Below are 54359 nucleotides of genomic sequence, written 5' to 3' on the forward strand. Positions count from 1 at the left end.
CAACGGACGCCCCGGCCGCCGCCGAGGCTTCGACCGCGGCAGGCGCCCCCGCGCCGACCCCGCCCGACGCCCCGCCCGACGCCCCGCGCGGGGGCTGGCGCGTGCTGGTGGCCGAGGACCACCCCGTCAACCGCAAATTCATCGGCCTGTTGCTGGACAAGCTGGGCCACCAGGTCGCCTTCGCCGAAGACGGCCGGCAGGCGGTCGCCCTGGCCGCCGAAGGCGACTACGACATCGTGCTGATGGACGTGCACATGCCCGAGATGGACGGGCTGGAGGCCACCCAACGCATCCGGGCGCTGCCGGGACCGCGCGGGCGCGTGCCGATCGTGGCGCTGACCGCCGACATCATGGACGACGCCGAGCAGCGCGCGCAGGCCGCCGGCATGAATGCCTTTCTGGCCAAACCGGTGCAACGCGCCCAGCTCGAAGCGGTGATGGCCCGCTGCATCGCCGCGCGCGCCGAACTCACCAGCCCAGCCCCAGGTGCAGCGGCAGGTAAACCGCCATCCCCGTGACGATGGTGCCCAGCACCCCGCCGCGCCAGAAGAACCACGCGGCCCCCGCCACGGCGGCATAGAGGCGCGCATCCTGCCAGGTGTGGATGAGCTGCCCCTGCTGCATCACCACCTCGGGCACCACGACGGCCGCCAGCGCGGCAATCGGCGCGTACTGCAGGCCGCGCTCGGCCCAGTGCGGCAACTGCCATGGCCGATCGGACAAAAAGAAAAAACCGCGCGTGATGACCGTCACCGCGGCCAGCGCGACGAAGGTCAGCAGCGTCCAGGGGTTCAGATCAGCCATGCGGACGGTGGGGGGGAATGGGCGCGCCGCGCAGCCAGCGCGGACCGTGCGCCTCGGCGATCAGGCACACGACGACCGCGACGGCGATCGCCACCACGATGTTGAGCTTGAGTGGCAGCGCCCAGGCCGCCACCGCCGCCGACCCGGCCACGGCGGCCGACAGCACGCGCAACCGCGACGTGGCCAGCGAGCAGCCCACCCCCAGCAGCGCCAGAATGCCCGCAAAGCCCAGCCCCCACTCGGTCGGGATGGCATTGGCCAGCACGATGCCGATCACGCTCGCCGTCATCCAGAACAGGTAATTGACGCCGCAGCTCCCGGCCAGGTAGGCCTCTTGATCCAGCCGCTCCTCGTCGGTGCGCCCCGGGTGCGGAAAGCGCCGGGCAAAGAAGACGTAGCTCAAATCCCCCGTCAGGTAACCGGTCAGCAGCCGCTGTCCGCGCGGCAGGTGGGCCACATACGCGCGCAGGTGGATGGAAAACACGACGAAGCGCAAATTCACGCAGAAGGCCGCCGCCAGGATCACCCACAGCGGCGCCCCGGCCGTGATCAGCGGCACCGCCGTGAGCTGGGCGCTGCCCGCGTAGACGAGCAGCGTCATCCACAGCGCCTCCAGCGGCGTCAGGCCGGACTTGACCATCGCCACCCCGGTCATCAGCCCCCAGGCCCCGATGCCGGTGGCCACGCTGACCAGCTCGCGCGCGCCCGCGGCGAAGGTGGGCCGGCGCCACAGCACCGGGTTGAGAAACGACGCGCGCCAGAATGCGGTGGACGCCGCGGCGCTCATCCGGCCGCCCCCAGGCACACCCCCGGCGGCAGCGCCGTGCCGCGCAAAAAGTCCCCGGCGGCCAGCCGCTTGCCACCGGCGCGCTGCACCTCGGTCAGCACCAGCACGCCTTGGCCGGTTTGCACACGAATGCCCGCCGCGTCCGCCGCCAGCACCATGCCCGGCGCGGCCGATGGCGCCACCCCGGGTTCGGCCCGGGCGCCCCAGACTTTGAGCATGGCGCCGTCCAGCGTGGTGGCCGCCCCCGGCACGGGGTCGAATGCGCGCACGCGCCGCTCGAGCAGCGCAGCGGGCGCCGACCAGTCCAGCATCGCCTCGGCCTTGTCGATCTTGTGGGCGTAGGTCACGCCCTCGTCCGGCTGCGGGCGCCGGGGCAGCGGCGCGGCCTCGGCCGCCCGCAGGGCCTGCACCACCAGGCGCGCGCCCAGGTCGGCCAGACGGTCGTGCAGCGATCCGGCCGTCTCCGCCGGGCCGATGGGCACGGCCTCCATCGCCACGATGTCGCCCGTGTCCAGCCCCTCGTCCATCTGCATGATGGTGATGCCCGTCTGCGGGTCGCCAGCCTCGATGGCGCGTTGGATGGGCGCGGCACCGCGCCAGCGCGGCAACAGCGAGGCGTGGATGTTGAGGCAGCCCAGCCGCGGCAGCTCCAACACCCAGCGCGGCAGAATCAGCCCATAGGCCGCCACGACCAGCACGTCGGGCCGGGCGGCCTGCAGCGCGGCGCGGGCGGCCGCCGCGTCCTCGGCCCAGCGGCCGTCCAGCCGCAAGCCGCGCGGCTGCGCGACCGTCCAGCCGTGCGTCTGGGCCAACGCCTTGACCGGCGAGGGCTGCACCCTCATACCGCGGCCGGCCGGCCGGTCGGGCTGGGTCAGCACCAACACGACGGGAAACCCCGCCTGCGCAATCGCCTGCAGGGCCGTGGCGGCAAACGCCGGCGTGCCGGCAAAGGCCACCCGCAGCGCGGGGGTGGCCCCGGCAGCCGCGGTCAAAGCCGCGCCTCCGTCGGCTCGGCGTGCAAGCGGTTGCGCGGCCGGGCCTCGGCCGCAGCGCGCGCGGCCTCCCGCTCGGCCTTGACGAGCTTCATCTTGATGCGCTCGCGCTTGAGCGGCGAGAGGTACTCGACGAACACCTTGCCCATCAGGTGGTCCATCTCGTGCTGGATGCACACCGCCAGCAGCCCCTCGGCCTCGATCACGCGGCTTGCACCGTGCTCGTCCAGCGCGCGCACGCGCACCGCCACCGAGCGCTCGACGCCGTCGTAGATGCCGGGCACCGACAGGCACCCCTCCTCGCCCTTGCGCTTCTCGTCGCTGGCCCACTCGATCTCGGGGTTGATGAGCACCAGCGACTGGTCCCGGTTTTCGCTCACGTCGATGACGATGATGCGCTCGTGGATGTCGACCTGCGTGGCCGCCAGGCCGATGCCATTGGCGGCGTACATGGTGGCAAACATGCGCGGGATGATCGCGCGCACGCGATCGTCCACGGCCGCGACCGGTTTGGCCACCTTGTGCAGGCGCGGATCGGGGTAGCGCAGGATGGGCAGGAGTTCGGTGGAGGCGTTCATAGGCGAATGTCGGTATTTTCGCCACTTTTGGCGGGGCCTGCCAGCACGGCGCAGGGGATGGCATTGCCAGAAGTGGGGGCAGACCGCACAATGGCAAGGGAGGAATCGCCACCCATGACCATCCCGCGCCAACGCCCCGCACCGCTTTCGTCCGCTCCGGTGCCCGCCGCCCGTGGCGGCATCGGCACTGCCCTGTCGCGCTGGGTCGTGGGCACGTTGGTGGGAGCACAGTTGGGCGGCATGGCCTGCGTCGCCTCGGCCGCACCGCCCTACCCCGTGACCCCGCAGCAGCGCGGCACCGCCGAGCAGGTGGCCCAGGCGGGCGTGCCCCTGTCGGAGCTGGCCCCCAATGCACCCGAGCGCTACACCGTGCGGCGCGGCGATACCTTGTGGGGCATTTCGGCGCTGTATCTGCAGCGCCCATGGCGCTGGCCAGAGCTGTGGGGCATGAACCTGCAGCAGATTCGCAACCCCCACCTGATCTACCCCGGGCAGGTGCTGGTGCTCACGCGCATCGGCGACCGCGCCGTGCTGCAGCTCGCCGCGGACACGCCCCCCACGGTCAAGCTCTCGCCGCGCGTGCGCGCCGAGCGGCTGCGCGACGAGGGCATTCCGCCGCTGCCCCCGGGGGCGATCGAACCCTTCCTGGCCGACGTCGATATCGTCGATGCCGACACCCACGAGCGCGCGCCGCGCATCGTCGCCGGCCCGGAAGCGCGGGTGCTGCTGGCCCGCGGCGACCGCGCCTACGCCCGCGGCCAGTATGGCCCGAGTGATGCCCTCACGGGCGACGCGCTGGAGGCGCAGGCGGACCGGCCGCGCGTGCTGTCGATCTACCGCAATGCCGTCGCGCTGCGCGACCCGGAAACCGGCGAGGTGCTGGGCTACGAAGCCCACGCCGTGGGCCGTGCGGAGCTGGTGCGCAGCGAACGCGCGGGCGAGGGGCCCGACGGGCAGCCGGCCCTGGTGCCGGCGACCGTCCAGATCGTGCAGGCGCGCGAGGAAATCCGCATCGGCGACCGGCTGCTGCCCCAGTCCGGGCGCGAGATGCGCTTGTACATCCCCCACGCCCCCGCGGCCCCGATCCGCGGGCAGATCGTCAAGGTGCACGGCGATGCCGTGCGCTACGCGGGACAAAACCAGATCATCGTGCTCAACCGCGGGCGCGCCGACGGGCTGGAGGCGGGCCATGTGCTCGCCGTGCTGAAGGACCGCACCCGGCTGACCGACAAGACCGACGAGGCGCGACCGGACCTCCTGCTGCCCGGGGAGCGCAACGGGCTGATGATGGTGTTTCGCACCTTCGAACGCGTCTCGTACGCCCTGATCCTGCAGATCACCGACGGCGTCAAGAGCGGGGATCGCTTCGTCAACCCCTGACGCGCGGCAGGCAGGGGGACCGAGACGGATGGCACCCGACAACTGGGTCGAGTGGTTGCGGCTGATCGCCACGCCGGGTGTGGGCTCGGCGACGGCGCGTCGGCTGCTGGCGGCATTTGGCCCGCCGGCAGCCGTGTTGGCCCAACGCCACGGGGCCTTGGCCGAGGCGGTGGGGCCCACGGTGGCCAGCCGCCTGCAGGCCGAGCCCCCGGAATGGCCGGCGCTGCTCGCCCGCACCCAAGCCTGGCTGACGCAGCCGGACCACCATCTGATCGCCCTGGGCGATGCGGCCTACCCCGCAAGCCTGCTGACCACCCCGGACCCGCCCCCGCTGCTGCATGTGGTCGGTGACCCTGCGGCCCTGAGCGCGCCACGGGCCCTGGCCGTGGTCGGCAGCCGCAACCCCACCCCGCAAGGCGCCGACAACGCGCGCGCCTTTGCCCGTGCGCTGGCGGCGGAGGGCGTGTGCATCGTGTCGGGGCTGGCCGCCGGCATCGACGCCGCCGCGCACGAGGGCGCCCTGGCCGCTGGCGGCCGGACCGTGGCGGTGGTCGGCACGGGGGTGGACCGCGTCTATCCGGCGCGCCACCGGGCGCTGGCGCACCAGATCGCGGCGGCGGGCTGCCTCGTCAGCGAACACCCCCTGGGCACGCCGCCGCTGGCGCCGCATTTTCCGCGCCGCAACCGCATCATCGCCGGCCTGACGCAGGGCACGCTGGTGGTGGAAGCCTCGCTCGGATCGGGGTCGCTCATCACGGCGGAGCTGGCCACCCAGATGGGGCGGGAGGTCTTCGCCATCCCCGGCTCCATCCACGCGCCGCAGTCGCGGGGCTGCCACGCCCTGATCCGGCAGGGAGCCAAGCTGGTGGAGACCGCCGAGCACATCCACGAAGAGCTGCGCGCGGTCTGGGGCCTGGCTGCCGGCACCCCGGCCCCTGCCAGTGGCGCGACACCGTCGCCCGCCGACGACCCGGTACTGGCCGCCCTGGGCCACGACCCCACGCCGTTCGACCTGCTGCAAGCGCGCTGCGGCTGGGACACGGCCCGCCTGCAGGCCCACCTGCTGACGCTGGAGCTGGACGGACACGTGCAGCGCCTGCCCGGCGGCCTGCTGCAGCGCGTGGTGCGGACCTAGGGGCAGCGGGCCTCAGACCACGGCGCCGGCGTTCGGGTCGTCGCCTTCGCCCGCTTTCTTGGGCGCCTTGACCAGATCCTCGCGCCGGATGCCCAGCCACATGGCGATGCCCGCCGCCACGAACACCGACGAGTAGATCCCGAACAGGATGCCGATGGTCAGCGCCAGCGCAAAGTAATGCAGCGTCGGGCCGCCAAACAGCAGCATCGACAGCACCATCGCCTCGGTCGAACCGTGGGTGATGATGGTGCGGCTCATGGTCGAGGTGATCGCATGGTCGATGACCTCGCGCACCGTCATCTTGCGCTGGCGGCGGAAGGTCTCGCGGATGCGGTCGAAGATGACCACCGACTCGTTGACCGAGTAGCCCAGCACCGCCAGCACCGCCGCCAGCACCGCCAGCGAGAACTCCCACTGGAAGAAGGCAAAAAAGCCCAGGATGATGACGACGTCGTGCAGGTTGGCGATGATGGCGGCGACCGCGTACTTCCACTCGAAGCGCACGGCCAGATAGATCATGATGCCGCCGATGACGAAGGCCAGCGCGAGCAGCCCGTTGCTGACCAGCTCGCGGCCGACCTGGGGCCCGACGAACTCGGTGCGGCGCAGCTCCACCGCCGGGTCCTGGGCGCGCAGGGCCGCCAACAGTTGCTCGGTCTGCTGGCCGGAGTTGAGGCCCTCGCGCAGCGGCAGACGCATCATCACATCGCGCGAGCTGCCAAAGTTCTGCACCGGCACATCGGCATAGCCCAGGCCCGCCACGACCGCCCGCACCTGCCCCAGGTCGACCGGCTGTGCGTAGGACACCTCGACCACGGTGCCGCCGGTGAACTCGACCGACAGGTGCAGGCCGCGCGTGACCAGAAAGAACACCGCCGCCAAAAAGGTGGCGAAGGACACCAGGTTCAGCACCAGCATGTGGCGCGTGAACGGGATGTCCTTGCGGATCCGAAACAGTTCCATCGTCGCTCTCCTGGCGGATCAGTCGGCCTTGCCCGCGCCGGACGGGGCGATGCGGATGCCGATCGAGACGGCACGCAGCTTCTTCTGGCGCCCGTACCACAGGTTGACCAAGCCACGCGAGAAGAACACGGCCGAGAACATGCTGGTCAGGATGCCGATGCAGTGCACCACCGCGAAGCCGCGCACCGGGCCCGAGCCGAACGTCAACAGCGCCAGCCCCGCCATCAGCGACGTGATGTTGGAATCCAGAATGGTGTCCCAGGCGTGCTCGTAGCCTTTGTGGATGGCCGTCTGCGGTGCGGAGCCGTTGCGCAGCTCCTCGCGCACCCGCTCGTTGATGAGCACGTTGGCATCGATCGCCATGCCCAGCGTGAGGGCGATCGCGGCAATGCCCGGCAGCGTCAGCGTCGCCTGCAGCATGGACAGCACCGCCACCAGCAGCATCAGGTTGACCGCCAGCGCAACGCTGGAAAACACCCCGAACAGCCGGTAGTAGATGCACATGAAGGCGACCACCACCGCAAAGCCCCAGACCACGCTGTTGAAGCCCATGCGGATGTTGTCGGCGCCCAGGCTCGGGCCGATGGTGCGCTCTTCGATGATCTCCATCGGCGCGGCCAGCGAGCCGGCGCGCAGCAGCAGCGCGGTGTCGTTGGCCTCCTGCGTCGTCATGCGGCCGGAGATCTGCACGCGGCCGCCGCCGATCTCGGTGCGGATGACCGGCGCCGTGACCACCTCGCCCTTGCCTTTTTCGAACAGCAGAATCGCCATGCGCTTGCCGACGTTCTCGCGCGTGACGTCGCGGAACACCCGCGCCCCCTTGCCGTCCAGCGTCAGGTTGACCACCGGCTCCTGCGTCTGGCTGTCGAAGCCCGCTTGCGCATCGGTCAGGTTCTCGCCGGTCAGGATCACCTCGCGCTTGACGATGACGGGCGCCCCGTTGCGGTCCAGATAGCGCTCGGCGCCAAAGGGCACCGGCCCCGCGTTGCGCTCGGCGGCCAGCCCCTCGGGGCTTTCGTCCACCATGCGGATTTCCAGCGTCGCGGTGCGGCCCAGGATGTCTTTGGCCTTGGCGGTGTCCTGCACGCCGGGCAACTGCACGACGATGCGGTCCAGCCCCTGCTGCTGGATCACCGGCTCGGCCACGCCCAGCTCGTTGATGCGGTTGTGCAGCGTCAGGATGTTTTGCTTGAGCGCCTGCTCCTGGATGCGGCGCGCCGCCTCGGGCCGCAGGGTGAGCGCGAGCACCGTCTCGCCGCCCTCGTCGCGCTCGGCCAGCTGCACATCCGGAAAGTCGCGCGCGATCAGGTCGCCCGCGGCCCGCGCCGTCGCCGCATCGCGCAGGCGCACCAGCACCGCCTGCCCTTCGCGGCGCACGCCACCGTGGCGGATGCCCTTGTCGCGCAGCGCGGTGCGCACATCGGCGGCAATGCCCTCGACGCGCTTGTCCACCGCGCCGGCCATGTCCACTTGCAGCAGGAAGTGCACCCCGCCACGCAAGTCCAGCCCCAGATACATGGGCTGCGCGCCCAGGCTCTGCAGCCACGCCGGGGTGCGCGGCAGCAGGTTGAGGGCCACCACATGCGTCGGGTTGGCCGGATCGGGGTTGAGGGCCCGCTCGATCGCGTCGCGGGCCTTGAGCTGCGCGTCCGTCGAGGCAAAGCGCGCCTTGACGGTCTGCCCGTCGAACTGGATCGCCTCCGCCCCCAGGTTGGCCGCCGCGAGCGCCTGCTCGACGCGGCTGACGATGCCTTCGTCCAGCCGGTGCGCGGCGCGCGCCGACGACACCTGCACCGCCGGCGCCTCGCCAAAGAAGTTGGGCAGGGTGTACAGGGTGGCGATGATGAGCACGACCACCAGGGTCGCGTACTTCCACCAGGGATATCGGTTCATGGACGAACGCCTTGCGGCGCACGCGGCGCCGCGAATGGGCCCGGGGCCGGTCGCGCCGGCCGCGGCTTATTTGAGGGTGCCCTTGGGCAGCACCTGCACGACGGCGGTGCGCTGCAGTTGCACTTCGACCCCGTCGGCCAGCTCGATGCCGATGGTGGACTCGCCCAGCTTGGAGACCTTGCCCAGCAGACCGCCGGCGGTGACGACTTCGTCCCCCTTGGCCAAGGCATCGATCATGGCCTTGTGCTCCTTCTGGCGCTTCATCTGCGGCCGGATCATGACGAAGTACAGCACCACGAACATGAGCACCAGCGGCAGCAGGCTCATGAGCGTGGAGGTGGTGTCGCCGCCCGCAGCGGCCTGGGCGTAGGCATTGGAGATGAACACGTCGGATTCCTCTGGCGTGCAAAGGGTTGGGGGCATCGCGGCCGGCGCGCACCGGCAGGCGCTTACCGGCCATCCACGATGGCAAACGTCCATTGTAGCCCGCGGCCTGCGTGCCGCGGGCATGCGGGGTCGGGGGCGGGCGTCAGTCCGGGTGCGCCTGCGCGATCACCGGCTCCGGGCGCACACGCACCCCCCACAACACCCCGGCCACCAACGCGCCGATGCCCAGCAGCGACAGGGGCGCCGGCCACTCCCCCCGCCACAGGTAGGCGTACAACAGGGCGGCCAGCGTCTCGAACACGATGAGCTGCCCCGCCAGCGCCGTCGGCAACCGCTGGCTGGCCGCATTCCAGCACAGCGTGCCCAGCCACGACGCCAGCAGACCAACCGACACCATCAGGCCGACGAACACCGCCGGCCGCGGCCCGAACGGCATGGCGAACGGATCGCCCCGCACCGCGTCCAGCCCCCAGACCAGTGCGTAGCCGATGGCCGCCAGCGGCAGGGTGGCCAGCCCCTGCGCGGTGGACCAGGCGCGCGGGCTGCGGTCCGGGTGCGCGCGCAGCCAATCGGCGTTGTGCAGGGGGTACCACGTCCAGCAGGCCACCGCCCCCACGGCCAGCAGCGCGCCCAGCGCGTAGGCACCCACGTCGCGCGCGGGGTCGGCCAGCACGGCCTGCAGCTCGGTGCGGTTGACCAGCGCAATGCCCAGCGCGATCAGGGCCAGGGCGGGCCACAGACGCCGCCACGGCAGCCGCCCGTCGCGCACCGCGTTGCGGCGGTTGGCCACGATGGCAATGACCACCGGCAGGGTGCCGATGATGACCGTGGACAAGGGCCCGCCGGTGCGCTGGATGGAGCTGGCCAGCAGCAGGTAGTACAGCAGATTGCCCACGAAGGCCAGCTTGAGCGCGTGCCGCCAGTCGGCGCGGCTCAGGCTGCGCAACTCGCGGCGGTCGAACCACGCCAGGGGCAGGCAAATCAGCCCGAACGCCAGGTAACGCGCCACCGACTGCAGCGCCGCCGGATACTCGGGCAACATCAGTGGCGCGACGAACACCAGCCCCCACAGGGCCCCGGCAGCCAGCGCCCACGCGACGCCGCCGCCGATCCCGCCCGCCGTTGCTGCCCCACCGTCTGCACTGCCCGCTGCGGCCATCGCCACTCCCTTGCCTGCACGAAAAACCGCGCAGTGTACGCCGGCCAGCCCACCGGCGGCAGCGCGCTGCGTCGGGGCGGTGACAGCGCGGCCCGCGCACCGGGCAGGCGCGCGGTCGGGTGGCGCGCCTGCCCAGCCGGTCAGGCGACGCGCGCGGCCGACGTCGGCGCGGCGGCGGCGTCGCCCGCGCGCCAGCGCCGCAGCAGGTCGTCCCACAGCGGGCGGGCTGTCCGCAGGTTGCGTTCCTTGACGTGGCCAAAGCCCTTGACCCGCGCCGGCCAGCGGGCGATCTCCAGCGCCAGCGGCAACCGGTCTGCCCGCAGGTCGCGCAACACCTCCTCGACCGCGGCCTCGTACTCGCGGATCAAGGCCCGCTCGGTGCGCCGCTCCTCCGTGTGGCCGAAGGGGTCGAAGGCGGTGCCGCGCAGCCCCTTGAGCCGGGCCAACACACGGAACGCCCCCATCACCCAGGGGCCGTATTCGCGCTTGACGAGTTCGCCCTTGTCGTTGCGCCGGGCCAGCAGCGGCGGCGCCAGATGAAAGCGCAGCGTGAAGTCGCCGTCGAACTGCTCGCGCAGACGCTGCAGGAAAGCGCCGTCGGTGTACAGGCGCGCCACCTCGTACTCGTCCTTGTAGGCCATCAGCTGCGCCAGATGCCGGGCCACCGCCTCGGTCAGCGCGGTCGAGCCCGTGCCCAGCGCCGCCTCGGCCGCCTGCACACGGCGCACCAGGGACTCGTAGCGCTGCGCGTAGGCCGCGTTCTGGTAGGCCGTCAAGTGCTCCACCCGCACGCGGATCACGTGCTCCAGCGTGGGCCGCGGCCGCAGCTCGACCACCTGCGCCGGCTGCAGCCAGCGCTTGACGGCCCCCTCGTCGTGCGCGGCGCGCCGTCCCCATTCGAAGGCCGCCTTGTTGGCCCCCACCGCCACACCGTTGAGCTCGATGGCCCGCTCCAGCGACTCGCGCCGCAGCGGTATCCACCCCTTCTGCCACGCATAGCCCAGCACCATCGGGTTGACGTAGAGCGTGTCGCCCAGCACCTTGAGCGCCAGCGCCTCGGCATCGAACACCCCCACGCCCACGCCGCCCGCCGCCTCGGTGATGGCGGCGACACAGCGCGCCGACGGGTTCTGCCAAGCCCCGTCCTTGACGAAGGCCGCGGTCGGGGTGGCTTGCGCGTTCAGGGCGACGTGGGTGCGGCCTTCGCGCATGCGCGCCAGCGTCTCGGGGCTGGCGGCGACGATCGGGTCGCAGGCCAGGATCAGATCGGCGGCGGCGGTGCCCACGCGCGTGGTCAGGATGTCGTCTTGGCGCGCACCGATGAGCACATGGCTCCAGGTCGCGCCGCCCTTTTGCGCCAGCCCGGCGGCGTCCTGGGTGACGATGCCCTTGCCCTCAATGTGCGCGGCCACGCCGAGCAACTGACCGATGGTGATGACACCCGTGCCCCCCACTCCCGCCACGACGATGCCCCAGGCCCCGGCGCCGGCCCGCAGCTCGGGCAGGGACGGCTCGGGCAGCGGTGGCAGATCCTTGAGGTCGGGTGCTCCCGCGTCACGGCCGGGCTTGCGCGGCTTGGCGCCTTCCACCGTCACGAAGCTGGGGCAGAACCCCTTGGTGCAGGAGAAATCCTTGTTGCACGTGCTCTGGTTGATGGTGCGCTTGCGGCCAAACTCGGTCTCCAGCGGCTCCACGCTCAGGCAGTTGCTCTGCACACCGCAGTCGCCGCAGCCCTCGCACACGCGCTCGTTGATCACGGCGCGCTTGTCTGGATCGGCCATGAGGCCGCGCTTGCGGCGGCGGCGCTTCTCGGTGGCGCAGGTCTGGTCGTAGATGATCGCCGTCACGCCCTCGGTCTCGCGGCATTCGCGCTGCACGCGGTCCAACTCGTCGCGGTGCAACACCGGCACGTCGGCCGGCAGCGTCAGCGTCACGCCGCCCAGGGTGGTGTGCTGGGCATGGGCGTATTTGGTCGGCTCATCGGTGACGATGAACAGCTTGCGCACCCCCTCGCTGCGCAGGCTGTGCACGATTTGCAGCACCGAGTGCCCTTCCGGCCGCTCGCCCACCGGCTGGCCGCCGGTCATCGCCACCGCGTCGTTGTAGAGGATCTTGTAGGTGATGTTGACCCCCGCCGCGATGGACTGGCGGATGGCCAGCAGCCCGCTGTGGAAATAGGTGCCGTCGCCCAGGTTGGCGAAGAGGTGCTTTTCGTTCGTGAACGGCTGCTGACCGACCCACGGCACGCCCTCGCCGCCCATCTGGGTGAAGGCGAGGGTGTTGCGGTCCATCCAGATCGACATGTAGTGGCAGCCGATGCCGGCCATGGCGCGCGAGCCCTCCGGCACCCGGGTGGAGGTGTTGTGCGGACAGCCGGAGCAAAACCATGGCACGCGCTGGGCGTCGGCGGTCTGCACCTGGATGGCCTGCAGCGACCGTTCGCGCGCCTCGATCACGGCCAACTGCGCCTGCACCCGTGCCGCAATGTCACTGCCCTCGGGCAACAGACCGCGCTTGGTCAGCCGCCGCGCCAGCGCTCGCGCGATGACGGCGGGCGTCAGGTCCGCATTGGCGCGCAGCAGCGTGTGCGCACTCGGATTCGGCACGGACCACTCGCCGCCGGAATGGTCGCCCTCGATCTCGTCGAACTTGCCAAGCACGTCCGGCCGCACGTCGGCGCGCCAGTTGTACAGCTCTTCCTTGAGCTGGTATTCGATGACTTGGCGCTTTTCCTCGACCACCAGGATCTCGCGCAGCCCTTCGGCAAAGGCGCGCGTCGTCTGCGCCTCCAGCGGCCAGACCACCGCCACCTTGTGCACGCGGATGCCCAGTTGCCGGCAGGTCTCGTCGTCCAGCCCCAGGTCGTGCAGCGCCTGGCGCAGGTCGTTGTAGGCCTTGCCGCTGGCGATGATGCCGTAGCGGTCGTGCGGCCCCTCGATGACGTTGTGGTTGAGCCGGTTGGCGCGCACGTAGGCGAGCGCGGCATACCACTTGTAGTCCATCAGCCGCGCCTCCTGCTCCAGCGGCGCGTCGGGCCAGCGGATGTGCACGCCACCCGGGGGCATCTCGAAGTCGTCCGGCAGCGCGATGCGCACGCGCTCGGGGTCGATCTCCACCGTGGCGCTGGACTCGACGATCTCCTGAATGGTCTTCATGCCGGTCCACACGCCGGCGTAGCGGCTCATCGCCCAGGCGTGCAGGCCGAGGTCCAGGATCTCCTGCACGCTGGCCGGGAAGAACACCGGCAACCCGCAGGCCTTGAAGATATGGTCGCTCTGGTGCGCGGCGGTGGAGCTCTTGGCCACGTGGTCGTCGCCGGCCACCGCGATCACGCCGCCCCACGGCGTGGTGCCGGCCATGTTGGCGTGCTTGAAGACATCGCTGCAGCGGTCCACCCCCGGCCCCTTGCCGTACCACAGACCAAAGACGCCGTCGTAACGGGCGCTGCCGGGCGGCGCGAAGCCCAGCTGCTGCGTGCCCCAGACGGCGGTGGCGGCCAGTTCCTCGTTGACGCCGGGCTGGAACACGACGTGGTGGGCCTTCAAGTGCTCGCGCGCCTTCCACAGCGCCTGGTCGTAGCCGCCCAGAGGCGAGCCGCGGTAGCCGCTGATGAAGCCGGCGGTGTGCTTGCCGGCCAGCGCGTCGCGTTGCTGCTGCAGCATCGGCAGGCGCACCAACGCATGCACCCCGCTCATGAACGCGCGGCCGCGATCCAGGGCATATTTGTCGTCGAGCGAGACGGATTCCAGCGCGCGCCGGACGTGCTCGGGCAAGGGAGCGGTCATGGCAGAAAACTCCTTCGAGGCAAAACGGGCCGGTAAGCCCCCATGCGGACGTCGGGCCTGCCAACTGCGCCCGAGGTGGCCATGCACCGGGATCACCGGCTGCCGCACCTGCCCATCGCGCCCGTCCGCGCATGGGCCGCAGTGTAGGGCCGGCGCGCGCGGATGGCGCGCTTTCCCGCGCTGGCGCAGGGCCATTTGCGGGTAAACCCTGATCGCCAACCGCCCGCGACCGCCCATCCTGCCCGGCGGCCGACAGGGCCGGCAACCGCGCCGGTCGGAAGGCCCGGTGCGCGGTGCTACAGTGCGGCCACACTCAAACCATCATGGACGTCGTTGCCCCTGCTGCCAGCACCGCCCCCACGCGCCACGGGCTGCGCGGGGTCGGCTGCGCCCTCATCACCGCGCTGGCGTATCTGATCGGCGGCTGGCTGGCCTTGCAACTGCGCGTTCCGCCGGACTACGCCATCGTGGTGTTCTTTCCGGCCGGCGTGGCGGCGGGGGCCGCGCTGGTCTGGGGCCGGTGGGCATGGCCCGGCATCCTGGCCGGTGCGCTGGCGGTGCAGATCCTGACACACCACAGTCTGGGCGCCGACTGGCGCCACTGGGCGATCGTGGTGCCGGCGCTGGGCGCGACAGCCATGGCCGCCGTATCGGCCTGGGCCATCCGGCGCTGGGTCGGCTACCCGTCCACCCTCGACGAGCCGCGCCTGGTGCTGCGGCTGCTGTTCGTGGTGCTGCCCCTGGGCGCGCTGCTCAACGCCAGCGTGGCCGTGCCGACGCTGGTGGCCCGCGGCGTCATCGCCGCCGCCGACGCCTGGGGGCAATGGGCCAGTTGGTGGCTGGGCGATTCCTTGGGCGCGGTGCTGGTCGTGCCGCTGATGTGGGTGGCCTTTGGCGAACCGCGCTCGGCATGGCAAGCGCGGCGCCGGGGCGTGGGCATACCGCTCGCGCTGGCGCTGCTGTTGGCCGGCGGCGTGGTGCGGCTGCTGGCCGATGCCCAGGCCCAACAGTTGCGGCTGCGCGCCGAGCAGGCGGGCGAGCAGGCGGCGCAAACGCTGCAGCGCCGGCTGGACGCGCAAATCGATGCGCTGGAGGCCATGGGCCAGCTGATGGCACGCGCCCCCACCATGGGGCAAGACGAGTTCGAGCGCGCGGCCGAGCTGTGGCTGCGCCGCTACCCCGGCACGCAAAACTTCACGTTCAACTGGCGGGTCTCGCGCGCCGACCGTCCGCACTACGAATGCTGCGACCCCGGCTGGCCGATCATGGCGCGCGACGCCACGGGCCGCCGCTTTCCGGCACCGGACGCCGACGAGCACATGGTGATCACGCGGCTGGCGCCGCTGGCCACCAACCAGGCCGCGCGCGGGCTGGACATTTTGACCTTCGAGCCGCTGCGACGGGCCACCCAGCGCGCCATCGACAGCGGCCGCCCCCAGGCCACCGAACCCTTCCGACTGGTGCAGGAGCAAGGCTCCCAGCGCGGCATCGTCGTCTACCACGCGGTCCGCGCGGCGCACGGCAGCGGCGAGGTGCTGGGCATCGTCTCGACCGCGTTTCGCATGGGGGACGTCACCCAGGCGGGGCTGGAGGCCGTGCCGCTGGAGGGCTTGGCGCTGTGCCTGATGGACCGCGACGCCAGCCCGGACAACCGGCGTCTGGCGGGGCCGGAGGGCTGCGAGCGCGCCACGTCGCCCGACCATCTGGGCGCCCGCACCGAGTGGCCGCTGCGGTTTGCCCAGCGCGCCTGGGTGTTGCGGCTGGACACCACCGAGGGCTTTTGGCGCCAGAACACGGCCGACGCGCGCATGCACCTGACGGCGAGCACGGCCTTCCTGACCGTGGCGCTGCTGGCGGCGTTTTTGCTGGTCACCACCGGCCAGCGCCGGCGGGTCGAGCAGTTGGTGGAGCAGCGCACGCTCGAGCTGGCGCGCAGCCACGCCAGCCTGATCCAGCTCGCGCACTTCGACGCCCTCACCGGCCTGGTCAACCGCAGCTTTTGGACCGAGCAGGCCGAGACGGTGCTGTCCACGGCGCGGCGCAGCGGGCAGGAGGTGGGCATCATCTTCCTGGACCTGGACCGCTTCAAGCACGTCAACGACAGCCTGGGGCACGCCCAGGGGGATCGCCTGCTGCAGACCGTGGCGACGCGGCTGCAGGCATGTCTGCGCTCGCGCGACGTGCTGGGGCGATTCGGCGGCGACGAATTCATCGCGCTGCTGCCGTGGGTGAAGGGGCGCGACGGCGCCGCCACCGTGGCGCGCAAGATCGCCCGCACCCTGGACGAGCCGATCGAGCTGGACGGCGTGCAGGTGCGCGTCGGTGCCAGCCTGGGGGTGACGGTGTTCCCCTACGACGGCAGCACGGTGGAAACCCTGCTGCGCCACGCCGACACCGCCATGTACGCCGCCAAAGCGGCGGGCCGCAACCAGTGGCGCTTCTTCGAGCCGTCCATGCACGAGCATGTCTCGCGCCGCCTCGCGCTCGAATCCGCCCTGCGCCAGGCGGTCGACGATCCGCAGCGCGGGGGCCTGAGCCTCGTCTACCAGCCCCAGATCGACGCCGATGGGCGGCGCCTGCTCGGGCTGGAGGCCTTGCTGCGCTGGGACGACCCTACCCTGGGCCCCATCTCGCCGGCGGAATTCATCGGCGTGGCCGAGGACGCCGGCATCATCGACCGCCTGGGGGCGTGGGTGCTGCAGACCGCGTGCCGGCAGCTCGCCGCCTGGCACGCCAGCGCCGACGCGCCGCTGTTCGCGCAGGTGCGGCTGGCGGTCAACATCTCGCCCATCGAATTTGCTCGGCCGGGTTTTCTGGACCATGTGCGCGACGCGCTGCGCGACCTGGGCCCGGCCACCCGGCTGGTGGAGCTGGAAATCACCGAAAGCCTGCTGGTGCAGGCCGGCGCCGACGTGACCGAGCGCATGCGCGCCCTCACCCAACTGGGGGTGGAGCTGTGCCTGGACGATTTTGGGACTGGCTACTCCAGCCTGGGCTATTTGCAGCGGCTGCCGATCGGCAAGCTCAAGATCGACCGCTCCTTCGTCAACGGCGTGCCCGGGGACCCGGACAGCGCGGCCATCGTGCGCGCCACCCTGTCCATGGCGCACGACCTGGGCCTGCGGGTGGTGGCCGAGGGGGTGGAGACCCCGGAGCAGCGCGACTTTCTGCGCCTGCACGGGTGCGACGCCTTCCAGGGCTGGCTGTATGCCCGCGCAATGGCGCCGGCCGAGCTGTTGGCCTGGCTGCGCGCCCGGCAACCGGTGCCGGCCTGAGCGCGCCGTGCGCCCACCGGCCGCGCCGGATCAGCCGACGTGCTGCCGCAAAAAGGCCAGGGTGCGCTCGCGCGCGAGCCGCGCCGCCTCCACCGTCGTCGTGACGCCGCCGCCGTAGTACGGCACCGCGGCACTCAGGCCGTGCAGCAGGCAGGCGCTGCGCCACGCCATCAGCCCGCCCCAACAATAGCCCACGACACCGACGCGTGTACCCCAACTCCACCGCGGGGCGCACACGGTGAAACAGCGCCAGCGGGGCGGGCCACATAAGCCGGGATGCGCGCCCCATCCGGGGGCGCCAGTTCGATGACGGTGTTCATTGCCGATGCCATCCTTCCGCGGGCACGGTGCCCCTGCAGGCCGGAGCGTAGCGCAAACGGCGGGCGCGGACGCACAATGGCCGCACAATGCCCGCACAATGGCGACCATGGACCTCAAGCCACTGATCACGTTGCTGGCCATCGTCAATCCGCTGGCGATCGTCCCCTTCTTCATCCATTACACGCTGGGTTTTTCCGCGCGCCAGCGCCAGCGCACCATCGCCATCTCGGCCCTGTCCGCGTTTGCCGTGATCGCCGTCTCCGCCCTGGCGGGGTTGCAGATCCTGGAGTTTTTTGGCATCTCGCTGGCCAGCTTCCAGGTCGGCGGTGGCATGCTGCTGCTCATGTCGTCCCTGTCCATGCTGAACGCCCAGCCGGCCGAAGCCAAAACCACCCGCGACGAGGTGGACGACGCCGCCAGCCGCGCCTCCATCGCCGTCGTGCCCCTGACCATTCCGCTGCTCACAGGCCCGGCCACCATGTCCACCGTGGTCATCTACGCCGACCAGGCCAAGACCTTCTGGCAGCACGCGGCACTGGTGGGCTACGGCGTGGTCATCGCCGCCGCTACAGCGCTGTGTTTCACTCTGGCCGAGCCCATCGCGCGCGTGCTCGGCAAGACGGGCATCAACGTCATGACGCGGCTCATGGGCCTGATCCTGGCCGCGCTGGCGGTGGAGGTCATGGCCAGCGGGCTCACCCGCCTGTTCCCCGCCCTGGCCGGCTGAGGCGGCCGCGGGCCCGATCCGGCACAATCGCCGCATGGATGCCGCGTACGAATACCGGGTCGTCTTTTTTTGCATGGGCAACATCTGCCGCAGCCCAACGGCGCACGGCGTGTTTCGCCACCGGCTGCAGGCCCGCGGCTTGCACCATCGTGTGGCGGTGGCGTCGGCCGGAACGCACGCCTACCACGTCGGCCAAGCGCCCGACGCCCGCAGCCAGCACCACGCCCGGCTGCGCGGATACGATCTGGCCGATCTGCGCGCGCGGCAACTGGCCGCCGCCGATTTCGAGCACGCCGACCTGCTGCTGGCCATGGACTGGGACAACCTCGCCCTGGCCGAGGCCCTGTGCCCACCCCCACACCGACGCAAGCTGCGGCGACTGACGGAGTTTTGCCGCCGCCACGACAGCCCCGTGGTCCCGGACCCGTACTATGGCGGCGCCGACGGTTTCGAGCATGTGCTCGATCTGGTGGAAGACGCCTGCGACGGCCTGCTCGACCACATCGAACGCGTGCTCGCCGCCCGTGTCGAGGCGCGCCACTGATGCCATGAACACCCACCCCTCCCCAACCCAAGCGCGCGCGGGCGGGCCGCTCGCCGGCATCCGCGTGCTGGAACTCGGTCAACTCATCGCCGGGCCCTTTGCGGCCAAGACGCTCGCCGATTTTGGCGCCGACGTCATCAAGATCGAGCCCCCCGATGGCGGCGATCCGCTGCGCAAATGGCGCCTGCTGCGCGACGGCACCTCGGTCTGGTGGGAGGTGCAGTCGCGCAACAAACGCTCCGTGCGCGCCGACCTGCGCAGCGCGGACGGGCAGTCGCTGGTGCGGCGCCTGGCCGCCGAAGCGGACGTGTTGATCGAAAACTTCAAGCCCGGCACGCTGGAAGGCTGGGGCCTGGGCTGGGACGCCTTGCACGCGCTCAACCCGCGGCTGGTCATGCTGCGCCTGTCGGGCTATGGTCAAACCGGCCCCTATGCGCACAAGCCGGGCTTTGGCATTCTGGGCGAGGCCATGGGCGGCCTGCGCTATCTGACCGGCGAGCCGGGCCGGGTGCCGGTGCGCACCGGCGTGTCGATCGGCGACTCGATCGCGGCGCTGCACGGCGTCATCGGCGTGTTGCTGGCGCTCTACCACCGCGACGCCCGCGGCGGCCAGGGTCAGATGGTCGACGTCGCGCTGTACGAGAGCGTGTTCAATCTGATGGAGAGCCTGCTGCCCGAGTACGACGCCTTTGGCGTGGTGCGCGAGCGCGCCGGCAGCGCCCTGCCCGGCATCGCCCCCTCCAACGCCTACCGCTGCCGCCCCGGCGCGGACGGGCAGGACAGCTATGTGCTGATCGGCGGCAACGGCGACGGGATTTTCCGCCGCCTGATGCGCGCCATCGGCCGCGACGACCTGGCGCAGGACCCCGACCTCGCCCACAACGACGGCCGGGCCCGGCGCGCGGCGGAACTCGACGCCGCCATCGAAGCCTGGACCCGCGACCGCAGCGTGGACGAGGTCATCGCCGCGCTGGACGCCGCAGACGTGCCGGTGGGCAAGATCTACACCGCCGCCGACATCGCCACCGATCCGCAGTACCACGCGCGCGGCATGGTGCTGCCATCCACCGACCGCGAGGGCCGTCCGCTGAAGGTGCCCGGTATCGTCCCCAAGCTGAGCGACACCCCGGGGGCGTTGCGCCATCCGGCCCCGCGGCTGGGCGAACACGATGCCGAGGTGATCCCCGCGACGGGCTGGCCGCGCCCCCGCAGCGCCCAAGCCGAATAACAAAAAACCCGTTGGCGTTGGGCCAACGGGTTTGAATGTTTGGTTGCGCGGGATGGATTTGAACCATCGACCTTTGGGTTATGAGCCCAACGAGCTACCAGACTGCTCCACCGCGCGTCAGAAGCCAGAATTATAGCACGATTATTCGGCTTTGTCGCCAGCCGCCGCAGCGTCGGCCGCCGGCTCGGCGCGATCGACCAGTTCCATGTAGGCCATCGGCGCATTGTCGCCAACGCGGAAGCCCATCTTCAGGATGCGCGTGTAGCCGCCCGGGCGGTTCTGGAAGCGCGGGCCCAGCTCGTTGAACAGCTTGACCACCGTGTCGCGGTCGCGCAGGCGGTCGAAGGCCAGACGGCGGTTGGCCAGCGTCGGGGTCTTGGCCAGCGTGATCAGCGGCTCGACGACGCGGCGCAGTTCCTTGGCCTTGGGCAGCGTGGTCTTGATGGCCTCGTGCTTGAGCAGCGAGTTGGCCATGTTGCGCAGCATCGCCTGGCGGTGCGAGCTGGTGCGGTTGAGTTTGCGCAGTCCGTGTCCGTGACGCATGGTAGGTTCCTTTCTGTCTTGTCACCGGCGGCCGGATCAGGTACCGCCGGGGGTCACTGGGTTGAGGGAAAACCCGGGTCAGTGCTTTTCCAGACCCGCCGGCGGCCAGTTGTCGAGCTTCATGCCCAGCGTCAGGCCGCGCGAAGCCAGCACTTCCTTGATCTCGTTGAGCGACTTGCGACCCAGGTTGGGGGTCTTGAGCAGCTCGTTTTCGGTGCGCTGGATCAGATCACCGATGTAGTAGATGTTCTCGGCCTTGAGGCAGTTGGCCGAACGCACGGTCAGCTCCAGCTCGTCGACCGGACGCAGCAGGATCGGATCGAACGCCGGAGCGCCGGCCTTGGCACCGGCACCGGCTTCGAACGCCGCGCCGCCCTCGAGCTGCGCGAACACCGACAGTTGCTCGACCAGGATCTTGGCCGCGGCGCGCACCGCCTCCTCCGGGCCGATGGCGCCGTTGGTCTCGATGTCCAGCACCAGCTTGTCCAGATCGGTGCGCTGCTCGACGCGGGCGTTTTCCACCGCGTAGCTGACACGCTTGATCGGCGAGAACGAGGCGTCCAGCACGATGCGGCCGATGCTGTTGCGGTGGTCGTCGCCCTTGCGCAGGTTGCCCGGCACATAGCCGCGGCCCTTCTCGACCTTGATCTGCATGTCCAGCTTGGCGCCGGGCGCGAGCGTGGCGATCGGATGCTCGGGGTTGAGGATCTCGACGTCGTGCGGCGTCTGGATGTCGCCGGCCGTGACCACGCCCTCGCCTTCCTTGCGCAGGCTCAGCGTCACCTCGTCGCGGTTGTGCAGCTTGAACACCACCCCCTTGAGGTTGAGCAGGATGTGCACCACGTCCTCCTGCACCCCGTCGATGGTGGAAAATTCATGCACCACGCCCGCGATCGTGACCTCCGTCGGTGCGTGCCCGACCATCGACGACAGCAGCACCCGCCGCAGCGCGTTGCCCAGCGTGTGGCCATAGCCCCGCTCGAAGGGCTCGAGCGTCACCTCGGCGCGATTGGCCGACAGGCGCTCGACTTGGATGGTCTTGGGTTTGAGCAGGTTATTCAGCATTCGGACTTCCTTCAATACCCTCGGCTCGTTACACCGATAAGGCCGATGGAGCACAAAATCCCGGATCCCGCGGGATGCGGAATCCGGGCTCTAATGGGGCACGCCCGAGGATCAACGCGAGTACAGTTCGACGATCAGCGATTCGTTGATGTCGGCGCCGAATTCGTCGCGGTCCGGCACCTTCTTGAAGACGCCTTCGCACTTGTCGGCCGCCACTTCGACCCAACCCGGGAAACCGATCTGCTTGGCCAGCTCCAGCGCTTCCTTGACGCGGTTCTGGTTGCGGGCCTTCTCGCGCACGGCAACGACATCCCCCGCGCTCACCAAGTAGGACGGGATGTTGACCGTCTGGCCATTGACGCTGATGCCTTTGTGCGAGACGAGCTGGCGGGCTTCGGCGCGGGTGGAGGCAAAGCCCATGCGGTAGACGACGTTGTCCAGACGCGACTCGAGGATGGACAGCAGGTTCTGACCGGTGTTGCCACGGCGGCGGTCGGCCTCGGCAAAGTAGCGGCGGAACTGACGCTCCAGCACGCCGTACATGCGCTTGACCTTTTGCTTCTCGCGCAGCTGCAGACCGAAGTCCGAGGTGCGGGAGCCCGAGGTGCGGCCGTGCTGGCCAGGCTTGGTGTCGAACTTGGCCTTGTCGCTGATGGAGCGGCGCGCGCTCTTCAGGAACAGGTCGGTGCCTTCACGGCGGGAGAGCTTGGCCTTGGGGCCGAGGTAACGTGCCACTGGTGATCCTTTCCGTACTGCCGCAACCCACCCCGACCGGGGCCATTGCGGGAGCCAGCGGGTGGGTGCGACGCCGACGGGGATGTTCGTTCGGTCGCCCGGGTATCGACCCCGGGCCTGTCGTCGCACCAGCCCACGCTGGCGGTGGTCTAAACATCGATGCCACCCGACGAACCGGCGCGGGCGGCGCTCAAAGAAAAGCTTGCTATTGTAGCGCGCTCGACGGCCGCTGTGTCAAGCGGCCAATCGCCCGCATCAGATGCGGCGACGCTTCGGGGGGCGGCAGCCGTTGTGGGGCACCGGCGTGACGTCGGAGATGGACGTGATCTTGATGCCCAGCGCGCCCAGCGCGCGCACCGACGACTCGCGACCCGGGCCGGGGCCCTTGATCTCGACGTCCAGGTTCTTGATGCCCTGCTCCATCGCGGCACGGCCCGCCGCCTCGGAGGCGACCTGCGCGGCAAACGGGGTGGACTTGCGCGAACCCTTGAAGCCCTGACCACCCGCCGACGCCCAGGCCAGCGCATTGCCCTGGCGGTCGGTGATGGTGATGATGGTGTTGTTGAACGACGCGTGCACGTGCGCGATGCCGTCGGCGATGTTCTTGCGAACCTTCTTGCGCACGCGGGCCGCGGCGTTGGCGGAAGGAGACTTGGCCATGACTGTCCTTTATGCGGCGGATTACTTCTTCAGCGGCTGAGCGGCTTTGCGCGGACCCTTGCGCGTGCGCGCATTGGTCTTGGTGCGCTGACCACGCACCGGCAGGCCACGGCGGTGACGGAAACCGCGGTAGCAGCCGATGTCCATCAGGCGCTTGATGTTCATCGTCACCTCACGACGCAGGTCGCCCTCGATCGTGAGCCGACCGACCTGCTCACGCACCTTTTCGAGTTCGGCGTCGGACAGGTCCTTGATCTTCTTCGAATACGGAATCCCGCAGGCGTCGCAGATCAGGCGCGCACGGGTGCGGCCGATGCCATAGATCGCCGTCAGGCCGATCTCGGCGTGCTTGTGCGGCGGGATGTTGATACCAGCGATACGTGCCATGGTGGTCCTCTACTCGAATCAGCCTTGACGCTGCTTGTGTCGCGGGTCGGTGCAAATCACGCGCACGACGCCATGGCGACGGATGATCTTACAGTTGCGGCACATTTTCTTGACGGAAGCCGAAACTCGCATGTTGCTCTCCTAAAAACGAAAATCGGTCGCTCACTTGGCGCGAAACACGATGCGGGCGCGGGTCAGGTCGTACGGTGTGAGCTCGACCTTGACCTTGTCCCCGGGCAGGATGCGGATGTAGTGCATCCGCATCTTGCCGGAGATGTGCCCCAGCACGACATGCCCGTTTTCCAGTTTGACCCGGAAGGTGGCATTGGGGAGGTTTTCGATCACCTCACCCTGCATCTCGATGACGTCGTCCTTCGCCATGTTCTTACGCACCCGTGGCCTTGAACGAGGCCTTCTTCAACAGCGACTCGTACTGCTGCGACATCATGTAGTTCTGCACCTGCGCCCAGAAGTCCATCGTCACCACGACGATGATCAGCAGGGACGTGCCGCCGAAATAGAACGGCACGTTGTACTTCAGGATCAGAAACTCCGGCAGCAGGCACACCAGCGTGATGTAGACGGCGCCGGCCAGCGTCAGCCGCAGCAGAATCTTGTCGATGTAGCGCGCGGTCTGGTCGCCGGGACGGATCCCGGGGATGAACGCGCCGCTCTTCTTCAGGTTGTCGGCCGTCTCGCGGCTGTTGAACACGAGCGCCGTGTAGAAGAAGCAGAAGAACACGATCGCCGTGGCGTAGAACGCCACATAGATCGGCTGTCCCGGCGACAGGGCCGAGGCCAGATCGCGCAACCAGCGGGTGCCGTCGCCCGTGCTCATCCAGCTCACCAGCGTGGTGGGCAGCAGGATGATCGACGAGGCGAAGATCGGCGGAATCACACCGGCCATGTTGAGCTTGAGCGGCAGGTGCGACGACTGGCCGCCGTAGACCTTGTTGCCGACCTGGCGGCGCGCGTAGTTCACCAGAATGCGGCGCTGGCCGCGCTCGATGAAGACCACGCCATAGGTCACCACGATCACCAGCGCGACGATGAAGATCGCCGCCAGGATGCTCATGGCGCCGGTGCGCACCAGCTCCAGCAGGCCGCCGATGGCGTTGGGCAGACCGGCCGCGATACCCGCGAAGATCAGGATCGAAATGCCGTTGCCCAGGCCGCGCTCGGTGATCTGCTCGCCCAGCCACATCAGGAACATCGTGCCCGCCACCAGGCTGACCACCGCGGTAAAGCGGAACGTCAGGCCGGGGTCGATCACCAGACCGGGCGAGCCCTCCAGCGCCAGCGCAATGCCCAGCGCCTGGAAGACCGCCAGCAGCAAGGTGCCGTAGCGCGTGTACTGGGTGATCTTGCGACGACCGGCCTCGCCTTCTTTCTTGAGCTGCTCGAACGTCGGCACGACGTAGGTCATCAGTTGCATGATGATCGACGCCGAGATGTACGGCATGATCCCGAGCGCGAACACCGTGAAGCGCGACAGCGCCCCGCCCGAGAACATGTTGAACAGACTCAGGATGCCGCCCTGCTGACCCTTGAACAGCTGTTCGAGCTGAACGGGGTCGATGCCCGGCACGGGGATGTGCGCCCCGATCCGGTACACCACCAGGGCCAGCAGCAGGAACACCAGCCGGCGACGCAGGTCGCCGAACTTGCCGGTCTTGGCGAGAGTCGTTGCGTTGGTGGCCACGAGCGATCCCGGGTGCGTGGTACGACCGATCAGGCCACCGAGCCGCCCGCCGCCTCGATGGCAGCCTTGGCGCCGGCCGTGGCCGCGACGTTGGTCAGCTTGACGGCGATGCTGAGCTCACCGGTCTTGATGACCTTGACCTTCTTGGCCAGTTGGGGTACGAGCCCGGCCTGCTTCAGGGTGAGCAGGTCGACCTCGGCCTGACCCAGCGCCTGCAGGTCAGCCAGCGTCACTTCGGCGTTGAACTTGAGCGCCTGCGACTTGAAGCCGCGCTTGGGCAGGCGGCGCTGCAGCGGCATCTGACCGCCTTCGAAGCCGACCTTGTGGAAGCCGCCCGAGCGGGACTTCTGGCCTTTGTGGCCGCGGCCCGCCGTCTTGCCCAGACCGGAACCGATGCCACGGCCGACGCGGCGGCGGGGCTTCTTCGAGCCCGCAGCGGGCTTGAGGGTGTTGAGTTCCATCTCGAGACTCCGATCAGAGCACCTGAACCAGGTAGCTCACCTTGTTGATCATGCCGCGCACGGCAGGGGTGTCCTGCAGCTCGCGCACGCTGCCCAGCTTGCGCAGGCCCAGCCCGCGCACCGTGGCGCGGTGGGACTCTTTGCAGCCGATCGGGCTGCGCACGAGCTTGACTTTGACGGTGTTGGGGGTCGTCATGGTGTTCTCCCGATCAGGCCACGAGTTCCTCGACCGACTTGCCGCGCTTGGCGGCGATCTCGGCCGGCGTGGTCGACTTGCGCAGGGCGTCCAGCGTCGCGCGCACCAGGTTGTACGGGTTGGTCGAGCCGTGGCTCTTGGCCACGACGTCGGTGATGCCCATGACCTCGAAGACGGCGCGCATCGGACCGCCGGCGATGATGCCGGTCCCCTTGGGGGCGGGCATCATGATGACGGTGGAGGCGCCGTGGTGGCCCTTGACCTCGTGGTGCAGCGTGCCGCCCTTGAGCGACACCTTGAACATGCTGCGACGCGCCTCGTCCATGGCCTTTTGCACGGACACCGGCACTTCACGCGCCTTGCCCTTGCCCATGCCGATGCGGCCGTCGCCATCGCCCACCACGGTCAGCGCCGCGAAACCCATGATGCGGCCACCCTTGACCACCTTGGTCACGCGGTTGACCGAGATCATCTTCTCGCGCAGGCCGTCGTCGTTGGCCTCGGTCTTCACGTTAGCTTGCATTTTTGCCATTTGCGTCACCCGCTCCGTCAGAATTGCAGGCCGGCTTCACGCGCGGCTTCGGCCAGGGCCTTGACGCGGCCGTGGTATGCGAAGCCCGAGCGGTCGAACGCCACCTTCTCGATGCCGGCCGCCTTGGCCTTCTCGGCAATGCGCTTGCCGATCAGGGCCGCCGCCGCGGTGTTGCCGCCCTTGCCGGCACCGCCGAGCTGGGCACGGACTTCGGGCTCCAGCGTGGAGGCCGACGCCAGCACGCGCGCGCCATCGCCCGAGATGATGTTGGCGTAGATGTGCAGGTTGGTGCGGTGCACCGCCAGGCGCACGGCGCCCTGCTGGGCGATGCGGATGCGGGTCTGCCGCGCGCGACGCAAACGCTGTTCTTTCTTGGTCAACATGTTCGCAGTCCTTACTTCTTCTTGGTCTCTTTGATGACGACCTTCTCATCCGCATACCGGATGCCCTTGCCCTTGTAGGGCTCGGGGGGACGCACCGAACGGACCTCGGCGGCCACCTGGCCCACGCGCTGGCGATCCGCGCCCTTGATCAGGATCTCGGTCGGGCTCGGGGTCTCGGCCTTGACGCCCGCGGGCATCTCAATCTCGACCGCGTGCGAGAACCCGACGTTGAGGTTGAGTTTGGTGCCTTGGGCGGCGGCCTTGTAGCCCACGCCCACCAGCGTCAGCTTGCGCTCGAAGCCCTTGCTGACACCGACGACCATGTTGTTGACGAGCTGGCGCACAGTACCGCTGAGCGCGCTGGCTTCGCGGGTTTCGTCCGCCGGGGCGAACGTCAGCGTGCCGCCGTCCTGGACCACCTGGACCCGGGGATTGAGCGGCAGGCTCAGCGCGCCGAGCGCGCCCTTGACGTTGATGCTGTCCTGGCCAATCGCCACCTCGACGCCTTGCGGGATGGTGATGGCGGCTTTCGCTACACGAGACATTTGCGTTGCTCCTTCCTGCCTCGCATCAGGCGACGTAGCACAACACTTCGCCACCCACGCCGGCGGCGCGCGCCTTGCGGTCGGTCATCACGCCCTTGGGCGTGGTGACGATGGCCACACCCAGACCGTTCATGACCTGGGGGATGGACTTGGCGCCGCGGTAGACGCGCAGGCCCGGGCGGCTGACGCGCTCGATGCGCTCGATGACAGGACGCCCGGCGTAGTACTTCAGGGCGATTTCCAGCTCTTTCTTGCCGTCGGCCTCTTTCACCTGGAAGCCGTCGATGTAACCCTCGTCCTTCAGCACCTGTGCGATGGCGGTCTTCAGCTTGGAAGCCGGCATCGTCACGACGGCCTTGTCCACCATCTGCGCATTGCGGATGCGGGTCAGCATGTCGGCGATCGGATCACTCATGCTCATTTGGGGTTCTCCTTCGCGCCTTACCAGCTGGCCTTGGTCACGCCGGGGATTTCACCGGCAAAGGCCAGCTCGCGAATCTTGGTGCGGGCCAGACCGAATTGCTTGAACGTGCCACGCGGACGACCGGTGATCTCGCAGCGGTTGCGCTGGCGGGTCGGGTTCGCGTTGCGGGGCAGCTTCTGCAGCGCCGCGCGGGCGGCGTCACGCTCCTCGTCGGAACGCTTGGCGTCCTTGGCGATGGCCTTCAACTCGTTGTATTTGTTGGCGAACTTGGCGACCAGTTTGTCGCGCTTGAGTTCACGCTGGAGCAAAGCTTGCTTAGCCACGGACCACCTCAGTTCTTGAACGGGAAACGGAAACCGGCGAGCAGCGCCTTGCACTCGTCGTCGGTCTTGGCCGTCGTCGTGATGCTGATGTTCAGACCACGCACCGCATCGACCTTGTCGTACTCGATTTCCGGAAAGATGATCTGCTCTTTGACGCCGATGTTGTAGTTGCCACGGCCGTCGAACGCGCGCCCCGAAATACCGCGGAAGTCGCGCACGCGCGGCAGCGCGATGGTGACGAAGCGGTCCAGGAATTCGTACATGCGGGCACCGCGCAGCGTGACCATGCAGCCGATCGGCTGGCCTTCGCGGATCTTGAAGCCGGCGATGGCCTTGCGGGCACGGGTCACGACGGGCTTCTGGCCGGCGATCTTGGTCAGGTCGGCGACGGCGTTTTCCAGCACCTTCTTGTCGGCCACGGCCTCACCCACGCCCATGTTGAGCGTGATCTTGGTGATGCGCGGCACCTCCATGACGGACTGGTAGCCGAACTGCGCCTTGAGCGCCGGCGCGATTTTGTCGCGGTAGAGTTGTTGGAAACGTGCCATGGTCATGCCACCTTGATTTCTTCGCCGCTGGACTTGTAGACGCGCACTTTCTTGCCGTCGGCCAGCACCTTGATGCCCACGCGGTCGGCCTTGCCCGTCACCGGGTTGAAGATCGCGACGTTGGACTGGTGGATGGGCATGGTCTTCTCGACGATGCCACCGGGCACGCCCTTGAGCGGATTGGGACGCACGTGCTTCTTGACCACGTTGACCCCTTCGACGACCACGCGCTGCTCATCGGCGCGGCGCAGCACCTTGCCGCGCTTGCCCTTGTCGCGCCCCGTGATGACGATGACTTCGTCGCCTGTACGGATCTTGTTCATGACGGTTCCTCAGAGAACTTCGGGCGCCAGGGACACGATCTTCATGAAACGCTCGGTGCGCAGCTCGCGCGTGACCGGGCCGAAGATGCGGGTGCCGATCGGCTCCAGCTTGTTGTTGAGCAGCACGGCGGCGTTGCCGTCGAACTTGATGAGCGCGCCATCGGGGCGGCGAATGCCCTTGGCCGTGCGCACCACGACCGCGTTGTAGACCTCGCCCTTCTTGACGCGGCCACGCGGCGCGGCTTCCTTGATGCTGACCTTGATGATGTCGCCCACGCTGGCATAGCGGCGCTTAGAGCCGCCGAGCACCTTGATGCACATCACGGACTTGGCACCCGTGTTGTCAGCAACATCGAGTCGAGTTTGCGTTTGGATCATGATGTAGTCCCAACTTGAATCCCTGGGCCACCGCGGCCTAGGCGATCAGTCTTGGGCCCGTCGTCGCAGGCGCCGCTCAGCGACCGGCCGGCTACGCGCCGACACGATCCGCTGCGCTGCCACCGTGCTTCGGTGGGCAGATGGTCTTCACCCAATCAGGCGAAGCCGCATATTGTCGCGGGCTTCGGCGCGCCTGTCAACCCCCCTGTATACCTCCAGATTGGCCGACAATGCGGGGCATGACTTCCGATTCGCCCCTGTCCCTGTCGTCCCCCACCCCGTCGTCGCCCCTGCTCGGTCAGCGCATCGCGTTCATCGGCGGGGGCAACATGGCCAGCGCCCTGATCGGCGCGCTGCTGCAGGCCGGCTGCCGCCCGGCGGACATCGCCGTCGTCGATCCCGGCGAGGCCGCGCGCGAGCGGCTGCGCGAACGCTTCGGCGTGCACACGCTGGCGGGCGCAGACCCGGCGCTGACGGGCTGCCGGCTGGCGGTGTGGGCGGTCAAGCCCCAGACCTTCCGCGAGGCCGCGGCCGCTGCAGCCCCCCACCTGGGCGGTGCGCTGCACCTGAGCGTGGCCGCCGGCATCCGCTGCGCGAGCATGCGGGCGTGGCTGGGCAGCGACCGCATCGTGCGCACCATGCCCAACACACCGGCGCTGGTCGGGCTGGGGATGACCGGGGTGTATGCCCTGCCCGGTGTGACGGCCGAGGACCGGGCGCTGGCCGAGGCGCTGATCGCCGGCACCGGGCGCTGGGTGTGGGTGGCCAACGAGGCGGCGCTGGATGCGGTCACCGCGCTGTCCGGCTCCGGCCCGGCCTACGTGTTTTATTTTCTGGAAGCGATGCGCGAAGCCGGCACCGCCATGGGGTTGCCGGCCGAGGTGGCGCTGGAGCTGGCGGTCGGCACCTTCATCGGGGCCGCCCGGCTGGCCCAGGACGCGGGCGAACCCCCCGAGGTGCTGCGCGAGCGCGTCACGTCCAAGGGAGGCACGACCGCCGCCGCGCTGGCCGCGCTGGAGGCGGCCGGGGTGAAAGACGCCTTCATCGGCGCGATGCACGCGGCGCGCCAGCGCGCGCAAGAACTGGGCGACGCCTTCGGCGCCTGAGGCCGGGCGGATGCCCGCCCGTCACCCCAGCGCCTGCTGCAACACGAGGCCGCCGAACAGGGTGGCCCCCAGCCAGTGGTTGAGGCGGAAAGCGCGAAAACACCCTTCGCGCGTGCGGTCGCGGATCAGCCGCGCGTGCCACAGCACCTGCGCCGCGGCAGCGGCTACGCCGGCGGCGAACCACGGCCCGCCCGCGTGCGGCCACACCAGCGCCGTCCACAGCGCCAGGTGCAGCACGTAGAAGGCCAGCACCGCCGCCACGTCCCAGCGGCCGAGCGTGATCGCCGAGGTCTGGATGCCGATGCGCAGGTCGTCGTCGCGATCGACCATCGCGTACTCGGTGTCGTAGGCCAGCACCCAGAACAGATTGGCCGCGAGCAGCCCCCAGGCCAGCGCCGGTACCTCGCCGCGCACCGCCGCGAACGCCATCGGGATGCCGAAGCTGAACGCCACGCCCAGCACCGCCTGCGGCATGGCGAAAAAGCGCTTGGTGTACGGATAGAACACCGCCACCGCCAGCGCCGCGAACGACCACGCCACCGCCGCGGCGCTGGTGGTCAACACCAGCGCGAAGGCCACCAGCGCCAGCGCCGCGCCGACCGCCAGGGCCTCGCGCGGGCCGACGCGGCCGCTGGTCACCGGCCGCTGCGCGGTGCGCTTGACGTGGCGGTCGAACTCGCGGTCGGCCACGTCGTTGACGCAGCAGCCGGCGCTGCGCATCAGCACGGTGCCCGCGACGAACACCAGCAGCAGGTGCCAGCCGGGCCAGCCGCCGGCGGCCAGCCACAGCGCCGACAGCGTCGGCCACAGCAGCAGCAGCCAGCCGGCCGGGCGGTCCCAGCGGATCAGGTCCAGGTACAGGGCCAGGCGCGTGCGCCAGGCCGGGGGGGGCGAAGCGGGCATCAGGTCAGACGCTTGCATCCGGGCAGCTCACAGGCATAGACGGCATTGCGCAGGGCGGCGATGGCTTCGTAGCGGGTGAAGCTGCGCCGCCACACCAGCACGACGCGCCGCATCGGCGGCTCGCCGGCGAAGGGAATGTAGCGGACATAGGCGCCATCGCCCGGCGCCCCGGCGGCGACCGCCTCGCGCGCGGCCGGATCGAGCGCCCCCTTGGGCACCGACAGCTGCGGCACCAGCGTCACGCCCATGCCCGCGGCCACCATGTGCTTGATCGTCTCCAGCGACGAGCCCTCGAAGCTCTTCTGGATGCCCTCGGCGTTGTCGGAAAAGCGCGCGAACTCCGGGCAGACCTGCAACACATGGTCGCGGAAGCAGTGGCCGTTGCCCAGCAGCAGCATGGTCTCGCGCTTGAGCTCCTCGGCGGTGATGCTCTCGCGCGCGGCCAGCGGGTGGTCGCGCGGCACCACCGCGACGAAGGGCTCGTCGTACAGCGGCGCGACGGCCAGGTTGGTGTCGGGGAAGGGCTCGGCCAGGATGGCCGCATCCAGCTCGCCCAGGCGCAACTGCTCCAGCAGCTTGGCGGTGAAGTTCTCTTGCAGGATCAGCGGCATTTGGCGCGCGCGATCGATGACCTGGCGCACCAGGTCCGGCAGCAGATAGGGCGCGATGGTGTAGATGAGCCCCAGGCGCAGCGGCCCGGCCAGGGGGTCCTTGCCGCGCTTGGCGATTTCCTTGATCGCGGCGGCCTGCTCCAGCACGGTCTGCGCCTGGCGCACGATTTCTTCGCCCAGGGGGGTGACGGTGACTTCGCTCGCGCTGCGCTCGAAGATTTTGACTTCCAGCTCTTCTTCGAGCTTTTTGATGGCCACCGACAAGGTGGGCTGCGAGACGAAGCAGGCCTCGGCCGCCCTGCCGAAGTGGCGCTCGCGCGCCACCGCGACGACGTACTTGAGTTCGGTCAGGGTCATGGGCAGACTCCGTGGCACCGGCGGTCCTGCCGGGGGATCGGCCGGACAGCCGGCAGCCGGGTGGATTATCGGATCAAGCCTTCAGATAGTCTAACTTGCCCCCCAGCCAGCGGTCGAGGTGCCGCTGCGCCTGCTCGGGGTGCCGCTGCCACAGGCGCGGGGCCCAGCGGCGCGCCCATTCGATGAGGGGCTCGTCGGTCTGCAAATCGGCAAACCGCAGCAAAGGCGCCCCCGATTGGCGCGCCCCCAAAAACTCGCCCGGGCCGCGGATGGCCAGATCGCGGCGCGCGATCTCGAAGCCGTCCTGGGTCTCGACCATGGCGCGCAGGCGTTCGCGCGCCGATTCGCTGACGCGGCCCGACTCGCCGGGGCTGTAGAGCAGCAGGCAGACCGAAGCCACCGCGCCGCGCCCGACGCGCCCGCGCAACTGGTGCAATTGGCTCAGGCCAAAACGCTCGGCGTGCTCGATGACCATCAGCGACGCATTGGGCACGTCCACACCGACTTCGATGACCGTGGTGCTGACCAGCACGGCGAGGGCGCCTGCGGCGAAGGCAGCCATGATGGCTTTTTTGTCGGCGGGCGGCAGGCGCGAGTGCAGCAGGCCGACCTGGACCGGGCGGCCGTCCGCGCCGGTCACGCCCTGCAGGGCGGCGGCCAGCTCGGCGTGGGTGGCGGTGGCGGCGCGCAGATCGAGCGCCTCGCTCTCCTCGATCAACGGGCACACCCAGTACACCTGCCGGCCCTGCGCCACCTGTTGGCGGATGCGCTCCATCACCTCGGGCCGGCGGTGCTCGGCCAGCACTTTGGTAACGATGGGGCTGCGCCCGGGGGGCAGCTCGTCGAGGGTGGAGACATCCAGATCGGCATAGACGCTCATGGCGAGCGTGCGCGGGATGGGGGTGGCGCTCATCATCAGCAGGTGCGGCTCCATCCCCGCGGCGGCGGCCCCGGCCTTGTGGCGCAGCGCCAGCCGCTGGGCGACGCCGAAGCGGTGCTGCTCGTCGATGACGGCCAGGCCCAGGCGTTCGAACGTCACCTGCTCCTGGATGACGGCGTGGGTGCCGACCACCAGCGCGGCCTCGCCCGCCGCGATGCGCGACAGCATGGCCTGGCGCTGGGCGCGCGGCTGGCTGCCGGTGAGCCACGCCACTCCGCGGCCCAGCGGGGCGAGCAACGGCTCCAGCCACTGCACCATCTTGCCAAAGTGCTGCTCGGCCAGGATCTCGGTCGGCGCCATCAGGGCGCATTGCCAGCCGGCATCGACCGCGACGGCCGCGGCCAGCGCGGCCACCACCGTCTTGCCGCTGCCCACGTCGCCTTGCAGCAAGCGGTGCATGGGGGTGGGGCGGGCCAGGTCGGCGGCGATCTCGGCCACCACCCGCTGCTGTGCCCCGGTCAGGGCAAAGGGCAGCGCAGACTGCAGGCGCCACGGCAGGCCGTCGTCCGCCGCGCGCAGCACGGGGGCGCGCAGGGCGTCGCGCTCGCGGCGCGCGCGCACCTGAGCCAACTGCTGGGCCAGCAGCTCCTCGGCCTTCAAGCGCTGCCAGGCGGGGTGGGTGCGATCGTCCAGCGCCGTGCGCGGCGCGCGGGGGTCGGGGTGATGCAAAAACGCCAGCGCCGCCTGCAGCGTCCACGGCTCGCCGCCGGCCCCCGGCAGGTCGGCCAGGGCTTCGGGGGGAACGGTCTCGGACAGATCGGCCTGCTGCAGCGCGCGCGCGACCGCGGTCCGCAGATAGGGCTGCGGCAGGCCGGCCGTGGTCGGGTAGACCGGAGTCAGGCCGGCGGGCAAGGGGGCATCCGGCGACAGCAGGCGGGGATGCACCAGCGTCCAGCCCGCCCAGCCCCCGCGCAGCTCGCCATGCGCCCGCACGCGGGCACCGACGGCCAGTGCCCGCTGGTGACTGGGGTAGAAGGTGAAAAACCGCAGCGTGCAGCGCCCCCCGCCGACCACGGCCAGGGTGGCGACGAGCTGGCGGCGCGGGCGCAGCAGCACCTCGCAGGCCAACACCTCGCCCTCAATCAGCGCCTCGTCCCCGTCGCGCGCGTCGGCCAGCGGGCGCACGCGCGTCCAGTCCTCGTAGCGCAAGGGCACATGCAGCGCCAGATCGATGGGCCGCACCAAGCCCAGCCGCCGCAGCGCGCGCTGCGGGCCGCTGAGCCGCTCGCGCCCCGCGCCGGCCGGCGCGGCGTCGGGCGCGGCCGGGGCCTGCGGGGAGCGGGAACGGGTGGCGGACGTGGCGCGGGCCATGGACCGATCCTAGCAGCGCCATCGCCGACGATGGGAGAAAGCGACAGTCGCCCGCCCGCCGCATCGACAGCGCCGGGCGCTTGCCCTACGATGACTTGCACCATCCCCAATCCTTGCGGGCCGCCCCCCTGCACTACCATGACCCAGCGCCGCCTCAACCCGGTTCCCCGCCCCCGTATCTGCAGGCCGATGCCGATTTCGAAGCGATCTTCGAGCTGGCGCCAGTGTCGCTGTGGCTGGAGGATTTTTCGGCGCTGCGCGCGCTGTTCGAGCGCTGGCGCGCCGAGGGCGTGACGGATCTGGCCGCGCATCTGGCGGCGCACCCGCCCGCGCGGCGGCGCAGCGACCGCGTGCCGCCGGCCTGAGTCGGACGGGGTCGGCCCGAGCGCCTCAGGTGCGGCTGGACGCGCCCTCGCCCGGCGACGTCCACACCACGCGGTCGCGCCCCTCGCGCTTGGCGCGATACAGGGCCGCATCGGCCCGGGCCAGACAGGCCTGCCAGGACTCCGGCGCCGTGTGCACGGCCACGCCCGCCGAGAACGTGACGGCCCGGTCGGCGATACGCACCCGCTCGCGCACCACCTGGCGGATGCGCTCCAGCACCGCCGCGGCGGCCGCGGCATCGCCCTGCCCCAGCCAGACGACGAACTCCTCGCCGCCAAAGCGGTAGAGGCGGTCCGTCTTGCGCAACGCCGACTGCACCACCGTCGCCAGATCGCGCAGCACGGCGTCCCCGGCTTCATGGCCGTGGCCATCGTTGATGGCCTTGAAGTGATCGACATCCAGGACGGCCAGCGCACCCACGGAGGCCCCGCACCGGAAAGCCTGCGCAAACTCCACCTCCATCAGGCGGCGGTTGCCAACGCCGGTCAGCGGATCGAGCAGGCTCAGGGCCTGCCAGCGCTCGATGCGTCGGTGGGCCTGCTGCGACACCAGATACCCGAAGACCCCGGTGAGCACATTGGTGATGACGAAAAACGGCAGCCCCTCGGTGCCACCCAGCTCCTGCCAGGACAGCGCCGCGGCCCCCAGCACCGCGGCCGCCCCCAGCACGACCGCCGCCGGCGCAGGCACGAGGAAAAAGTTCATGAGCACGCCCGGGTAGGCCCAGAACAGGGCCGCAAACTGGGCCGCGAGGCCGATGGCCCAAATGCCGCCGACGATGGCCACCGCCATCACCCAACCGGGCCAGCGCGTGTCGCGCGTGCGCCAGGCGTACCACGCCGCCGCCCCGATGGCGATGGCCAAAATGGCGTCCGAGGCGGCCGCCAGCCAGTTGGCGGTCAGGGCGCGGTAGACGGCAAAGGGCGCCAGCCAAACCACGGCGACCACACCGCCGAGCGTGAGCACGGCCAGCGCGTAGTCGTTGAGAAGCGCCTCACGCCAGTCGGCGCGCTGCGGGGTGTCGCGCAACAGGGGGGATGCGGCAGACATGGCCGGCGGGTCTCCTCGGTGACGGTCCGGACGCTTCGGGCGGCGCCCGTGACAGGCGATTCATTGTGCCAAAACCGCCGCCGCCACGCACGCCCGCCGGTCAGCGGGCCGGTGGTGCGCTGGGCGAACGCAGCACGCTCGTCACCAGCGCGATCACCGTCAGCGGCACGACGAAGCCCAGCATCGCCGCCGAGTAGGCGGGCAACGCCGCGTGCGACTGGGCCGCGAGGATCAGATACGCCGTGTACGCGGCGTAGTAGCCGAGGAAGACCGCCCCCTCCCAGCGCGCAATCTCGCGCCCGGTCAGAAACACCGGCAGGCAGGCCAGCGCCACGGCCAGCATCACCCAGATGTCGAACGACAGCACCGACGGCGCGATGGCGATGCCGGCGCCGGCCGAGGCCAATCCGCTCAGGCCCACGCACCCCAGGATGTTGAAGGTGTTGCTGCCCACGACATTGCCCACGGCGATGTCGCGCTCCCCCTTGAGGGCCGCCGCGATCGACGTGGCCACCTCGGGCATGGAGGTGCCGGCGGCGACGATGGTCAGGCCGATCACCACATCGCTGACGCCCAAGGCCTTGGCAAACGCGACCGCCGCCCCCACCAGCCAGTCCGAGCCCAGGACCAGCAGCGCCAGCCCGACGCCCATCAGCGCCACCTGGACGGGCCAGCGGGCGTCCCACGCCCCCGCACTCGCCGGTTGCAGCTCGGCGTCGAACGCGGCGGCATCGGCCGCCGAGACACGGCGCGACTGCACGATCAGAAACGCCGTGTAGACGATCAACAGGCCCAGCAGCAGGCCGCCCTCCCACCAGGCGATCCGGCCATCCAACCCCAGCACCAGGAGCAACACCGACGCGCCGATCATGATCGGCACCTCCTGCCGAATGAGCTGCACATGCACCACGAGCGGCGTGATCAGCGCGCTGGCGCCCAGAATGAACAGCACATTGAAGATGTTGCTGCCCACGACGTTGCCCACCGCGATATCCGTCTGGCCGGACAGCACCGCCCCGGTGGACACCGCCACCTCGGGCGCGCTGGTGCCAAATGCCACGATGGTCAGCCCGACGACGAGCGGCGAAATGCCCAGCGACAGCGCCAGCTTGGACGCCCCGCGCACCAGCGCGCTGGCCCCCGCCACCAACGCCGCCAACCCCGCCACGAACCACACCACTTGCATCCACATGTTTCAACCCCATTCGGTGACACGGCGTGACTGTAGTCGATCACAGGCGCGGCGGCCGGCGGCGACGGCCCCGGCCACGTCGCTCAGCCCAGGCGCTCGTACAGCGCCACGAAGGCCTGCGTCAGGCGGTGCCGCGGGTCCAGGTGGATGAGGGGTCGGGCGGCCTCGTGGGACTCGCGCACCTTGACCGACGCAGGCAGATACGGCTCCAGCACCGGCAGCCCCTCGTCGCGCAACGCCTGCACGAGCCGCTGCGGCAGCGCGGCGCGCGCCTGAAACTGGTTGACCACGATGCCGCGCACCGCCAGCGCCGGGTTGTGGTCGGCGCGGATTTCGGCCACATGGTCGAGCAGCGTGTAGAGCGCCTGGCGCGAAAACGCATCGCAATCGAAGGGGATCAGGCAGCCGCTGGCGCCCATGAGTGCGCTGCGCGTGTAAAAGTTGAGCGCCGGCGGCGTGTCGATCACGATGGCATCGTAGTCCGCCCGCAAGGCGGCCAGCGCCTCGCGCAGCTTGTAGATCTTGTGGCGCGCTTCCAGCTTGGCCTGCAACTCCTCCAGCACGGGGCTGGCCACCAGCACGTCCAGCCCGTCGAACGGGGTGCGGCGCACGAAGGCCTGCGGCGGCTCGCTGCGCAGGCTGTACGACAGCGTCTGCTCGAAAAAGTCCGCCACCGTCGGGCCGGGCTGCGCCACGGCATCGCCCAGCAGATAACGCGAGGCATTGCCCTGCGCATCCAAATCCACGACCAGCGTGCGCCGACCGCGCGCGGCCCCGATCGCGGCCAGGTTGCAAGCAATGGTGGACTTGCCCACCCCACCCTTTTGATTGAAGACGACCAACGGCATGACCATACCCCCGCACCACCGACCGGCCCCGCGCCGGCCTACCCCCGCATGTTATGGGGCAAGCAAGACACGGGCCTGACACGGTCGCGCGCCGTGGGACAATCCGCGTCCCTTGGACTTGGCACGGGCCCGTCCGGCCCTCGAGCGACATGACGACCCTTCCCCCCGCCGCCACACCGGCGCGCGCCTGGACCACCAGCGACTTCGACTTCGACCTCCCGCCCGAGCTGATCGCCCAGCACCCGGCGCCGGAGCGCAGCGCCTCGCGCCTGCTGGATGGGCGCGGCTGGCCGCCGGCGGACCGCATCTTCCGCGAGCTGCCGGCGCTGCTGGCGCCGGGCGACCTGCTGGTCTTCAACGACACGCAGGTGATCAAGGCGCGCCTGTACGGCGAAAAGCCCACCGGCGGGCGGCTGGAGCTGCTGGTGGAGCGGGTGCTGGCCGACGGCGAGGTGGTGGCGCACATGAAGGTCAGCAAGAAGCCCGCCCCCGGCACCGTGCTGCGCATGGCGCCGCAGGCCGACGGGCAGCCAGCCTTCACCGCCACGCTGCTGGGCCGCTGGCCCGACGCCGACGGGCCGCTGTTCCGCCTGCGCTTCTCCGACGACCCCTACGCGGTGATGGAGCGCCACGGGCACGTGCCGCTGCCGCCGTACATCGAGCACCCCGACACCGCCGAGGACGAGCAGCGCTACCAGACCGTCTTCGCCAAAAACCCCGGCGCGGTGGCCGCGCCGACCGCGGCGCTGCACTTCGACGAGGCGGTGCTGGCGGCGCTGGCCGCGCGCGGCGTGCAGCGCGCCAGCGTCACGCTGCACGTGGGGGCCGGCACTTTCCAGCCGGTCAAGGGCGAGGACATCCGCGCCCACCGCATGCACAGCGAGTGGTACCGCATTCCGCCGCAGACGCTGGCGGCGCTGGAGCGCACGCGCCGCGCCGGCGGGCGCGTGCTGGCGGTGGGCACCACCACCGTGCGCACGCTGGAGAGCTGGGCGCGCAGCGGCGCCACCGAGGGCGACACCGACATCTTCATCACGCCGGGCTTCGACTTCCGCGTGGTCGACCTGCTGATCACCAACTTCCACCTGCCGCGCAGCACGCTGATGATGCTGGTGTCGGCGTTCGCCGGCTACGAGCACGTCATGGCGCTGTACCGCCACGCGATCGGGCGGCGCTACCGCTTCTTCAGCTACGGCGACGCGATGCTGCTGGCGCGCGCGGGCTCGGCCGCCGCGGCGGCGGACTGAGGCGGTTTCAGGGCGCTGCCGCGCCCGGCTTCGGCACGTAGCGCACGCCGGGCAGGCCGGCGTAGTCGGCGTCCTGCGTCCACAGCGTCGCGCCGAACTCCTGCGCCATGGCCAGCATGATGGCGTCGGCCATCGCCAGCCGGTGCCGCTGCGCCACGCCCGCGGCGGCCACCGCGCGCGCGTCGGTCAGGTCCAGCACGCGGCCCAGCCGCATCACGTCCAGGCAGCGCGTCACCACCTCCTCCGGCAGGCTGCGGGCCAGCACCCGGTGCACCTCGTACAGCGCGATGCAGGGCACCAGCAGATGACGGCGGTCTTCGATGACCGGCTTGAACACCGGCCCGTTGGGGCCGGCGCGAAAGAATTCGATCCAGCCGGAGGAGTCGACAACGTTCATTCAGTCGAACTCCCGGTCCGGCTCCTTCGGCGGTTCGAGGTCGTCGCCGAGGTCGTAGCCCTTGAGCATGCCGTAGTAGGCGCTCATCGGCGTCTCGGGCCGGATGACGAGCTCCTGGCCGCGCAGCTCGAACTGGATGTAGGAGCCGGGCCGGATGCCGAGCTTGGCGCGCATCGCGGCGGGCAGCGTGACTTGCCCCTTGCTGGACACGACGGCTTCGACGGTTTCCACGGCGATTCCTTTACTTACCCAAAAGTCAAGCAAATTCTATGGTAAAGCAGACGCAGCCGTACAATGCCGGCCATGCTGACCTTCGAACTGCTGGCCACCGACCCGACCAGCCACGCCCGGCGCGGGCGGCTGACGCTCAACCACGGCGTGGTCGAGACCCCCATCTTCATGCCCGTTGGCACCTACGGCACGGTCAAGGGCGTGATGCCACGCAGCCTGCACGACATGGGCGCCCAGATCATCTTGGGCAACACCTTCCACCTGTGGATGCGCCCGGGGCTGGACGTGATGCGCGCCTTCGGCGGGCTGCACGGCTTCGAGCAATGGCACAAGCCCATCCTGACCGACTCCGGCGGCTTTCAGGTCTGGTCGCTCGGCGCGATGCGCAAAATCACCGAGGAAGGCGTGCACTTCGCCTCACCGGTCAACGGGGACAAGCTGTTCATGTCGCCGGAGGTGAGCATGCAAATCCAGACCGTGCTCAACAGCGACATCGTCATGCAGCTGGACGAATGCACGCCCTACTGGCAGGGCGACAAGGCCAGCGGCCACGTCACCACCGAGGCCGAGGCGCGCGCCAGCATGGCGCTGAGCCTGCGCTGGGCGCGGCGCTCCAAGGCGGAGTTCGAGCGGCTGGGCAACCCCAATGCGCTGTTCGGCATCGTGCAGGGCGGCATGTTCGAACATCTGCGGCAAGAGTCGCTGGAGGCGCTGGTGGACATGGACTTCCCCGGCTACGCCATCGGTGGCGTGAGCGTCGGCGAGCCGAAGGAGGAGATGCGCCGCATCATGGCGCACACGCCGCACCGGCTACCGGCGCACAAACCGCGCTACCTGATGGGGGTGGGCACGCCGGAGGATCTGGTGGAGGGCGTGGCCTGCGGCGTCGACATGTTCGACTGCGTGATGCCGACGCGCAACGCGCGCAACGGGACGATTTTCACCCGCTACGGCGACCTGAAGCTGCGCAACGCCCGCCACAAGGCCGACCCGCAGCCGCTGGACCCCACCTGCACCTGCTACGCCTGCGCGGGCACCAGCGGCGTGCCCTGGGCCGACGGCGGGCGCGACGGGTTCAGCCGCGCCTACCTGCACCATCTGGATCGCTGCGGCGAGATGCTGGGCCCCATGCTGACCACCATCCACAACCTGCACTACTACCTGAATCTGATGCAGGAGGTGCGCGACGCGCTGGACGCGGGCACCTTTGCCGCCTTCCGCCAGCGCTTCGCAGCCGAGCGCGCGCAGGGGGTGTGACCTCAGCCGCTGGGGGCATCCGCCACGAATACCGTGAGCACCCCGGTGTAGCCATACAGGCGGTGGTGGGCGATCTCACCCGCGGCAAAAAACCCGACCAGCGGCACGTCGCCCAGAGCGTGCCGCACGATCTGCAGTTCGGCCCCGGGGCCGCCGAAATGCGGCCCGCCCCGGCCATTGCAGCTCACATACACCGCACCCGCGATGCGCTGCACGGGGTCGCCGCCGACCTCGCCCTCCTCGGGGCTGAGTTCGTCGCGGATCTCGGCGCAGATGCGCACCAAGTCCGCGCGGGCGGCCTGTACATCGCGCGCGCACAGGGTCAGGGTGCCGCCGACGGGCACCTCGTCGGCGACGACGAAGGCGCGCCGCGCCGGGTCCAGGCCCACCAAGTGGCGCACCAACAGGTCGTCGCCCAGGCGCAGAGGCACGCGCCCGACGTGCTCCCGATGCCCCTCGGGCCCCGTTCGGCCCGCCGAGGCCGGCGCCGCCGGTGCCTGCAAGCCGACCAGCGTCTGTCGCAGGCGCGCAATCACGGCGGGCAGATCGTCCAGCGACAAGTCCAGCGCGCGCAGCAGCACATCGAGCGCGGGCTGACCGTCCAGCTCGTCCACGCACTGCGCCCGCGCGGCCGTGATGCGGTACGCGGGCGAGACGGCGCGCACGCCCTGCGTCACGCGCGAGACGATGCCCACATCCGGCCCGAAGGCCACGCCGCTCAAGCCCCCACGGAACAGACCGGCCGCCGCCTCTCGCCCATGTCCGGCCAGACCGCCGCGGCTGGAGCGCGCGATTTGCAGCGAGCCGGCGCGGCTGGCCGCCAAGCCCCCGAACAGATAGTGGCCCAGCGTGCGCTCGGCCAGCTCCTGCACCAGCTCCGTCACATCGGGCGTAGCGGGGTCGGCGTGCACCAGCGCGGTCTGCGGCACGAAGCCTTCCGGCCCCTGGGTGGCCCCCAGCGGCGCCAGCCCGCTGAAGACGCGGTAGCGGCTGGGCGCCAAGTCGCACAGCATGACGGCCAGCCCCGGCTCGTCGATGTACTCGGCCCCGCCGGCGCAGATACCCACGCCCACCGCCCCCACCCAGTCGGTCACCTGCGGCAACTCGGCGCTCAGGTGATCCAGGATGTCGGCCGCGGCATCGGCGTAGTGGTCGGTCAGGTACAGCACCGCCAGCGGCGTGACGGCCTGGCCGGCCTCCAGGCGGCCGGCCGCACCGCCGTGCCCAGCAGGGTCGGCAGGCGCTGCCGCGGCCAGTTGGGCGCGCAACTGGGCCAGCACCAGCGCGGCGGCCGTTGCGGTGTGTTGCGCCATCTCTTGCAGGGTGTTGGCCGCAATCGTCTGGAATTGGTCGGTCAGCGACCGCCACCAGCGCACCGGATCGACCCCGGGCGCCGCGGCCGGTGCCTCCGTGGGTGGCTCGCTGGCGGGCGACCCTCCTTGCGCAACGGCTTCCGTCCCGACACCGGGGCTGGCGTTGGCGCCGGAACTGGCGAATGCCTGCGCCATTTCGTGGAGGCTGACGTTCATGCCCTTGAGGGTGGCCAGGGTCATCTTCTGCACCTCGAGCGCCTGGATCGTCGCCTGCAGCGCCCGGGCATTCTGTTCGAGCCAGAAGTGGACGGCCTTGAGGTCGCGAATGCGGCGCTCGAGCTCATCGACATCGAACACCGGGGCCACCCACTGCGTCATGGGCGGGGCATCCGCGGCCGGGCTGCCGCCGGCCAGGCCCTGCAGAAAGGCAAACCCGGGGACGTACCGGGCATAGGGCGCGAAGGCCGCCTGAAAGGCGCCGAAGTCGGGCGGGGTCATGGTGGGCATCCTTTGCGCGGCATCGACCGCATGCACCGTAGCATGCCACAGCCACGACACGCCCGGACACCCGGCGGCCTGCCCTCGGCGCCCTTGATCGGCGTCAAAGGCTGGCCTGCACGGCCCGGCTGACCTTGGCCGTCGCCGGGAATCGGCGCCACAATGTCAAACATCGGCCCGGGCCCGGGCCGCTACCACGAGCCGACGACCATGAGCCAGCCCATCTCCGACACCTATGCCCAGCAGCTGCAACAGATGCGCGCCGACCTGATCGCGCAGATCCGCGCCCAGCGGGGCGGCAAGATCGGCCGCGCGGAGTCCGCCCTGGATCCGCACGACATCCAGAGCGGTGACTGGAGCCAGGTGGACGGCGAGCGCGATCTGGCGCAGGCGCTGGACGAGCGCGAGACGGCGGCGCTGCGCGCGATCGACGAGGCCCTGCAGCGCATCGCCAACGGCACCTTCGGCCTGTGCACGGACTGCGGGGCGGAGATCCCGACCGCCCGGCTGCACGCCGCCCCGACCGCGCAGCGCTGCATCGGCTGCCAGACCCGCTACGAGCGCGACCACCCCGGCGCAACCCCGTCGCTCTGAGCGGAGGCCCACTCGACGTCGATGGGGCCGAACGGGGCGCGGCCATCGGGCAAGCGGGCGTCGATGTGCACCCGGTCGCCCGGCGCCAACCAGGGGGTGCTCGCACGGCCCAGGGTCAGGCGCTCGGCCGCACGGCGCATGGCCAGATTGGCATAGCCGCGCGGCCAGGTGGGGGGATCGCCCGGCTCCTGCGGAGTAGGCAGGGTGCCGCCGGCGACCACCGTCCCGGCCGACAGGCCGCGGATCCGGGCCGCGTGCGCGATCAGCGCCCCAAAGGGCACCGCTTGGTCGGCCCCGTCGGCAATGCCCAGCTTGCGCCCGTTCCAGGTCGTGGTCACGCAGGCCGCCAGGCGTCCGTCGCGCCACGCGGGGCCGACTTCGTCCGGCGTCACCACGCACGGCGCCAGCGTCACGCCCCAGGGCTGCGTCGGCTCCGCCGGCGCGTCGCCATGCCGCCAGTGGCAAGCCAGCGCCAGCAGGCGAACCGCCTCCAGCGCAGCCGCCGGATCCACCCCGGGGGAGACGTCGCCGCAGACCACGGCCAGCGACGGCCCGACATCCGCCACGCCATCCACGGCCGGCAGCGGCCGTGCCGGCCCCCACAGGGCATCGCTGCACCAGGGGCGGGGCTCGTCGGCGCCGTCCTCGGGGGCCAGCCACGCCACGGCCCGCGGCAGCGGCGCGGCGCACAGTCGCGGATCGAAGGGAAACGCATGGCGGGCCTTGCCCTGGTCGAGCGTCAGGGCCAGGTCGCGCAACTGCGGGGCAATGAAGTTCCAGTCGTCGAGCGCCTGCTGCAGGGTGTCGGCGATGCCGCTGGCGTAGTGCGCCAACGTGCCGTCGCGCGACACGACGACGAGCTGGCCATCGCGGCTGCCGTCGCGGTAGGTGGCAAGTTTCATGGGGGGTGTCTCACGGATGCCGTGCGCAGCCGCTAGTATCGCGCCCATGAGGGCACCGCATCCGCGATGGGCGCGCGCACTGGCCGTCGGCGCGGCGGTGGTCGCGCTGCACGTGGCCGCACTGACGCTGGCCTGGCGCCCGAGCGAGGCGCCCGTCGGCACGGGGGGCGATGGGCGGATACCGACGGTATCGGCCGCCCTGCTCCCGCCACCTGAGCGGGCTGCCCCCACCGATGCACGGCGCCCGGCATCGCCGCCCGTCGCACGGCCACGCCAGACAATGGCCCCAGTGGCACCCGCAGCCCCGGCCGTTGCGGACACGTCGGCGGTGGCATCCCTCGGCCCCGCGCTGTCGTCCGGGGTCCAAGACGCAGATGGCCCCAGCCTCTCCACCCCCGCAGACGCGGCGAGCGGCCCCGCTGACGAAGCCCCCTCCGCCCCACGGGACCCCGAGGCGGGCGCATCGGTCACCGCCGCAGCGGGCCTGCTGGCTGCGGCCCCGCCCAACACCGATCCGCCCGGAGGGAACCGCTGGCGGCCTCCGCCAGCGGGGCGGATGGAGTACGAGGTGCTCGGCGAAGCCAAGGGCCTGAGCTACCGGGCCGACGCCGTGCTGGACTGGCGGCCGGACGACGAACGCTACCGGCTTGAGCTGGCGCTGCGGGCGTTTCTGGTGGGCAGCCGTGTGCAGGTCAGCAGCGGGGTGCTGACCCCCATGGGCCTGCAACCGAGCCGCTTCGAAGACCGGGCACGGCGCGAGCGCTGGCTGGCGTTCGATTGGCCAGCCCCGCCCGAACCCGGGCGGGCGCACGCCGATGGCGGCACCGCCATCGAGGGCCTGCCCGCGGGCACACAAGACCGGCTGGGGGTTTTCGTGCAACTGGGCGGCTGGGTGGACGCCATGGCGCCTGGGCAACGCTGGCGCATCCCCGTGGCCAGTTTGGGGCGGCTGGAGCTGTGGACCGTCGAGGTCGTCGGGCGCGAGCCCATCACCGTCCCGGCGGGCAGCTTCGACGCGGTGCGCCTGCGGCGTGTGCCGGAGGGTGAGCAGGGTCTGAGCGTGGAGGCTTGGTATACCCCGGCCATCGCGGGCCTGCCCGTGCGCATCGTACTGCAGCAGCCCCATGGCGAGCGCGTGGACCAGCGGCTGCGCCACTGGCGCCCGGCCGGTACCCCCCCTTGAAAAACCCCGGCGCGCCCCGATGTGCGCAGCAAGGTGGCGATGCCGGCGCCGGGAAGGGCCGTCAGCGCCGCCCCCGACTTGCAGGGACTTTGTGTTTCGAGGATAGTGTGGCCATGCACATGCTCTACAACTCCGACAGCTTCGCGGTGGTCCACATCTTGGCCAACGCCCAGGAGATGGCGGGCGCGGCCGAGGGGGACGCCCAGCGGCCGGTGATGCCGCGGCACGGTTTCGAGATCGTGGACAAGCGCTCCGGCAAAGAGGTCTACCTGGACGGCTCCTGGGCCGAGCTGTTCCAGCAGCAGATCGAAGCGTGGCAACAAAACACCCCCACCCAGGAAGAGGTGGAAGACACGCTGGAGAGCTACGCGTCCCTGGCGCAGACGCCGGTGGTGGTGCACTGAAACGGACGCTTGCGGAGCCGGACCGGTCTCGCTCAAGTGAGACTGGCGGTGAGCACGCGGGCGTAGTTGTCGAACGCGATCTTGCGCAAGACGGTTTCGGGCAAGCCCGCAGAGATCAGCTCTTCCACGGCCTTGCCAAGGTCTCCGTAATGGCGCAGCACCGTCCAGTTGCGCAGCCCCGACATGTCGGTGCCGAACACGACGTGATCCTCACCAAGATGCTCCACGGCTTCCAGGATGAGGCGCACGTAACCGGATAGGCGGTAGCCTGCCGTCTGATCGAACCCCCACAGGCCGACCACGCCCCCGCGGCTCGCGATCGCACGGGCCGTCTCCAACGGCAGCAGGCGTTCGTTGCGGGATGCGAAGTGACGCCCCACCCGCAGAGCGCTGTGCGACCAGATGACCGGTCGGGAGGAAAGAGCTGCCGCCTCGGCCGCAGCCTCAGGCGTCAGATGGGCCAAATCGACCAAGATGCCCCGTTGGTTGCAGCGCGCGATCAAGTCCCGCCCCAGCGACGTCAGCCCCCCATGCTGGGTCGGCCGGGCTTGCACGTCGGCCAAGGGATTGGGGGTGTAGTGCACCAGTTGCAGGTGGCGTACCCCCATGCGGTAAGCCGCGTCAACCCGCTCGAGCGCCGCGTCGACGAAATCGCAGCCTTCGCTGGCCAGCACGACGGAGGTGTGGCCGGCCCGCGCCGCCTCCACATCATCCTTGCCGAGAACAATCGCTACACCGGCTTGGGTGGCGCTATCGCGCATGGCGCGCCAACCGGCTTCGGTTGCCGCCCACATGCGGTCCGGATCCGGTGGCGCCGGGGGCGGCAGGAGTTCGCCGTTCGCCCCTCGCCGGACAAGCTCGTAATCCGGCACCCATTTCCACGCGACCAGCTTGACATGCCCTTCGGCCATGAAGCGGTCGGGGCTGAAGGTGGCCGACTTGGTGGGACCAAACAACCCCATGTGACTGTGCGTATCGGCCAGCGGCACCACGGGCGCTGGAGACTGCGCCCAACCTGGCCGCCCGCCGAGCGCGGCGATCCCCAGCCCCAAGCCCAGCACCGCACGCCGCGAGCAGCCCACCACCTGCCAACGGCCGGAGCCTCCACGCCCATCTTCATCGTCCCACATGCCACCACCCCATCACATCGGACGTCGGGCTTGGATCGTAGACAGCGGGCACGGGCACGTCAAGGCGGCGGAGCTCACTCCTCCAGCAGGCTGCGCAGCATCCACGCCGTCTGCTCGTGCACCGACAGGCGCTGCGTCAGCAGGTCGGCGGTCGGCTCGTCGTGCGCCTCGTCCACCAGCGGGAAGAGGCCGCGCGCGGTGCGCGCCACCGCCTCGTGGCCCAGCGCCAGGATGCGCACCATCTCCATCGCCTTCGGCGGCTCGGCGGGCGCATCCGGCAGCGAGCTCAGGCGCGCGTACTGCGCGTACGAGGCCGGCGCCACGTGGCCGAGCGCGCGGATGCGCTCGGCGATCGGGTCGATGGCGTTCCACAGCTCGGTGTACTGCTGCATGAACATGTCGTGCAGACTGTTGAACATCGGCCCGGTGACGTTCCAGTGGAAGTTGTGCGTCGTCAGGTACAGCGTGAAGGTGTCGGCCAGCAGCCGCTCCAGCCCCTGCGCGATGGCGGCGCGCTGGGCCGGCGCGATGCCGATGTCCACCGGGGTGGCGGCGCGGCTGGCGGTCTTGGTGGCGTTTTTCTTGGCCATGGTCGTCAAGCTCCTCGAGAGGGTTGGGGGTACGAAACGGGGTTCATGCCCCATCTTAGCGGCTAGTGGCGCCGCGCCGATAATGGGCGCATGACGACCGATCCGCTACGGCGGCGCTGGCTGCGCTACGGGGCCGCCGCCACGCTGGCGGCGCTGGCCCGGTGGGCGGGTGCGGCCGCCAGCACGGCGGCGGGCGACGACGCGCGCGCCGTGGTGGCCGACGAGCCGGCGCGGCTGGCCTGGGTGCGCGCGCGGCTGGCGGCGCTGCCGGGCGCGGCCGACTGGCTGCTGCTGGGCGAGCAGCACGACGCCGACGCCCACCAGTGGCTGGAGGCCGCCGCGGTGCAGGCGCTGGCGCGCGAGGGGCGTCTGGCCGCGCTGGTGCTGGAGATGGCCGAGCGCGGCCGCGACACCGCGGCGCTGGCCCCCGACGCCGACGAGGCCGCGGTGCGCGCGGCGCTGGCCTGGCACGACGCCGGCTGGCCGTGGCGGCGCTACGGCCCGGTGGTGATGGCGGCGGTGCGCGCCGGCGTGCCGGTGGCGGGCGGCAACCTGCCGCGGCGCCAGCACGGCGAGGTGATGCGCGACGCCGCCTGGGACGATACGCTGCCGGATGCGCAGCAGCGCGCCGCGCTGCACCGCGCGCTGGACGAAGGCCACTGCGGCCTGCTGCCGGCGGCGCAGCTGCCGGCGATGGTGCGCATCCAGCTGGCGCGCGACGACGCGATGGCCGCCACGCTGCTGGAGCGGCGCAGCCCGGACCGCACGGTGCTGCTGGTGACCGGCGCGCAGCACGCGCGGCGCGACCGCGGCTGACGGCACCCCTGCCGGCCCCGCGCGCCGTCAGGCCCACGCCACGAGCGGCTCCGGCGCGGCGGGCCCGGCGACCTGCAGCGCCTGCGCGACGACGCGCAGCACCTCAGCGCCGTAGGCGGCGCGCTTCTTCTCGCCCAAGCCCGGGATGCCCTCCAGATCGCCGTCACAGGCCGGCAGGCGCTGCGCCAGCGCCACGAGCGTGGCGTCGTGGAAGATCACGTAGGCCGGCAGGTCGTGCGCACGCGCCACCTCGGCGCGCCAGCGCTTCAGCGCCGCCAGCACCTCGCGTTCGCGCAGCGGCAGCCGGGCCTCCGTGGCCAGCGCGCGCGCCTGCCGCGGCGCCCGCTCGGCGCGGCGGCCCTCGGTGGCCACGCGCAGGTGCAGCGGCTGCTCGCCGCGCAGGATCGGCCGCGCCGCCGGCGTCAGGTGCAGCGTGTGGAACTCCCCGGCCACCTGCACCGCGCCACGCGCCACCAGCTGGCGCAGCACGCGCCGCCAGGTCGCCTCGTCGAGTTCGCGCCCGATGGCCCAGGTGGACAGCCGCTCGTGGCCGTGCGCGCGCACCTTGTCGGTGGCCTGGCCGCGCAGCACGTCGATCACGTGCCCGGCGCCGAACGCCGCGCCGCTTTGCTGCAGGCGGTAGATGCACGACAGGAGCTTGCGCGCCGCCTCGGTGGCGTCCCAGGTCTGCGGCGGCTGCAGGCAGTTGTCGCAGTTGCCGCACGGGGGGCTGGCCTCGCCGAAGTAGGCCAGCAGCTGCTGACGGCGGCAGCCGGTGGATTCCGCCAGCGCCAGCAGCGCCTCCAGCTTGGCGCGCAGCACGCGCTTGAACGCCTCGTCGGCGCCGCTGTCGTCGATCAGGCGGCGCTGCTGCACCACGTCCTGCAGCCCGTAGGCCATCCAGGCGTTGGCCGGCTCGCCGTCGCGGCCGGCGCGGCCGGTCTCCTGGTAGTAGCCCTCGACGTTCTTCGGCAGATCCAAATGCGCCACGAAGCGCACGTCCGGCTTGTCGATGCCCATGCCGAAGGCGACCGTGGCCACCATCACCAGCCCGTCCTCGCGCAGGAAGCGGTCCTGATGCCGCTGGCGTGTGGCGGCGTCCAGCCCGGCGTGGTACGGCAGCGCGCGCAGCCCGGCGGCCTGCAGCCGCGCGGCCACCTCCTCCACCTTGCGGCGCGAGGCGCAGTAGACGATGCCGGCGTCGTGCCGCCCGTCCGGCAGCGTGTGCTCGTCGGCGACGAAGCGCAGCAGCTGGCGCAGTGCGTGGTCCTTCTCGACGATGGTGTAGCGGATGTTGGGGCGGTCGAAGCTCGCCACGAAGGTGCGCGCGCCTTCCAGCCGCAGGTGCGCGACGATGTCCTCGCGCGTCAGGGCATCGGCAGTGGCCGTCAGCGCGATGCGCGGCACGCCCGGGCAGCGCTCGGCCAGCACCGCCAGTTCCCGGTACTCCGGGCGGAAGTCGTGCCCCCACTGGCTGACGCAGTGCGCCTCGTCGATGGCCAGCAGCGCCAGCCGCCCGGCCTCGTGCAGCGCCTGCAGCCGCGCCAGAAAGCGCGGCGTGACGATGCGCTCCGGCGCGGCGTACAGCAGCGTCAGCTCCCCGCGCATCAACCGCTGCTCCACCGCGGCGGCCTCCTGCGGCGTCAGGCTGGAGTTGAGGCAGGCGGCCTCGACCCCGGCCTCGCGCAGCGCGCCGACCTGGTCGTGCATCAGCGCGATCAGCGGCGAGACCACCACCGTCACGCCCAGCCCCGCGCGCTGGCGCACCAGCGCCGGGATCTGGTAGCACAGCGACTTGCCGCCGCCGGTGGGCATCAGCACCAGCGCGTCGCCGCCGGCGCCGACGTGCGCGACGATGTCGGCCTGCTGGCCGCGGAAGTCCGCGTAGCCGAACACCTCGGCCAGCACGCGCCGGCCCTCGGCGAGCGCCTGCGCGGGCGTCAGCGTCACATCTGTTCCCAGGGCAGCCCCTCGAAGCGCCAGCCGTTGCGGCTGGAGCGGTGGAAGTGCTCGTCCAGCTCGCCCTCAAAGCCGTGCACCACGTGCGCCACGTCGGTGAAGCCGGCCGCCTCCAGCGCCGCGCCGGCGTCCAGCGTGCGCTTGCCGCTGCGGCAGATCAGCAACACTGGGCGGCTGCGGTCGCCGTCGGCTTCGGCCAGCACGCGCTGCACGAATCCTTCGGGGTCCGGCTGCAGGTCGGGGTATTCGTACCAGGGAATGTTGATCACCCCGGGCGGACGACCGACGTAGAGCGACTCGATTTCCATGCGCACGTCGATGAACAGGGGCGCGCGTTCGGGCGGATCGCCGGCGCGCTCCTGCAACCAAGCCCAGGCGTCACGGGGCAATAGGTGTTTCATGGGATGGCGATGGTAGCGCAGCGCGGGCCCCCCACGTGGCTCAGGCTTGGCGCAGCAGGCGCGCGGCTTCGCGGGCAAAGTAGGTCAGCACGCCGTCGGCGCCAGCGCGTTTGAAAGCCAGCAGGCTCTCCATCATCACGGCATCGTGGTCGAGCCAGCCGTTGGCAGCCGCCGCCTTCAGCATCGCGTACTCGCCGCTGACCTGGTAGGCAAAGGTCGGCACCTTGAACTCGTCCTTGACGCGGCGCACCACGTCCAGGTACGGCATGCCGGGCTTGACCATCACCATGTCGGCGCCTTCGGCCAGGTCCAGCGCCACCTCGCGCAGCGCCTCGTCGGAGTTGGCCGGGTCCATCTGGTAGACCTTCTTGTCGGCCTTGCCCAGGTTGGCGGCGCTGCCGACCGCGTCGCGGAACGGCCCGTAGAAGGCGCTGGCGTACTTGGCGCTGTAGGCCATGATGCGCGTGTGCACGTGGCCGCGCGCCTCCAGCGCCTGGCGGATGGCGCCGATGCGGCCGTCCATCATGTCGCTGGGCGCAACGATGTCCACGCCCGCGGCGGCCTGCACCAGCGCCTGCTTGACCAGCACCTCCACCGTCGCATCGTTGACGATGTAGCCGGTCTCGTCCAGCAGCCCGTCCTGCCCGTGGCTGGTGTAGGGGTCCAGCGCCACGTCGGTCATGACGCCCAGGTTGGGCACGCGGGCCTTGAGCTCGGCCACCACACGCGGCACCAGCCCATCGGGGTTCCACGCCTCGCGGCCGTCGGGTGCCTTGCGGGCGGGATCGATGACGGGAAACAGCGCCATCACCGGGATGCCCAGCTCCACACATTCCTGCGCCACGGGCAGCAGCTGGTCCAGGCTCAACCGCTCCACCCCGGGCATCGAGGCCACCGGCTCGCGCCGGCCGTGCCCTTCCAGCACGAACACCGGGTAGATCAGGTCGTGCACGGTCAGGTGGTGCTCGCGCACCAGGTTGCGGGTGAACACGTCGCGGCGCAGACGGCGCGGGCGCGACAGCGGGTAAGGGGCCGGGTGGCCGCTGATGGGAGTGGGCGCGTTCATGGGCGTTATTGTGACCGCTTGGCACGTGGGCTACACTGCCTTGCGCATTGTGTGCGCCCCTCCGTCCCCCGCCCGGTTGCTTTTGTCGTGACCCCGCCCGCCGCCCCATCCTCCAACGCGCCCGCCCCGTCCGGCGACGCCGCGTGGCGCATGGCGGCGCACTGGCCGGATCTGGCGGTGGCGCTCACGGAGCAGGCCATCGATTCGGTGGACCATCTGTTGCGGGGCCTGGGCTTGCTGCTGCAACGCGGCCGCTTGACCGAGGCGGAGTACCGAATTCTGGCGCTGCCCGCACAGCGGCTCAAGCAGTGTGGCGTGCATGCGCAACAGATCGTTCGGCTGCAAAGCGGGCAGGTGCGCCAATCGCACGAAAAAATCGATCTGGCCTACGTCGTCGAATCGGTGTTGCAGGAGCGGCGCGAGGCCCTGGCCCTGCAAGGCATCACGGTGCGGCGGCAGTTTCGCCCCGTGGAGTTGCTGATCGACCCGACCGTGGCCTACAGCCTGGTGCAGGCCATGCTGGAATGGGCGGTGCAGCAGGGCAGCCGGCTGGAGCTGAGCGTGGAGCCGCGCGTGCCCGACGACACCGTCCCCGCGACGGCCGAGCCCGGCCCGCCGCGGGGCTGGCTGGCGGTGGACGTGCTGCTCGATGGCCCCCGGGTGCCGGAATCGGTCTATGCCGACGGCGTGCTGTGGCTGTTGGCGCAGCAGCTGGCCAGCACCGACGGCGGCATCGCGCTGCAACGGCAGGTGGAGCCCGGCCGGGTGCGCCTGACGGCACAGTTTCGGCGCACGGTCGGACAAGTCCGCGCCACCGATGCCACCGGCCACGACAGTGGCGCCCCCTCGACCGTGTTCAAGACCATCGGGGACAGCTACGCCGTGGTGTGCTCGGCCGATGCCCCCACCCGGCTGCGCGCACTGGACGTGGTCAAAAAGCTCGGCATCGCCGCCGACGGCGTGGCCAGCGCGGCGCAGGCGCTGGCCGCCCTGGCCGCGCGCGACATCCACCTGCTGGTGCTGGACGAAGCCCACCTGCCGGCAGACGCCGCCCAACTGGCCGACACCCTGGCCCAGCGGCGACCCGGCATCGCCGTCGTGCGTTTGGTCGGCGACACCCAGCCCGGCACCGACCAGGACGCGGCGGGCGAGCACCACGAGGCCCCGCGCATCCCGCTGGAGGCCCTGGATGCGCGGCTCGGCCCGGCCGTGATGTTCAGCCTGTCGAAAGTGGTGTAGCCCCCGCGCAGCGCGCGCAGATGCAGGCCAGCCCCCGGGCGCCCGCCGGCACCCGGTCCAGCACCTCGGCGCCAAAGTGCGCCTGCGTACACCAGCACGGCGGCTGGGCGCGGCCGGTTTGCCGCTCGCGCTCCATCGCGCAGCCGTTGCCGCCACCACAGATCGGACACCGGGTGGGATCGACCCGCCCGGCCGCCACCGTCACCCCCTCAGCCACGCGTTCGCCCCCCGCCTCATACCGCCACGGCCTCGCGCAAAAAGCGCTCCATTGCCGTAACCAGGGCAATCGGCGTCTCGTCCATGGGGTAGTGGCCGGCATTGGCCATCACCTCCAGCCGCGCCTGGGGGTAGTGTTGCAGCCAGGTGGCGCGGCAGGTGGCTTCGCCCAGCGCCGGGTCGTGCTCGCCCGCGATGACCAGCACCGGCACGGTCTGCCCCTGGATGCGCTCGACGAAAGCGGTCTTGGCCCAGGCGGTCAGGTAGGCGGCAAAGGCCTCCACGTCCGAATGCGCCAGCGACGACCGCACCATCGCATCCAACCACGTCCCGGTGAGCCGGCGCCCCGTGGTGAGGTCGATGATCGCGCGGCGCGTGGCGGGATCCTGCGCCGCGGCCGAGAAAAACGCCCACCCTTCCGGATCGAAGGGCACGCCCCCTGCCGGCACCGGGGTGATGCCGACCAGCGCCTGCACGCGCTGCGGCGCTTCGGCCAGCACGTATTGGATGGCGCTGCCCCCCATGGAATGCCCCACCAGCGCAAACCGCTCCCAGCCCAACTGGTCGGCCAGCGCCAGGGCATCGTGGGCGATCTGCTCGATGGTGTAGGGCCCCCCGCTGCCCTTGCGGTGCCCGTAGCCGCGATAGTCCATGAAGGCGTAGCTGAAGGCGTCGGTGTCCAGGTGCTGAACCATCGGCCCCCAGCCGCGCGCATGGCCAAACCAGCCGTGCAGCATCAACACCTTGCGCCGACCCTGCCCGATGACGTGGGCGTCGTGGCGGATATTCATGTCGTCGTCTCCTCTGGTGCGGGCCTCTGCCCGTGCGTCACACCGGCATTGTGCCGCCATCCGCCGTTCGCGCAACCCCAAAAAAAACGGCGCCCGCAGGCGCCGTCGTGATCGGGGGCAGGTCCTGGGGATCAGGCCGCCTTGACCTTCAGGCGCCAAGCGTGCAGCAGCGGCTCGGTGTAACCGCTGGGCTGCTCCTTACCCTTGAACACCAGATCCAGCGCGGCCTGGAACGCCATGCTGGCCTCGAAGTTGGGCGC

The 54359-nt window shown here is 70.6% G+C and carries 60 protein-coding genes, 1 tRNA gene and 3 pseudogenes (1 of these 64 running past the window's edge); 16 read left to right on the forward strand and 48 right to left on the reverse strand.

Translation table 11 applies throughout. The annotated features are described in order from the left end of the window. Positions 1-518 (forward strand): response regulator (locus Tfont_RS10045; RefSeq protein ID WP_143969320.1); only part of this gene is annotated, 518 nt, incomplete at its 5' end. Here the strand turns inward: Tfont_RS10045 and Tfont_RS10050 are convergent. Genes Tfont_RS10050 through def form a run of 4 tightly spaced genes read right to left on the reverse strand, consistent with a single transcriptional unit; the run spans position 469 to position 3161 of the window. Continuing rightward, the gene (locus Tfont_RS10050) at positions 469-804 is read right to left on the reverse strand and encodes an AzlD domain-containing protein (RefSeq protein WP_068608217.1); all 336 of its coding nucleotides are present in this window, start codon (positions 802-804) and stop codon (positions 469-471) included. The two genes, Tfont_RS10045 and Tfont_RS10050, sit on opposite strands and share 50 nt — an antisense overlap. Then, a complete protein-coding gene (locus tag Tfont_RS10055; protein ID WP_068608341.1) occupies positions 797-1591 on the reverse strand; it encodes an AzlC family ABC transporter permease in 795 nt (264 codons plus the stop codon). The genes Tfont_RS10050 and Tfont_RS10055 overlap by 8 nt, the downstream gene beginning before the upstream one ends. Continuing rightward, positions 1588-2553, reverse strand: coding sequence for a methionyl-tRNA formyltransferase (gene fmt / locus Tfont_RS10060; protein ID WP_143969353.1), 966 nt, complete (start codon positions 2551-2553; stop codon positions 1588-1590). Before fmt ends, Tfont_RS10055 begins: the two co-directional genes overlap by 4 nt. A gap of 26 nt (positions 2554-2579) precedes the next feature. Next, positions 2580-3161 (reverse strand): peptide deformylase, encoded by a 582-nt coding sequence (gene def / locus Tfont_RS10065; protein ID WP_143969321.1) that lies wholly within the window; start codon positions 3159-3161, stop codon positions 2580-2582. 240 nt (positions 3162-3401) lie between these two features. Between def and Tfont_RS10070 the strand changes: the two genes are divergently transcribed. Together Tfont_RS10070 and dprA are read left to right on the forward strand one after the other, a co-directional pair. After that, positions 3402-4541 carry a LysM peptidoglycan-binding domain-containing protein gene (locus Tfont_RS10070; protein ID WP_453822442.1) on the forward strand — a complete coding sequence of 380 codons (1140 nt, stop codon included), beginning with the start codon at positions 3402-3404 and terminating at the stop codon, positions 4539-4541. Positions 4542-4569: 28 nt separating this feature from the next. Continuing rightward, entirely contained in the window at positions 4570-5676 is a 1107-nt protein-coding gene (dprA, locus tag Tfont_RS10075; RefSeq protein ID WP_143969323.1) for a DNA-processing protein DprA, read from the forward strand. Positions 5677-5688: 12 nt separating this feature from the next. Here dprA and secF read toward each other — a convergent pair whose 3' ends face one another. From secF to Tfont_RS10100, 5 genes are all read right to left on the reverse strand, one after another. Next, the gene (gene secF / locus Tfont_RS10080) at positions 5689-6639 is read right to left on the reverse strand and encodes a protein translocase subunit SecF (RefSeq protein WP_143969324.1); all 951 of its coding nucleotides are present in this window, start codon (positions 6637-6639) and stop codon (positions 5689-5691) included. A gap of 18 nt (positions 6640-6657) precedes the next feature. Beyond that, positions 6658-8532, reverse strand: coding sequence for a protein translocase subunit SecD (gene secD, locus Tfont_RS10085; RefSeq protein ID WP_143969325.1), 1875 nt, complete (start codon positions 8530-8532; stop codon positions 6658-6660). Between the two features lie 66 nt (positions 8533-8598). Then, complete coding sequence (yajC, locus tag Tfont_RS10090) at positions 8599-8919, reverse strand: preprotein translocase subunit YajC (RefSeq protein ID WP_068608208.1); 321 nt, start codon at positions 8917-8919, stop codon at positions 8599-8601. Positions 8920-9061: 142 nt separating this feature from the next. Further along, the gene (locus Tfont_RS10095) at positions 9062-10078 is read right to left on the reverse strand and encodes a DMT family transporter (protein ID WP_143969326.1); all 1017 of its coding nucleotides are present in this window, start codon (positions 10076-10078) and stop codon (positions 9062-9064) included. A 140-nt stretch (positions 10079-10218) separates the two neighbouring features. Beyond that, positions 10219-13863 (reverse strand): indolepyruvate ferredoxin oxidoreductase family protein, encoded by a 3645-nt coding sequence (locus tag Tfont_RS10100; RefSeq protein WP_143969327.1) that lies wholly within the window; start codon positions 13861-13863, stop codon positions 10219-10221. Positions 13864-14186: 323 nt separating this feature from the next. On the opposite strand from Tfont_RS10100, the gene Tfont_RS10105 reads away from it, so the two are divergent. Continuing rightward, positions 14187-17138, forward strand: coding sequence for a bifunctional diguanylate cyclase/phosphodiesterase (locus Tfont_RS10105; protein WP_143969328.1), 2952 nt, complete (start codon positions 14187-14189; stop codon positions 17136-17138). Between the two features lie 54 nt (positions 17139-17192). On the opposite strand, the pseudogene Tfont_RS14810 reads toward Tfont_RS10105, so the two are convergent. Further along, positions 17193-17351: pseudogene (locus Tfont_RS14810) on the reverse strand (dienelactone hydrolase family protein); the annotation flags it as partial. A 214-nt stretch (positions 17352-17565) separates the two neighbouring features. Between Tfont_RS14810 and Tfont_RS10115 the strand changes: the two are divergent. From Tfont_RS10115 to Tfont_RS10125, 3 genes are read left to right on the forward strand one after another with little or no spacing between them, the layout of a single operon-like run. Further along, positions 17566-18186 carry a MarC family protein gene (locus Tfont_RS10115; protein ID WP_068608329.1) on the forward strand — a complete coding sequence of 207 codons (621 nt, stop codon included), beginning with the start codon at positions 17566-17568 and terminating at the stop codon, positions 18184-18186. Between the two features lie 34 nt (positions 18187-18220). After that, positions 18221-18730 carry a low molecular weight protein-tyrosine-phosphatase gene (locus Tfont_RS10120; RefSeq protein WP_143969330.1) on the forward strand — a complete coding sequence of 170 codons (510 nt, stop codon included), beginning with the start codon at positions 18221-18223 and terminating at the stop codon, positions 18728-18730. Positions 18731-18734: 4 nt separating this feature from the next. After that, positions 18735-19958: a CaiB/BaiF CoA transferase family protein gene (locus Tfont_RS10125; RefSeq protein ID WP_143969331.1), complete on the forward strand. Its 1224-nt coding sequence runs from the start codon at positions 18735-18737 to the stop codon at positions 19956-19958. Between the two features lie 40 nt (positions 19959-19998). Here the strand turns inward: Tfont_RS10125 and Tfont_RS10130 are convergent. The 19 genes from Tfont_RS10130 to rplN all read right to left on the reverse strand — a co-directional run bounded on the left by Tfont_RS10130 (position 19999) and on the right by rplN (position 29163). Further along, positions 19999-20075: transfer RNA gene (locus Tfont_RS10130), tRNA-Met, on the reverse strand. Positions 20076-20099: 24 nt separating this feature from the next. After that, positions 20100-20501, reverse strand: a complete 402-nt coding sequence (gene rplQ, locus Tfont_RS10135; RefSeq protein WP_068608199.1) for a 50S ribosomal protein L17 — start codon at positions 20499-20501, stop codon at positions 20100-20102. 78 nt (positions 20502-20579) lie between these two features. Beyond that, complete coding sequence (locus Tfont_RS10140) at positions 20580-21566, reverse strand: DNA-directed RNA polymerase subunit alpha (protein WP_068608197.1); 987 nt, start codon at positions 21564-21566, stop codon at positions 20580-20582. Between the two features lie 111 nt (positions 21567-21677). After that, complete coding sequence (gene rpsD / locus Tfont_RS10145; RefSeq protein ID WP_143969332.1) at positions 21678-22301, reverse strand: 30S ribosomal protein S4; 624 nt, start codon at positions 22299-22301, stop codon at positions 21678-21680. Positions 22302-22556: 255 nt separating this feature from the next. Further along, complete coding sequence (rpsK, locus tag Tfont_RS10150) at positions 22557-22961, reverse strand: 30S ribosomal protein S11 (RefSeq protein WP_043700250.1); 405 nt, start codon at positions 22959-22961, stop codon at positions 22557-22559. A 21-nt stretch (positions 22962-22982) separates the two neighbouring features. Further along, on the reverse strand, positions 22983-23348 hold the full coding sequence (gene rpsM / locus Tfont_RS10155) for a 30S ribosomal protein S13 (protein ID WP_068608194.1): 366 nt from the start codon (positions 23346-23348) through the stop codon (positions 22983-22985). 18 nt (positions 23349-23366) lie between these two features. After that, positions 23367-23480, reverse strand: coding sequence for a 50S ribosomal protein L36 (gene rpmJ, locus Tfont_RS10160; protein ID WP_072242940.1), 114 nt, complete (start codon positions 23478-23480; stop codon positions 23367-23369). Between the two features lie 30 nt (positions 23481-23510). Next, positions 23511-23729: a translation initiation factor IF-1 gene (gene infA / locus Tfont_RS10165; protein ID WP_043700245.1), complete on the reverse strand. Its 219-nt coding sequence runs from the start codon at positions 23727-23729 to the stop codon at positions 23511-23513. A gap of 4 nt (positions 23730-23733) precedes the next feature. Continuing rightward, positions 23734-25050 carry a preprotein translocase subunit SecY gene (gene secY / locus Tfont_RS10170; RefSeq protein WP_068608192.1) on the reverse strand — a complete coding sequence of 439 codons (1317 nt, stop codon included), beginning with the start codon at positions 25048-25050 and terminating at the stop codon, positions 23734-23736. Positions 25051-25079: 29 nt separating this feature from the next. Next, a complete protein-coding gene (rplO, locus tag Tfont_RS10175) occupies positions 25080-25511 on the reverse strand; it encodes a 50S ribosomal protein L15 (protein ID WP_068608190.1) in 432 nt (143 codons plus the stop codon). A gap of 13 nt (positions 25512-25524) precedes the next feature. Then, positions 25525-25707 carry a 50S ribosomal protein L30 gene (gene rpmD, locus Tfont_RS10180; protein WP_068608188.1) on the reverse strand — a complete coding sequence of 61 codons (183 nt, stop codon included), beginning with the start codon at positions 25705-25707 and terminating at the stop codon, positions 25525-25527. Positions 25708-25720: 13 nt separating this feature from the next. Continuing rightward, positions 25721-26239, reverse strand: a complete 519-nt coding sequence (rpsE, locus tag Tfont_RS10185) for a 30S ribosomal protein S5 (RefSeq protein ID WP_068608186.1) — start codon at positions 26237-26239, stop codon at positions 25721-25723. Between the two features lie 17 nt (positions 26240-26256). Next, entirely contained in the window at positions 26257-26622 is a 366-nt protein-coding gene (rplR, locus tag Tfont_RS10190; RefSeq protein ID WP_068608184.1) for a 50S ribosomal protein L18, read from the reverse strand. Between the two features lie 11 nt (positions 26623-26633). Further along, complete coding sequence (gene rplF, locus Tfont_RS10195; RefSeq protein ID WP_068608182.1) at positions 26634-27167, reverse strand: 50S ribosomal protein L6; 534 nt, start codon at positions 27165-27167, stop codon at positions 26634-26636. A gap of 25 nt (positions 27168-27192) precedes the next feature. Continuing rightward, positions 27193-27588 carry a 30S ribosomal protein S8 gene (gene rpsH, locus Tfont_RS10200; protein ID WP_068608180.1) on the reverse strand — a complete coding sequence of 132 codons (396 nt, stop codon included), beginning with the start codon at positions 27586-27588 and terminating at the stop codon, positions 27193-27195. A 20-nt stretch (positions 27589-27608) separates the two neighbouring features. After that, on the reverse strand, positions 27609-27914 hold the full coding sequence (rpsN, locus tag Tfont_RS10205) for a 30S ribosomal protein S14 (RefSeq protein ID WP_068608178.1): 306 nt from the start codon (positions 27912-27914) through the stop codon (positions 27609-27611). A gap of 8 nt (positions 27915-27922) precedes the next feature. Next, a complete protein-coding gene (rplE, locus tag Tfont_RS10210) occupies positions 27923-28462 on the reverse strand; it encodes a 50S ribosomal protein L5 (RefSeq protein ID WP_058615883.1) in 540 nt (179 codons plus the stop codon). Between the two features lie 2 nt (positions 28463-28464). Beyond that, positions 28465-28785 (reverse strand): 50S ribosomal protein L24, encoded by a 321-nt coding sequence (gene rplX, locus Tfont_RS10215; RefSeq protein WP_068608176.1) that lies wholly within the window; start codon positions 28783-28785, stop codon positions 28465-28467. 9 nt (positions 28786-28794) lie between these two features. Beyond that, the gene (gene rplN, locus Tfont_RS10220) at positions 28795-29163 is read right to left on the reverse strand and encodes a 50S ribosomal protein L14 (RefSeq protein ID WP_043700216.1); all 369 of its coding nucleotides are present in this window, start codon (positions 29161-29163) and stop codon (positions 28795-28797) included. A 239-nt stretch (positions 29164-29402) separates the two neighbouring features. Here rplN and proC point away from each other — a divergent pair, with 239 nt between their 5' ends. Beyond that, entirely contained in the window at positions 29403-30269 is an 867-nt protein-coding gene (gene proC, locus Tfont_RS10225; protein ID WP_068608174.1) for a pyrroline-5-carboxylate reductase, read from the forward strand. A 21-nt stretch (positions 30270-30290) separates the two neighbouring features. Here proC and ubiA read toward each other — a convergent pair whose 3' ends face one another. The 3 genes from ubiA to recG all read right to left on the reverse strand — a co-directional run bounded on the left by ubiA (position 30291) and on the right by recG (position 34391). Continuing rightward, a complete protein-coding gene (ubiA, locus tag Tfont_RS10230; RefSeq protein WP_260682355.1) occupies positions 30291-31190 on the reverse strand; it encodes a 4-hydroxybenzoate octaprenyltransferase in 900 nt (299 codons plus the stop codon). Beyond that, complete coding sequence (locus tag Tfont_RS10235; RefSeq protein ID WP_143969333.1) at positions 31172-32140, reverse strand: hydrogen peroxide-inducible genes activator; 969 nt, start codon at positions 32138-32140, stop codon at positions 31172-31174. Before Tfont_RS10235 ends, ubiA begins: the two co-directional genes overlap by 19 nt. 73 nt (positions 32141-32213) lie before the next feature. Next, entirely contained in the window at positions 32214-34391 is a 2178-nt protein-coding gene (gene recG, locus Tfont_RS10240; protein WP_143969334.1) for an ATP-dependent DNA helicase RecG, read from the reverse strand. 179 nt (positions 34392-34570) lie between these two features. Between recG and Tfont_RS10245 the strand changes: the two are divergent. Further along, positions 34571-34717, forward strand: a pseudogene (locus tag Tfont_RS10245) (histidine kinase); the annotation flags it as partial. Positions 34718-34781: 64 nt separating this feature from the next. On the opposite strand, the gene Tfont_RS10250 reads toward Tfont_RS10245, so the two are convergent. The 3 genes from Tfont_RS10250 to Tfont_RS10260 form a co-directional block, all read right to left on the reverse strand. Continuing rightward, positions 34782-35825, reverse strand: coding sequence for a GGDEF domain-containing protein (locus Tfont_RS10250; RefSeq protein WP_143969335.1), 1044 nt, complete (start codon positions 35823-35825; stop codon positions 34782-34784). A gap of 100 nt (positions 35826-35925) precedes the next feature. Then, positions 35926-37017, reverse strand: a complete 1092-nt coding sequence (locus Tfont_RS10255) for a calcium/sodium antiporter (protein ID WP_143969336.1) — start codon at positions 37015-37017, stop codon at positions 35926-35928. Positions 37018-37100: 83 nt separating this feature from the next. Next, positions 37101-37865, reverse strand: a complete 765-nt coding sequence (locus Tfont_RS10260) for a ParA family protein (protein ID WP_143969355.1) — start codon at positions 37863-37865, stop codon at positions 37101-37103. 149 nt (positions 37866-38014) lie between these two features. Here Tfont_RS10260 and queA point away from each other — a divergent pair, with 149 nt between their 5' ends. Beyond that, positions 38015-39112: a tRNA preQ1(34) S-adenosylmethionine ribosyltransferase-isomerase QueA gene (gene queA, locus Tfont_RS10265; protein WP_143969337.1), complete on the forward strand. Its 1098-nt coding sequence runs from the start codon at positions 38015-38017 to the stop codon at positions 39110-39112. Positions 39113-39119: 7 nt separating this feature from the next. Here the strand turns inward: queA and Tfont_RS10270 are convergent, their stop codons facing one another. Both Tfont_RS10270 and Tfont_RS10275 read right to left on the reverse strand, forming a co-directional pair. Next, positions 39120-39509, reverse strand: coding sequence for a type II toxin-antitoxin system VapC family toxin (locus Tfont_RS10270; RefSeq protein ID WP_068608162.1), 390 nt, complete (start codon positions 39507-39509; stop codon positions 39120-39122). Continuing rightward, complete coding sequence (locus tag Tfont_RS10275; RefSeq protein ID WP_143969338.1) at positions 39510-39740, reverse strand: AbrB/MazE/SpoVT family DNA-binding domain-containing protein; 231 nt, start codon at positions 39738-39740, stop codon at positions 39510-39512. It abuts the gene before it with no gap. 72 nt (positions 39741-39812) lie between these two features. Here Tfont_RS10275 and tgt point away from each other — a divergent pair, with 72 nt between their 5' ends. Next, positions 39813-40997 carry a tRNA guanosine(34) transglycosylase Tgt gene (gene tgt / locus Tfont_RS10280; protein ID WP_143969339.1) on the forward strand — a complete coding sequence of 395 codons (1185 nt, stop codon included), beginning with the start codon at positions 39813-39815 and terminating at the stop codon, positions 40995-40997. Positions 40998-40999: 2 nt separating this feature from the next. On the opposite strand, the gene Tfont_RS10285 is transcribed toward tgt, so the two are convergent. Both Tfont_RS10285 and Tfont_RS15075 read right to left on the reverse strand, forming a co-directional pair. Continuing rightward, complete coding sequence (locus Tfont_RS10285) at positions 41000-42310, reverse strand: FIST signal transduction protein (protein ID WP_143969356.1); 1311 nt, start codon at positions 42308-42310, stop codon at positions 41000-41002. A 231-nt stretch (positions 42311-42541) separates the two neighbouring features. Continuing rightward, positions 42542-42817, reverse strand: a pseudogene (locus Tfont_RS15075) (PhaM family polyhydroxyalkanoate granule multifunctional regulatory protein); the annotation flags it as partial. Between the two features lie 201 nt (positions 42818-43018). Between Tfont_RS15075 and Tfont_RS10290 the strand changes: the two are divergent. Next, positions 43019-43402, forward strand: coding sequence for a TraR/DksA family transcriptional regulator (locus tag Tfont_RS10290; RefSeq protein ID WP_068608317.1), 384 nt, complete (start codon positions 43019-43021; stop codon positions 43400-43402). Here Tfont_RS10290 and Tfont_RS10295 read toward each other — a convergent pair. Then, entirely contained in the window at positions 43363-44304 is a 942-nt protein-coding gene (locus Tfont_RS10295; protein ID WP_185974514.1) for a fumarylacetoacetate hydrolase family protein, read from the reverse strand. The genes Tfont_RS10290 and Tfont_RS10295 overlap by 40 nt on opposite strands. 568 nt (positions 44305-44872) lie before the next feature. Here Tfont_RS10295 and Tfont_RS10300 point away from each other — a divergent pair. Further along, a complete protein-coding gene (locus tag Tfont_RS10300) occupies positions 44873-45487 on the forward strand; it encodes a DUF3108 domain-containing protein (protein ID WP_453822435.1) in 615 nt (204 codons plus the stop codon). Positions 45488-45600: 113 nt separating this feature from the next. Beyond that, on the forward strand, positions 45601-45891 hold the full coding sequence (locus Tfont_RS10305; protein WP_143969342.1) for a BTH_I0359 family protein: 291 nt from the start codon (positions 45601-45603) through the stop codon (positions 45889-45891). 32 nt (positions 45892-45923) lie between these two features. Here the strand turns inward: Tfont_RS10305 and Tfont_RS10310 are convergent, their stop codons facing one another. After that, positions 45924-47021, reverse strand: coding sequence for a dipeptidase (locus tag Tfont_RS10310; RefSeq protein WP_143969343.1), 1098 nt, complete (start codon positions 47019-47021; stop codon positions 45924-45926). Positions 47022-47095: 74 nt separating this feature from the next. Then, positions 47096-47611: a Dps family protein gene (locus Tfont_RS10315; protein WP_143969344.1), complete on the reverse strand. Its 516-nt coding sequence runs from the start codon at positions 47609-47611 to the stop codon at positions 47096-47098. Positions 47612-47701: 90 nt separating this feature from the next. Between Tfont_RS10315 and Tfont_RS10320 the strand changes: the two genes are divergently transcribed. Then, positions 47702-48427, forward strand: coding sequence for a ChaN family lipoprotein (locus Tfont_RS10320; protein ID WP_143969345.1), 726 nt, complete (start codon positions 47702-47704; stop codon positions 48425-48427). A 27-nt stretch (positions 48428-48454) separates the two neighbouring features. On the opposite strand, the gene recQ is transcribed toward Tfont_RS10320, so the two are convergent. From recQ to hemB, 3 genes are read right to left on the reverse strand one after another with little or no spacing between them, the layout of a single operon-like run. Further along, on the reverse strand, positions 48455-50377 hold the full coding sequence (gene recQ, locus Tfont_RS10325; RefSeq protein ID WP_260682356.1) for a DNA helicase RecQ: 1923 nt from the start codon (positions 50375-50377) through the stop codon (positions 48455-48457). After that, positions 50374-50787 carry a rhodanese-like domain-containing protein gene (locus Tfont_RS10330; protein WP_143969346.1) on the reverse strand — a complete coding sequence of 138 codons (414 nt, stop codon included), beginning with the start codon at positions 50785-50787 and terminating at the stop codon, positions 50374-50376. The genes recQ and Tfont_RS10330 overlap by 4 nt, the downstream gene beginning before the upstream one ends. Positions 50788-50827: 40 nt before the next feature. Further along, positions 50828-51853: a porphobilinogen synthase gene (gene hemB, locus Tfont_RS10335; RefSeq protein WP_143969347.1), complete on the reverse strand. Its 1026-nt coding sequence runs from the start codon at positions 51851-51853 to the stop codon at positions 50828-50830. A gap of 87 nt (positions 51854-51940) precedes the next feature. On the opposite strand from hemB, the gene Tfont_RS10340 reads away from it, so the two are divergent. Beyond that, entirely contained in the window at positions 51941-53092 is a 1152-nt protein-coding gene (locus Tfont_RS10340; RefSeq protein WP_143969348.1) for a hypothetical protein, read from the forward strand. Here the strand turns inward: Tfont_RS10340 and Tfont_RS10345 are convergent. From Tfont_RS10345 to Tfont_RS10355, 3 genes are all read right to left on the reverse strand, one after another. Next, positions 53070-53411, reverse strand: a complete 342-nt coding sequence (locus Tfont_RS10345; RefSeq protein WP_143969349.1) for a cysteine-rich CWC family protein — start codon at positions 53409-53411, stop codon at positions 53070-53072. The two genes, Tfont_RS10340 and Tfont_RS10345, sit on opposite strands and share 23 nt — an antisense overlap. After that, positions 53326-54099, reverse strand: a complete 774-nt coding sequence (locus tag Tfont_RS10350) for an alpha/beta fold hydrolase (protein WP_143969350.1) — start codon at positions 54097-54099, stop codon at positions 53326-53328. The genes Tfont_RS10345 and Tfont_RS10350 overlap by 86 nt, the downstream gene beginning before the upstream one ends. Before the next feature lie 131 nt (positions 54100-54230). Then, a protein-coding gene (locus tag Tfont_RS10355; RefSeq protein ID WP_143969351.1) for a malate synthase G crosses the window boundary here: on the reverse strand, positions 54231-54359 show its end. It continues 2091 nt past the right edge of the window; the window shows 129 of its 2220 coding nt (coding positions 2092-2220); its start codon lies off the right edge, out of view; the stop codon is at positions 54231-54233.

Origin of the sequence: Tepidimonas fonticaldi (assembly GCF_007556755.1) — a bacterium.
Classification (GTDB): domain Bacteria; phylum Pseudomonadota; class Gammaproteobacteria; order Burkholderiales; family Burkholderiaceae_C; genus Tepidimonas; species Tepidimonas fonticaldi.

Bases quoted from the DNA above. Each gene is read 5' to 3' on its own strand.
- Tfont_RS10105 (WP_143969328.1), top strand. From the start codon at position 14,187: ATGGACGTCGTTGCCCCTGCTGCCAGCACCGCCCCCACGCGCCACGGG.
- rpsM (WP_068608194.1), bottom strand. From the start codon at position 23,348: ATGGCACGTATCGCTGGTATCAACATCCCGCCGCACAAGCACGCCGAG.
- rplR (WP_068608184.1), bottom strand. From the start codon at position 26,622: ATGTTGACCAAGAAAGAACAGCGTTTGCGTCGCGCGCGGCAGACCCGC.
- Tfont_RS10100 (WP_143969327.1), bottom strand. From the start codon at position 13,863: ATGACCGCTCCCTTGCCCGAGCACGTCCGGCGCGCGCTGGAATCCGTC.
- Tfont_RS10305 (WP_143969342.1), top strand. From the start codon at position 45,601: ATGCACATGCTCTACAACTCCGACAGCTTCGCGGTGGTCCACATCTTG.
- Tfont_RS10140 (WP_068608197.1), bottom strand. From the start codon at position 21,566: ATGCTGAATAACCTGCTCAAACCCAAGACCATCCAAGTCGAGCGCCTG.
- Tfont_RS10290 (WP_068608317.1), top strand. From the start codon at position 43,019: ATGAGCCAGCCCATCTCCGACACCTATGCCCAGCAGCTGCAACAGATG.
- hemB (WP_143969347.1), bottom strand. From the start codon at position 51,853: ATGAACGCGCCCACTCCCATCAGCGGCCACCCGGCCCCTTACCCGCTG.
- Tfont_RS10115 (WP_068608329.1), top strand. From the start codon at position 17,566: ATGGACCTCAAGCCACTGATCACGTTGCTGGCCATCGTCAATCCGCTG.
- Tfont_RS10120 (WP_143969330.1), top strand. From the start codon at position 18,221: ATGGATGCCGCGTACGAATACCGGGTCGTCTTTTTTTGCATGGGCAAC.
- rpsK (WP_043700250.1), bottom strand. From the start codon at position 22,961: ATGGCCAAGTCTCCTTCCGCCAACGCCGCGGCCCGCGTGCGCAAGAAG.
- rplQ (WP_068608199.1), bottom strand. From the start codon at position 20,501: ATGCGTCACGGACACGGACTGCGCAAACTCAACCGCACCAGCTCGCAC.
- recG (WP_143969334.1), bottom strand. From the start codon at position 34,391: ATGGCCCGCGCCACGTCCGCCACCCGTTCCCGCTCCCCGCAGGCCCCG.
- secD (WP_143969325.1), bottom strand. From the start codon at position 8,532: ATGAACCGATATCCCTGGTGGAAGTACGCGACCCTGGTGGTCGTGCTC.
- Tfont_RS10345 (WP_143969349.1), bottom strand. From the start codon at position 53,411: ATGCCGGCCACTACCCCATGGACGAGACGCCGATTGCCCTGGTTACGG.
- dprA (WP_143969323.1), top strand. From the start codon at position 4,570: ATGGCACCCGACAACTGGGTCGAGTGGTTGCGGCTGATCGCCACGCCG.
- def (WP_143969321.1), bottom strand. From the start codon at position 3,161: ATGAACGCCTCCACCGAACTCCTGCCCATCCTGCGCTACCCCGATCCG.
- rpsE (WP_068608186.1), bottom strand. From the start codon at position 26,239: ATGGCAAAAATGCAAGCTAACGTGAAGACCGAGGCCAACGACGACGGC.
- Tfont_RS10050 (WP_068608217.1), bottom strand. From the start codon at position 804: ATGGCTGATCTGAACCCCTGGACGCTGCTGACCTTCGTCGCGCTGGCC.
- tgt (WP_143969339.1), top strand. From the start codon at position 39,813: ATGCTGACCTTCGAACTGCTGGCCACCGACCCGACCAGCCACGCCCGG.
- Tfont_RS10125 (WP_143969331.1), top strand. From the start codon at position 18,735: ATGAACACCCACCCCTCCCCAACCCAAGCGCGCGCGGGCGGGCCGCTC.
- rplO (WP_068608190.1), bottom strand. From the start codon at position 25,511: ATGGAACTCAACACCCTCAAGCCCGCTGCGGGCTCGAAGAAGCCCCGC.
- queA (WP_143969337.1), top strand. From the start codon at position 38,015: ATGACGACCCTTCCCCCCGCCGCCACACCGGCGCGCGCCTGGACCACC.
- Tfont_RS10270 (WP_068608162.1), bottom strand. From the start codon at position 39,509: ATGAACGTTGTCGACTCCTCCGGCTGGATCGAATTCTTTCGCGCCGGC.
- infA (WP_043700245.1), bottom strand. From the start codon at position 23,729: ATGGCGAAGGACGACGTCATCGAGATGCAGGGTGAGGTGATCGAAAAC.
- proC (WP_068608174.1), top strand. From the start codon at position 29,403: ATGACTTCCGATTCGCCCCTGTCCCTGTCGTCCCCCACCCCGTCGTCG.
- Tfont_RS10095 (WP_143969326.1), bottom strand. From the start codon at position 10,078: ATGGCCGCAGCGGGCAGTGCAGACGGTGGGGCAGCAACGGCGGGCGGG.
- Tfont_RS10070 (WP_453822442.1), top strand. From the start codon at position 3,402: ATGGCCTGCGTCGCCTCGGCCGCACCGCCCTACCCCGTGACCCCGCAG.
- rplE (WP_058615883.1), bottom strand. From the start codon at position 28,462: ATGGCACGTTTCCAACAACTCTACCGCGACAAAATCGCGCCGGCGCTC.
- secF (WP_143969324.1), bottom strand. From the start codon at position 6,639: ATGGAACTGTTTCGGATCCGCAAGGACATCCCGTTCACGCGCCACATG.
- Tfont_RS10295 (WP_185974514.1), bottom strand. From the start codon at position 44,304: ATGAAACTTGCCACCTACCGCGACGGCAGCCGCGATGGCCAGCTCGTC.
- Tfont_RS10320 (WP_143969345.1), top strand. From the start codon at position 47,702: ATGACGACCGATCCGCTACGGCGGCGCTGGCTGCGCTACGGGGCCGCC.
- Tfont_RS10350 (WP_143969350.1), bottom strand. From the start codon at position 54,099: ATGAATATCCGCCACGACGCCCACGTCATCGGGCAGGGTCGGCGCAAG.
- rplX (WP_068608176.1), bottom strand. From the start codon at position 28,785: ATGAACAAGATCCGTACAGGCGACGAAGTCATCGTCATCACGGGGCGC.
- rplN (WP_043700216.1), bottom strand. From the start codon at position 29,163: ATGATCCAAACGCAAACTCGACTCGATGTTGCTGACAACACGGGTGCC.
- rpmD (WP_068608188.1), bottom strand. From the start codon at position 25,707: ATGACGACCCCCAACACCGTCAAAGTCAAGCTCGTGCGCAGCCCGATC.
- Tfont_RS10310 (WP_143969343.1), bottom strand. From the start codon at position 47,021: ATGTGGGACGATGAAGATGGGCGTGGAGGCTCCGGCCGTTGGCAGGTG.
- Tfont_RS10315 (WP_143969344.1), bottom strand. From the start codon at position 47,611: ATGGCCAAGAAAAACGCCACCAAGACCGCCAGCCGCGCCGCCACCCCG.
- ubiA (WP_260682355.1), bottom strand. From the start codon at position 31,190: ATGCAAGCGTCTGACCTGATGCCCGCTTCGCCCCCCCCGGCCTGGCGC.
- Tfont_RS10235 (WP_143969333.1), bottom strand. From the start codon at position 32,140: ATGACCCTGACCGAACTCAAGTACGTCGTCGCGGTGGCGCGCGAGCGC.
- Tfont_RS10260 (WP_143969355.1), bottom strand. From the start codon at position 37,865: ATGCCGTTGGTCGTCTTCAATCAAAAGGGTGGGGTGGGCAAGTCCACC.
- rplF (WP_068608182.1), bottom strand. From the start codon at position 27,167: ATGTCTCGTGTAGCGAAAGCCGCCATCACCATCCCGCAAGGCGTCGAG.
- Tfont_RS10055 (WP_068608341.1), bottom strand. From the start codon at position 1,591: ATGAGCGCCGCGGCGTCCACCGCATTCTGGCGCGCGTCGTTTCTCAAC.
- Tfont_RS10255 (WP_143969336.1), bottom strand. From the start codon at position 37,017: ATGTGGATGCAAGTGGTGTGGTTCGTGGCGGGGTTGGCGGCGTTGGTG.
- rpsH (WP_068608180.1), bottom strand. From the start codon at position 27,588: ATGAGCATGAGTGATCCGATCGCCGACATGCTGACCCGCATCCGCAAT.
- Tfont_RS10285 (WP_143969356.1), bottom strand. From the start codon at position 42,310: ATGGCGCAACACACCGCAACGGCCGCCGCGCTGGTGCTGGCCCAGTTG.
- Tfont_RS10330 (WP_143969346.1), bottom strand. From the start codon at position 50,787: ATGAAACACCTATTGCCCCGTGACGCCTGGGCTTGGTTGCAGGAGCGC.
- rpmJ (WP_072242940.1), bottom strand. From the start codon at position 23,480: ATGCGAGTTTCGGCTTCCGTCAAGAAAATGTGCCGCAACTGTAAGATC.
- Tfont_RS10250 (WP_143969335.1), bottom strand. From the start codon at position 35,825: ATGTCTGCCGCATCCCCCCTGTTGCGCGACACCCCGCAGCGCGCCGAC.